Origin of the sequence: Nitrosospira sp. Nsp13, assembly GCF_900101945.1 — a bacterium.
Lineage (GTDB): Bacteria > Pseudomonadota > Gammaproteobacteria > Burkholderiales > Nitrosomonadaceae > Nitrosospira > Nitrosospira multiformis_D.
Genome location: NZ_FMVD01000004.1, coordinates 1 through 57,671 on the forward strand (window position 1 = coordinate 1; position 57,671 = coordinate 57,671).

Annotated in this window: 45 protein-coding genes and 1 pseudogene (1 of these 46 running past the window's edge); 24 read left to right on the forward strand and 22 right to left on the reverse strand. The window is 51.7% G+C overall.

Translation table 11 applies throughout. The features are described from left to right. A pseudogene (locus BLO43_RS16740) lies at positions 1–972 on the forward strand (dolichyl-phosphate beta-D-mannosyltransferase); the annotation flags it as partial. Between the two features lie 28 nt (positions 973–1,000). Here BLO43_RS16740 and BLO43_RS17030 read toward each other — a convergent pair. The 7 genes from BLO43_RS17030 to BLO43_RS06270 all read right to left on the reverse strand — a co-directional run bounded on the left by BLO43_RS17030 (position 1,001) and on the right by BLO43_RS06270 (position 8,604). Continuing rightward, a complete protein-coding gene (locus BLO43_RS17030; RefSeq protein ID WP_254773363.1) occupies positions 1,001–1,984 on the reverse strand; it encodes a hypothetical protein in 984 nt (327 codons plus the stop codon). Beyond that, the gene (locus BLO43_RS17035) at positions 1,981–2,949 is read right to left on the reverse strand and encodes a diacylglycerol/lipid kinase family protein (protein WP_254773364.1); all 969 of its coding nucleotides are present in this window, start codon (positions 2,947–2,949) and stop codon (positions 1,981–1,983) included. The genes BLO43_RS17030 and BLO43_RS17035 overlap by 4 nt, the downstream gene beginning before the upstream one ends. A 19-nt stretch (positions 2,950–2,968) precedes the next feature. Continuing rightward, on the reverse strand, positions 2,969–4,192 hold the full coding sequence (locus BLO43_RS06250) for a CDP-alcohol phosphatidyltransferase family protein (protein ID WP_368086133.1): 1,224 nt from the start codon (positions 4,190–4,192) through the stop codon (positions 2,969–2,971). Between the two features lie 189 nt (positions 4,193–4,381). Continuing rightward, entirely contained in the window at positions 4,382–5,446 is a 1,065-nt protein-coding gene (lptG, locus tag BLO43_RS06255; protein ID WP_090906334.1) for an LPS export ABC transporter permease LptG, read from the reverse strand. After that, on the reverse strand, positions 5,443–6,519 hold the full coding sequence (lptF, locus tag BLO43_RS06260) for an LPS export ABC transporter permease LptF (protein ID WP_090906335.1): 1,077 nt from the start codon (positions 6,517–6,519) through the stop codon (positions 5,443–5,445). Before lptF ends, lptG begins: the two co-directional genes overlap by 4 nt. 38 nt (positions 6,520–6,557) lie before the next feature. Further along, a complete protein-coding gene (locus BLO43_RS06265; protein ID WP_090906336.1) occupies positions 6,558–7,400 on the reverse strand; it encodes a nucleotidyltransferase family protein in 843 nt (280 codons plus the stop codon). A 49-nt stretch (positions 7,401–7,449) separates the two neighbouring features. Then, positions 7,450–8,604 (reverse strand): N-acetyltransferase, encoded by a 1,155-nt coding sequence (locus BLO43_RS06270; RefSeq protein WP_175443879.1) that lies wholly within the window; start codon positions 8,602–8,604, stop codon positions 7,450–7,452. Positions 8,605–9,549: 945 nt separating this feature from the next. Between BLO43_RS06270 and fabF the strand changes: the two genes are divergently transcribed. Continuing rightward, the gene (gene fabF, locus BLO43_RS06280; RefSeq protein ID WP_090906338.1) at positions 9,550–10,770 is read left to right on the forward strand and encodes a beta-ketoacyl-ACP synthase II; all 1,221 of its coding nucleotides are present in this window, start codon (positions 9,550–9,552) and stop codon (positions 10,768–10,770) included. Between the two features lie 17 nt (positions 10,771–10,787). Beyond that, positions 10,788–11,045, forward strand: coding sequence for an acyl carrier protein (locus BLO43_RS06285; RefSeq protein ID WP_090906339.1), 258 nt, complete (start codon positions 10,788–10,790; stop codon positions 11,043–11,045). A 48-nt stretch (positions 11,046–11,093) separates the two neighbouring features. Here BLO43_RS06285 and BLO43_RS06290 read toward each other — a convergent pair whose 3' ends face one another. Both BLO43_RS06290 and dprA read right to left on the reverse strand, forming a co-directional pair. Beyond that, positions 11,094–13,637, reverse strand: a complete 2,544-nt coding sequence (locus tag BLO43_RS06290; protein WP_090906340.1) for a DNA topoisomerase III — start codon at positions 13,635–13,637, stop codon at positions 11,094–11,096. 167 nt (positions 13,638–13,804) lie between these two features. Next, the gene (gene dprA, locus BLO43_RS06295) at positions 13,805–14,887 is read right to left on the reverse strand and encodes a DNA-processing protein DprA (RefSeq protein WP_090906341.1); all 1,083 of its coding nucleotides are present in this window, start codon (positions 14,885–14,887) and stop codon (positions 13,805–13,807) included. A gap of 594 nt (positions 14,888–15,481) precedes the next feature. Here dprA and def point away from each other — a divergent pair. From def to fba, 11 genes are all read left to right on the forward strand, one after another. Then, entirely contained in the window at positions 15,482–15,985 is a 504-nt protein-coding gene (def, locus tag BLO43_RS06300; protein ID WP_090906342.1) for a peptide deformylase, read from the forward strand. A gap of 461 nt (positions 15,986–16,446) precedes the next feature. Next, a complete protein-coding gene (gene fmt / locus BLO43_RS06305; RefSeq protein WP_090906343.1) occupies positions 16,447–17,388 on the forward strand; it encodes a methionyl-tRNA formyltransferase in 942 nt (313 codons plus the stop codon). Positions 17,389–17,497: 109 nt separating this feature from the next. After that, positions 17,498–18,775 (forward strand): 16S rRNA (cytosine(967)-C(5))-methyltransferase RsmB, encoded by a 1,278-nt coding sequence (rsmB, locus tag BLO43_RS06310; protein WP_090906344.1) that lies wholly within the window; start codon positions 17,498–17,500, stop codon positions 18,773–18,775. Further along, complete coding sequence (locus tag BLO43_RS06315) at positions 18,753–19,370, forward strand: DUF4390 domain-containing protein (protein ID WP_254773365.1); 618 nt, start codon at positions 18,753–18,755, stop codon at positions 19,368–19,370. The genes rsmB and BLO43_RS06315 overlap by 23 nt, the downstream gene beginning before the upstream one ends. Beyond that, positions 19,367–21,511 carry a sensor histidine kinase gene (locus BLO43_RS06320; protein WP_090906345.1) on the forward strand — a complete coding sequence of 715 codons (2,145 nt, stop codon included), beginning with the start codon at positions 19,367–19,369 and terminating at the stop codon, positions 21,509–21,511. Before BLO43_RS06315 ends, BLO43_RS06320 begins: the two co-directional genes overlap by 4 nt. A 295-nt stretch (positions 21,512–21,806) precedes the next feature. Continuing rightward, complete coding sequence (locus BLO43_RS06325; protein WP_090906346.1) at positions 21,807–23,057, forward strand: sigma-54-dependent transcriptional regulator; 1,251 nt, start codon at positions 21,807–21,809, stop codon at positions 23,055–23,057. 284 nt (positions 23,058–23,341) lie between these two features. Then, positions 23,342–25,357, forward strand: a complete 2,016-nt coding sequence (tkt, locus tag BLO43_RS06330) for a transketolase (RefSeq protein WP_090906347.1) — start codon at positions 23,342–23,344, stop codon at positions 25,355–25,357. A gap of 75 nt (positions 25,358–25,432) precedes the next feature. Continuing rightward, the gene (gap, locus tag BLO43_RS06335; RefSeq protein ID WP_074630961.1) at positions 25,433–26,437 is read left to right on the forward strand and encodes a type I glyceraldehyde-3-phosphate dehydrogenase; all 1,005 of its coding nucleotides are present in this window, start codon (positions 25,433–25,435) and stop codon (positions 26,435–26,437) included. Positions 26,438–26,575: 138 nt separating this feature from the next. Continuing rightward, positions 26,576–27,754, forward strand: coding sequence for a phosphoglycerate kinase (locus BLO43_RS06340; protein WP_090906348.1), 1,179 nt, complete (start codon positions 26,576–26,578; stop codon positions 27,752–27,754). Between the two features lie 172 nt (positions 27,755–27,926). Beyond that, a complete protein-coding gene (gene pyk, locus BLO43_RS06345) occupies positions 27,927–29,381 on the forward strand; it encodes a pyruvate kinase (RefSeq protein WP_074630957.1) in 1,455 nt (484 codons plus the stop codon). A 114-nt stretch (positions 29,382–29,495) separates the two neighbouring features. Continuing rightward, on the forward strand, positions 29,496–30,560 hold the full coding sequence (gene fba, locus BLO43_RS06350; RefSeq protein WP_074630955.1) for a class II fructose-bisphosphate aldolase: 1,065 nt from the start codon (positions 29,496–29,498) through the stop codon (positions 30,558–30,560). A gap of 197 nt (positions 30,561–30,757) precedes the next feature. Here the strand turns inward: fba and BLO43_RS06355 are convergent, their stop codons facing one another. The 5 genes from BLO43_RS06355 to BLO43_RS06375 all read right to left on the reverse strand — a co-directional run bounded on the left by BLO43_RS06355 (position 30,758) and on the right by BLO43_RS06375 (position 37,286). Further along, entirely contained in the window at positions 30,758–32,308 is a 1,551-nt protein-coding gene (locus BLO43_RS06355; RefSeq protein WP_090906349.1) for a CYTH and CHAD domain-containing protein, read from the reverse strand. A 25-nt stretch (positions 32,309–32,333) separates the two neighbouring features. After that, positions 32,334–34,424: a polyphosphate kinase 1 gene (ppk1, locus tag BLO43_RS06360; protein WP_090906350.1), complete on the reverse strand. Its 2,091-nt coding sequence runs from the start codon at positions 34,422–34,424 to the stop codon at positions 32,334–32,336. Between the two features lie 100 nt (positions 34,425–34,524). Beyond that, complete coding sequence (locus tag BLO43_RS06365; protein ID WP_090906351.1) at positions 34,525–34,797, reverse strand: oxidative damage protection protein; 273 nt, start codon at positions 34,795–34,797, stop codon at positions 34,525–34,527. Between the two features lie 138 nt (positions 34,798–34,935). Then, complete coding sequence (gene argA / locus BLO43_RS06370; RefSeq protein WP_090906352.1) at positions 34,936–36,276, reverse strand: amino-acid N-acetyltransferase; 1,341 nt, start codon at positions 36,274–36,276, stop codon at positions 34,936–34,938. Between the two features lie 239 nt (positions 36,277–36,515). Then, on the reverse strand, positions 36,516–37,286 hold the full coding sequence (locus BLO43_RS06375; protein ID WP_090906353.1) for a 16S rRNA (uracil(1498)-N(3))-methyltransferase: 771 nt from the start codon (positions 37,284–37,286) through the stop codon (positions 36,516–36,518). A 227-nt stretch (positions 37,287–37,513) separates the two neighbouring features. On the opposite strand from BLO43_RS06375, the gene BLO43_RS06380 reads away from it, so the two are divergent. From BLO43_RS06380 to BLO43_RS06410, 7 genes are all read left to right on the forward strand, one after another. After that, entirely contained in the window at positions 37,514–38,071 is a 558-nt protein-coding gene (locus BLO43_RS06380; RefSeq protein WP_090906354.1) for a thioredoxin family protein, read from the forward strand. Between the two features lie 3 nt (positions 38,072–38,074). After that, positions 38,075–38,857 (forward strand): inositol monophosphatase family protein, encoded by a 783-nt coding sequence (locus BLO43_RS06385; RefSeq protein WP_090906355.1) that lies wholly within the window; start codon positions 38,075–38,077, stop codon positions 38,855–38,857. Between the two features lie 755 nt (positions 38,858–39,612). Next, entirely contained in the window at positions 39,613–40,395 is a 783-nt protein-coding gene (locus BLO43_RS06390; protein WP_217628038.1) for an N-acyl amino acid synthase FeeM domain-containing protein, read from the forward strand. Positions 40,396–40,554: 159 nt separating this feature from the next. Beyond that, positions 40,555–41,565: an SGNH/GDSL hydrolase family protein gene (locus BLO43_RS06395; protein WP_090906356.1), complete on the forward strand. Its 1,011-nt coding sequence runs from the start codon at positions 40,555–40,557 to the stop codon at positions 41,563–41,565. Between the two features lie 600 nt (positions 41,566–42,165). Next, positions 42,166–43,011, forward strand: coding sequence for a PEP-CTERM sorting domain-containing protein (locus BLO43_RS06400; protein ID WP_090906357.1), 846 nt, complete (start codon positions 42,166–42,168; stop codon positions 43,009–43,011). Between the two features lie 600 nt (positions 43,012–43,611). After that, positions 43,612–44,163 (forward strand): hypothetical protein, encoded by a 552-nt coding sequence (locus BLO43_RS06405; RefSeq protein WP_139149247.1) that lies wholly within the window; start codon positions 43,612–43,614, stop codon positions 44,161–44,163. 65 nt (positions 44,164–44,228) lie between these two features. After that, positions 44,229–45,077 carry a PEP-CTERM sorting domain-containing protein gene (locus BLO43_RS06410; RefSeq protein WP_090906359.1) on the forward strand — a complete coding sequence of 283 codons (849 nt, stop codon included), beginning with the start codon at positions 44,229–44,231 and terminating at the stop codon, positions 45,075–45,077. A gap of 95 nt (positions 45,078–45,172) precedes the next feature. Here BLO43_RS06410 and BLO43_RS06415 read toward each other — a convergent pair whose 3' ends face one another. Beyond that, positions 45,173–46,786, reverse strand: a complete 1,614-nt coding sequence (locus BLO43_RS06415; RefSeq protein WP_090906360.1) for an FAD-binding oxidoreductase — start codon at positions 46,784–46,786, stop codon at positions 45,173–45,175. 857 nt (positions 46,787–47,643) lie between these two features. On the opposite strand from BLO43_RS06415, the gene BLO43_RS06420 reads away from it, so the two are divergent. Continuing rightward, positions 47,644–48,657, forward strand: a complete 1,014-nt coding sequence (locus tag BLO43_RS06420) for a fatty acid desaturase (RefSeq protein WP_090906361.1) — start codon at positions 47,644–47,646, stop codon at positions 48,655–48,657. Between the two features lie 30 nt (positions 48,658–48,687). Here BLO43_RS06420 and BLO43_RS06425 read toward each other — a convergent pair whose 3' ends face one another. Then, positions 48,688–50,106, reverse strand: a complete 1,419-nt coding sequence (locus BLO43_RS06425; protein WP_090906362.1) for a cytochrome P450 — start codon at positions 50,104–50,106, stop codon at positions 48,688–48,690. Between the two features lie 602 nt (positions 50,107–50,708). Here BLO43_RS06425 and BLO43_RS06430 point away from each other — a divergent pair. Next, on the forward strand, positions 50,709–51,446 hold the full coding sequence (locus BLO43_RS06430; RefSeq protein ID WP_090906363.1) for a PEP-CTERM/exosortase system-associated acyltransferase: 738 nt from the start codon (positions 50,709–50,711) through the stop codon (positions 51,444–51,446). Between the two features lie 287 nt (positions 51,447–51,733). Continuing rightward, the gene (locus BLO43_RS06435; RefSeq protein ID WP_090906364.1) at positions 51,734–52,933 is read left to right on the forward strand and encodes an ammonium transporter; all 1,200 of its coding nucleotides are present in this window, start codon (positions 51,734–51,736) and stop codon (positions 52,931–52,933) included. Between the two features lie 300 nt (positions 52,934–53,233). Here BLO43_RS06435 and rng read toward each other — a convergent pair whose 3' ends face one another. The 6 genes from rng to aceF all read right to left on the reverse strand — a co-directional run. Continuing rightward, positions 53,234–54,685, reverse strand: a complete 1,452-nt coding sequence (rng, locus tag BLO43_RS06440; RefSeq protein WP_090906365.1) for a ribonuclease G — start codon at positions 54,683–54,685, stop codon at positions 53,234–53,236. Positions 54,686–54,789: 104 nt separating this feature from the next. Beyond that, positions 54,790–55,413, reverse strand: coding sequence for a Maf family protein (locus BLO43_RS06445; protein ID WP_090906366.1), 624 nt, complete (start codon positions 55,411–55,413; stop codon positions 54,790–54,792). A 166-nt stretch (positions 55,414–55,579) separates the two neighbouring features. Continuing rightward, positions 55,580–56,047, reverse strand: coding sequence for a 23S rRNA (pseudouridine(1915)-N(3))-methyltransferase RlmH (gene rlmH, locus BLO43_RS06450; protein WP_090906367.1), 468 nt, complete (start codon positions 56,045–56,047; stop codon positions 55,580–55,582). A 135-nt stretch (positions 56,048–56,182) separates the two neighbouring features. Further along, complete coding sequence (rsfS, locus tag BLO43_RS06455; RefSeq protein WP_090906368.1) at positions 56,183–56,680, reverse strand: ribosome silencing factor; 498 nt, start codon at positions 56,678–56,680, stop codon at positions 56,183–56,185. Then, positions 56,677–57,339, reverse strand: coding sequence for a nicotinate-nucleotide adenylyltransferase (gene nadD / locus BLO43_RS06460; protein ID WP_254773366.1), 663 nt, complete (start codon positions 57,337–57,339; stop codon positions 56,677–56,679). The genes rsfS and nadD overlap by 4 nt, the downstream gene beginning before the upstream one ends. Before the next feature lie 141 nt (positions 57,340–57,480). After that, a protein-coding gene (gene aceF / locus BLO43_RS06465) for a dihydrolipoyllysine-residue acetyltransferase (protein ID WP_090906369.1) crosses the window boundary here: on the reverse strand, positions 57,481–57,671 show its end. 1,186 nt of this gene lie beyond the right edge of the window; the window shows 191 of its 1,377 coding nt (coding positions 1,187–1,377); the start codon falls outside the window, past its right edge; it ends in the stop codon at positions 57,481–57,483.

The window sequence follows — 57,671 nt, forward strand, 5'->3', positions numbered from 1 at the left end:
CCCGCCTCACGCCGCTGGCTGCGCCGTCCGCAGCCATACCTCGCCGCCGCGCTTGCCCTTCTGATGTTCTCGCCTGTCATTATCTGGAATATGGACAATAATTGGGCGTCGATCATGTTCCAGTCAAACCGGGTCAAGGGAGGAAGTGAAGATCAATTCGCGGCACATCTATTATTTCTCCATCTTATGGTCCTGTTGACGCCGGTGGGCTTGCTTGCCGCAATCATGGCGGTCTGGCCGCGAACCGAACGCGACTCCAGCACCTATGCACGCAGGCGCCGACTATTTGTACGAGTATTCGCCGGCGTGCCGCTGGCAGTGTTCTTCGTTCTCAGCATTTCCGAGTCGCAGCGGTTTCACTGGACTGGACCGGCATGGCTTGCGCTGCTGCCAACCATGGCTTGGTTGATGGGTCAGGCGGGCGATTTCAGTACCCTCGCACGCCGTGTGAGAGCGGCCTGGAAACCTACCATTGCAGTTTGCATCTTTCTCTACGCATTTGTACTGCACTACGTGGTGCTCGGCATCCCCGGCATCCCCTATAAATTTTTGTCGGAACACTATTTCTGGCGGGAGGCCACTGGGGAAATCGAGCAGGTTGTAGCGGAAGTTCGACAACGAACGGGGCAAGAGCCCATTGTGGTAGGAATGAGTAAATGGTCGGTGGCCGCCTCCCTTTCCTTTTACAACCGCAGCGGCAAACCAATGGAGATACGCTCGCGCAATATGTTTGGCGACAGCGGCGCTATGTACGATTTCTGGTATCCATCGGAGCCGCCCACGTCCCTGCCAATCATCCTGGTGGGAATGAGGGACCACGAGCTCGAGCGTACTCGAAGAATCCCTGACATTGGCCGGATGCTCGTACAGCCTGGACCGATACAGGAGCAGCGAGTAGCCACACCTGACGGCAAACCATTGCGGCGGATATATTACCGCATTGCACAGGGGTATTTGGGTAAAAATCCTTAATAGTAGTTGCTTGTAGATAACGGCTACATCAGCGTATCACTCCACGCCGCAACAATTGCCACGAAACCTTAAAACCCCATAGCACCGGATGCCGCCGTAACATGGGCGTCACCTCAACGCGCACCCCAGTATGGCGTTCGATCTTCCATGCAGCATAACTAATGCTGTCGCTGAAGGTAAATGCCGCCTTTGTCAGCCGTAGCACCGACAGGACCGTGCCCTGCCAGCGGCGTAATCGCCAGCGCCATTGCGCACGCCGACGGTCCGCTACCTCGATCAGGCACCGATAACGCCCATCCGGCAACGCCTCCAGCACCCCCACCAATGCCGGCGCCGCATGCTCAGTCAAGCGCGTGTAATCATCCAGATTGATCTGGGCAAGCTGTTGCGCTCGCGTCGCACGTTCGGGCCGCAGTTCGGCTGCATAGGTCTGCGTCAAACCGTTGACCCAGATTGCTTCAACGTTCGCCACGGACGAGTTCAGCATGGGAAGACTGGATTTCAGAAATGTCACGACAGCGCGGGCCAACGCAGTGTAAATATGCTTGCGGATGGTCTCGTCACGCACGTACAACAATCGGGAAGGTTGGGCAAAGCGTGCCCACAGATACGGATGAAACCAGCGCCAAGTGCCTTGCTCGAAATCTGTCATTGAGACTACGGCATATTTGGCGCGGAATTTCTTTTCCTGCGTATGTCCCGGTGCGGATACCTCGAGATAAAACACATTGGGTGCCAACCATGCATTAAGGTATCCAAGATAACGCTCTGGGTAAGCTTTACCGTAGCTGTTTACGATAGCGTAGAAATCCACGACGCCATCACCAAGATCATCGGACCGCAGGCAGGATCCATAAAGGAGAACGGCCTCCAGCGATGAGCCGAACCGTGCTTTCAATGCTTCAACCAGAACAAGAAAATCCGCTGATACAGCCCTTGAGCTCAGCGAAGCAATCTCGGCGACTAGATTGTTGGGAATGGGCTGATCAAATATCGAGGCGTGGTCTGTCATGACTGTGAGTTTACCTTACCAGCTCCCAAGAAGGTAATTGGACCGGCTGCTGTAATACGCAATGGTCCATTCTCGCTTGATGCCCGGTAGGATTCGCCATCGACGATGTAATCGTCATCGATCAACAGCTCCAGCGCTCTGGTATTGCAACTATGATAACCGTCTTGCTCTTTAAGGGAGCCTCCGCGGCCTGAAAGTAGCGCCAATAGCGAACGTAAGGGACGATTTGGTTTCTGTCGAACAAATGTTATATGAAGCGGCTCCTCCTCTTTTCCCCAGTACGGACGCATGCCAAACAACAAGCGATCCAGGGTGCTGGCGAAGAGAAATGCATAGGTTCCATGATGCAGCTCAATATTCCTCTCGATAATTGACATCCGGACCGGTGCCCAGGCTCCGTGACGACGCCCGAAAATCAGGCCAATAAGATAAACAACTGTAATAAGACCTGAATAAATTTCTCCGGTAATGCCCAACTGTTTTATCTTGCTCTGAGAAAATATCACAGCGCGGGCAATCAATCCGACACCAAAAAACATCCCATAAACCTTTGCCACCCCGGCTTGTTCAATGCACAGCACGTGGCGCTGTAAAAATACCGGGGGGATTTGCTTCAGCAGATCCCCCTTCAATTGCTGGAGAATAAATTCCGGTTTACCGCAGATACCCAGATCCAGCGCTGTCATGTTGGTGGTACCGCCCGGGATAATCGTTAGTGCAGGCCATCTTGCGAGTGGTTGCGTTGCAAACAAATGACACAAGACTCCCTGTACGGTACCATCTCCACCAATAATTACCAGCAAATCAACATCTGCCCGTACAAAAGCATCCACCGATGCGTTAATCTCAGGTTCGTTCGTGACTTCACTGCAGGTTGCACCCGGAATCTCGGCGAGTACCCGCCTTATTGCATCCTTGCGCTTGCGAATACGTCCGCTGAGAGGATTGAAAAGCAATCCGATCATGGCCCCCCCAGATCTCAATCTATCTATCCGTGAATTTTCTATCATTTTTCCTAACTGCCAAGGGTGCAAAAATACGAACCGCCAGTTTCCCTTCATCCTCGCCAGGAACAATGTCCTCAAACCATGATCGTAAAGGCCCGTGCGCCCGCCGTGCTTGCCAACCCATCATTACCCGAACAGCAAGAAAGATGGTGGAAAGAAGGTGCCAGATAATTACCAACCAGAGCCCGATGTCCGGCCGGTCTATAAACCAGCCGAATGTCAACAGGATCAGGTTAGGATTACGCCGTGCGGTAATGAGCCGGTTAAATGAATCCAGTGGGCGCCAGATAAAAATATCAAATGATGCGATCCAAAACTGGAAAACTCCTTCACACAATCGGCCACCCACATAACCGATGAGTATCAACGAGAACATCATTGGCAAGTCGGCTGTCTGCGTTAGTGCTGCTGTCAAGCCTACACCCCAGGCCATATACCATAGCGGTGGATGAATAATATCCAGGCCGTGATCGAGCACATCTCCAACACGGCTCGAGGTGACGGTTACTCGCGCCAGCTTCCCATCGACCGTATCCATAAAGGTCATCAACCATCCCATCACCAGACCTATGCCATAGTGGCCGTACCAGAAGGCAACCCCGGCCAGCACTGCAAACACAAGACTGAGCAGCGTAACCTGGTTTGGCCGTATACCGAAGCGTACACAAACGCGAACAGCCCAGGATGCGGGTATGGGCCAGAGCCATTTCGTCACGAGGTCGGTCACGCCTTTGTACGATCGGGCAAAGAGTTCTGACTCCAGCCGCCGGCAGTTATCTCTACTGATAGGTAATAGGTAGGGCAGATCCCTTTTCTTGAGAGTTTGCTGAAGACCCAACAGATTCAAATCTCTTAGGGTATAACGAGGCAAGGTGGAGAAAGACTCTCCTTCCCCCCCGTCCATGAAACTCGCCAGCGCATGGTGCATATCTCCATCAGTAATCCGGATTGCGACCGGCTGGCCTGCGTCACTGCTAAGCACCAGGTTCACTTGCGTGTTAACTAACGCCATCAGGACTCTGGCATCAAACAAATAATCTGCCCGTAAGAATAATGCTGGCGCACGTGCTGGAATCTGCTCGGGACTATCGATCACTCTGGTCTGCTTAAATGCCTTTAACATCCGTTGCAGTCGCTCGCGGCCACTCAGGCCCCAGATATTCGTCTCACTATCTCCGAGGATATAGATGTAGGTTATCACTGGGATATTCCGGGTCGTTGTCTGTGTATGGATTTGAAATCATTAAATGACCTGCTATGTTCGTAGTGGCCGCCGGTTGTGTGGAGGGACACACAGATCGAAATATATGCCGTCTCACTGCCACGGCAATACGCCATCCGGAACGAGTGCCGAATCCTTTTACTCTAATGGGAAATAATAAGCAAGCGGCTAAAAAACCCGCCGCAACCAGAAATTAGCAAGGGTAATCAACAGTAGCCCAGGACCGAGAGCAGTTAGCGCAGGATTCAAATGCAGCAATAAACCCACATTTGCGATAACCTGATCAAACAGGTAAACACTGATTCCAAGCATGGATGCGAGCACCAGCTTATTGCCAAGGCCCGTCCGTACCGATCCGAAAACAAAGGGAATGGAAAGCAACAACATTGCAATGGTTGTCAATGCTCCGCCAGCCTTCCGCCACAAAGCCAGTGCATAGGCATCCGCCTCCTGACCGGTCGCGCGCAAGAAACGCACATGCAGAAACAACTCGATGGGAGAAAGACTCTCAGGTGACTTGGTCAGTGTCGAAATATCATCCGGATTCAGAAATGATCTCCAGTTCATCGATTTTGTACTCGTGGACTCGATGCGTTGTTCAGTAAATGTCTTGATGGTGACGTCGCTTAATTCCCATAGATGATCAGCGATGATATCCGCATACTTGGCATAAGTATAGGTGAGCAGAAACCCGTTATCGTCAAAATGCATTACCTCGATATCCGCAGCCTTTTTTGCATGCAGCATCTCACCGATACGTAATATATTCCGCTCATCCCGGGTCCAGATGCCCAAATTCTTGCCAAGAGCCGCGCTCTTATCAAGCGCAACCGCGCGGGACGAAATAGCCCTCTGCTGAAGTTGCGGTGCGACAAATTGTTCCAATACGGCCATGAATAATAAGAGAATCAATCCAACTCCCAGTGGAGCGAGACTGATACGAATGGGAGAAACACCCGCTACCCGTAATGCGGTTAGTTCGGAGTTAACAGCCAGCCGTCCCAACGCAATCACATTGCCCAGCAGCGCAATAAAAGGTGCAAGTTGGACAAACCTGCGTGGCAGTAATAGCGCGGTATGCAGGAACGCATCCTGGATGCGATAAGTCCCTTTTCCTACATCGTCCAGCTGATCCAACAGGTCGAGAAAGCTGAATAACGGCAAGAGTACCGCGGTAGCGATGCCCAGCCCCATTAAAACCTGTAGGGCAAGGTAGCGATTAATTATTTTCATTGGCGCCGGAATAGCTTCCGCCAGAAACCGGGCGACAGCAAGCTGAACGCAACCATGGACATCAAGACGTAAAGCCACCAGACACCCGGTACTCTGCCGATGGCTCCCTGCTCCACCCATGTTTGAGCCAATCCATTCAGGATGTAGTAAATCGCAAAAACCAAAGCTGCAACATAATAAGTTTTTTCACCCTTATCCTGGCGAGGTGAGGCACGGCTGAATGGGATGGCAATAAGTGCCAGCAGAATGGTGGCAATGGGACGTGAAAGCCGCCACTGGAATTCCGCAATATCGCGTGGCTGATCAGATTTCTGCAACACCATGGTGGTAGCGGCCTTGCGTTTGTAATCCAGCACATTGCCGCTATCGGTAAAATATACCAGCTTCTCGAACCGGACTACCATATCTCTCGTTTCGGAATGCATCAGCCGGTAAGTAGCGCCATCAAGCAAATTAATTTGTGGGCGTTGACCGGCTGTCGGCTCCTGCGGATGAGCCTCCTTGGCTACAATAATCTCGCTGCTGTCTTTCTTTCTGATGTAATGAAATACATTCTTCATCTCCTTGCCGGTGCTATCCTTGGTCTGAAGATAGATGACTCTGCCACTGCCTTCGCTTCCATAGAAACGTCCGGCCTGGAATCGATCCATATTTAATTCAGCCTCCGCCTGCGCATTCAGGATATAGCTTTCTTCATAAGCCCATGGACGTACGAAGATAGAAAGTACACCACTGATAATTCCCACGGGAATGGCAACGATGAGTACAGCATAAATTATGCGGTTATCGCTGACACCGGCGGAACGTAATACATTAATTTCCTGATCCCTGTGCAGCCGCCCAAGACCCATGACAATAGCGACGTAAAGAGCGATCGGCATCAGTACTTCCAGGGCAATCAGCGTCCGCAGCAGTATCAGCTTCAGCATGGCGGCAATACCCAGCGATTCTGTGACAGCAGCTGACAGAAAACGGGCACTGCTGAAACTAGAGAATAATGCCGCCAAAATGATGATCACTACCGTAAACGGTATCAACAATTCACGCGTAATATATCGTTCTATTATTTTCACGGATTCTTCTCGCCAGGTGGTGCTGAAACGGCCATATGCTATGGAAACTGGTCAGGCGAGTCTGTTTTCTTTTGAGCAAGCGTCACTGCTCCCGCCAGGACGGACTCCACAAGCAGCATGTCCTCCACCTTGTCGACATCAACGCCGGCCTGAGGAAAAGGTAAAAATACCGGCTGTACCTTGATCCCGGTTTTGGCCAAAACAGCCTTTAACCCGCGGTCGAGCGTCAATAACCCAAATAGGTACAAGAGTACAGGCGTAAGGCCGAAAGTCTGTGCGATCAATTTTTCCGGACGTTTGCGCAGGTCTTCCGCCCGCTGCCAGAACGACACCAAACCACGGCCACGAGGATTAAGAAATGCATAAAGATTGCAGCCGCAGACGCCGCCGTCCCGCAGACGTATGACGGTTCGCTTTACGCCGGGAAATGCAGCGGCGATATCTTCATATTTAACCACCCCCACCGTGGCGTCGCTATCCACCTTTTGCGATTCGCCTAAAAAATAGCGCACAATTGAAGACGTCAATAAAGCATGATCGGCTGTCGTCAGCAACACCGGAGCATTCTGATCGATGTGCATGAGTCCGCTATCGGCGCTGCGGCTGGGGGAATCCAGGTTCGGCAGCCAGATGACTCGCCCGCTTGCGATTCGCCTTTCCAGCTCGGGACAACCGGGGATTGCGGACTTGGGCGGTCCACATATGATGATCGTCTTCACCATATTACTGGCTTCCAGCGCATCCAGCACGCGAATGATCATCGGTGTTCCATAGATCGGTGCAAACGCCTTGCAGGCCATGCCCGTTTTAGCCGCCACCGGGTCACCCGCTGCGCGGTCCGCGGCCAGCACGATGGCGGTAAATTGATCAGTTTTATTCATCGCAGGCTTTGATTCTCACTCTGACACCATCTTGTTCGTCAACTATCGATTACAACGTCTTGCCAAAAATCCGGTAACGCTTGTACTGCCGGCAACCCAGGTAATCAAGGATTGCACGCATTGCCTTGTTATCCTCAAGTATCCATGACAGTTCAACCGCCTGGATCCCTTTGGAAAGTGCTGCCTGCCGCGGCGCATCGATTACCATAATCGCCAGCGCCATGCCAATCGGGGAGCTCTGAAATTGCTTGCGTACACCCATCAACGGTATCCGGCCGGTACGAACTCCTCTGGATTTAAGGTGTTTGATCATTCGAATCCAGCCGAGTGGAAACAAGCTGCCATTAAGCTCGGCGAATATTTCGTTAAGGTTGGGCAATCCAACCATAAATGCGGCCGGGTGACCATCCACTTCGGCAATCTGAATGAACTCATCGGGCACAAGCAGACGAAGACTGCTGCCAAGCTCGGCAAATTCGGCCTTGGTAAAAGGAACGAAGCCCCAATTCTCCGACCAGGCATCATTGAATATATCACGCAATATTTCCATCTCTTCGCCAAATTTGTCGCGGCGTAGCGTGCGTAATCGTACCTGTCCGGAAAATCTTTCAATCACGGTATTCATCAACCGGGGCATCTTATAGTCAACCTCCGCCCAATAGGCAAGCAGATCCCGCAACGGTTGATAGCCTTGCTCTTCGAGTAATCGACCATACCATACGCGGGAATGCGGCATCATCACCATCGGCGGCGTGTCGAAACCCTCTACCAGGATGCCGCACTCCTGATTAATGGATAAATTGAACGGTCCGCTGACATGCCGGGTATGCCGGGCGGTCAACCACTCCTCAGCAGCATGCAGAAGCGCGGCAAATACCCCCGTGTCATCTATCCCTTCCAGCGAGCCAAAATGACCCGTATCCTCACCATAGCGCTGCCGGTGCAGTTGATCAATTTGGGCACAGATCCTCCCCACCGGCTGATTGTTCCGGTATGCAATCCATGCTTGCCATTCTCCGTGTTTGAAAAATGGATTGAATCTGGAGAAATGCAGTCGCCGCTCCAGGCGCAGAGGGGGTACCCACATCGGGTCATCCGCATATATGCGCCAGGGAATATCGATAAATATCCCCATCTCACGATAACTTGTGACCGGGCGTACGACTACAGCACCGCCTATCGACAGACCGGGCTTTTCATTCATGACGGAATATAAATAATCAAGGAAACCATTACGCTAAAATATCGTATGTTAAAGACCGCAGTATCCGGTTAGAGCCCAGGCAAACTTAATCGGCTATTGAGTTTCGTTCATTCGGCCTTACCCATTATCAACGTCCGTTTGACGCCCGGTGCGTTAACTCGATGGCACATTGATGACGTGTGCTATTATAATTACTGATTAACGGCAAACCGGATTTCGACAAACCTTCTATTGCTCATCGGGCTAAGATTGGGCATTGAAATTCATACTTTTGTTAATTTTACCATTGGGGCATTTGCGATATCATTTACTTGTGACAAAGGCGCTTAATTCGCGAGTATGCAGGTTTGGGCGATAACGCCTCGTCTGAATCTTCAAAAGAAGCGCTGTTCCTTCTACTTAACAAATACAATGCTGAGTAGTTACCCGCAAGTGAAAAATAGGGGAAAAGTGATTATTAACAGCCTTACAGGCCACAAGAAAAATAGTTAAAATTCCCTGGCCATACTTTACAAAGAGGTTAATGATTGATGGATAGTCCTGAATATAGCCTGTTAATTTCTCTGGCTCTTATCCCTGTCGTCTTTATGTTGCAGATGTGGGTGAGACACCGTCGACTCCGTCGGCGTAACGAATCCGGGGATCAGGAATTCGACAGCCTTGGTGCAACGCTCATATCGGCAATTGCCGAGGGATTGGCCGTTATCGGTAGTCTAATACTTATTATCTGGATCATGGGGGCTGTATTGAGGTACCTGTTCCCCGTCATATTTAATGCGCAGTAATTCGCGATTTCAAGAAACCCGATAGCAAGCTCGAAGATCAAATAGTCCTTTTAATTTCGGAGCCTGCGACAGATAGAATCGCTGATTTTGTCGCGCAAAACTGTCCACTTATTTCTTTCTTGCGCTGTTTTTCGAATTTGATGACTAATCCTGGTTGTGTATGCGCATAGTCGTTACGGGAATGGGTATTGTTTCACCAATTGGCATAGGCGTTGACCAGTTCTGGACAGCGGCTGTCAATGGTGTCAGTGGTATCCGAAAGATTACGGGTTTCGATGCATCCAGTCAGCGCTCTCAAGTGGCGGGAGAGATCCCGGGGTTCGATCCCGCCAGCTTTCTGACAGCCAAGTATATGGAGCAAACGGACAGATTCACCCAACTGGCGCTGCTGGCCACCAAACTCGCGCTGGAAGACGCGGGTGAACTGGATGCATATGCGCCGCAGCGTTTAGCCGTAAGCATAGGTTCGGGAATGGGCGGATTCGCTACCTTTGAATCTTCCGCCATGCGCAAGTTTCGAAATCAACCTATACCTCCATTCACGGTACCTCGAACCATGGCAAATTCCGCGGCTGCCTGGATCGCGATCAAACACCGATTGAAAGGAGTGAATCTGACCTGCAGCACCGCATGCTCTTCCGGAGCCAACGCAATTGGCATGGCTCTCGATCTTTTACGGACGGGAAGAGCCGATGCCGTGATTGCCGGGGGTGCGGAAGGTTGCGTATTACCGCTGACCATGACGGGTTTCGAAGCATTGCATGCGCTGACTACCGGCTCCAATACTGATCCAGCACGAGCATCCCGGCCTTTCGCCAAGGGCCGGGATGGATTCGTTATGGCGGAAGGCGCAGGCGTGCTTATCCTGGAGAGGGAAGAACAAGCCAGGCATCGAGGGGCGAAAATGTATGCCTGCCTTGCTGGCTATGGACAGGCATGCGATGCGACGCATATCGTGATGCCGGACATGGAAGGCCAGATAGCGGCAATGCAAGCAGCGGTTATGGACGCCGGCATGAACACTGATTCCATTGACCATATCAATGCACACGCGACATCCACCCCCCTGGGAGATATCGTGGAAACCCGTGCCATTAAAAATCTTTTTGGCGACCGGGCCGGAGATATTGCCATCAGTGCCACCAAATCCATGGTTGGCCACTCTATCGGCGCATCGGCTGCTATCGGCAGCATCGCCGCTATCATGGCTCTTCATACCGGTACGGTACATCCGACTATCAATCTTGATGAGGCTGATCTGGAATGCGATCTTGATTACATACCCAACCGCGCACAACAGAGGAACCCACGGAGCGCCCTATGTAACGCTTTTGGATTTGGCGGCAACAATGCAAGTATTATCTTCACAACCCTTGAATGAAGGAACGGAAACAGACTATGGATACAGTGGATATTGAAGCAAAGGTAATACAGTTTATCGCGACGAAAGTGGAGAACCTGGATGCTTCCACCATAAACAGGTCTTCAAAATTTGAAGACCTCGGACTTGACTCCATGGATACGATTCAACTTTTGTTCGATGCGGAAGATACATTCGGCATTAATTTTGATAGCGATGAAGCGAAAGGATTTACCTGCGTCGGAGACATTGTTTCCTATATTGAAAAGAATCAGGTACCGTCTACCGAGGAATGAGGCACCCAACAAGCATTTGCAGCGTTCCAGCGTAGCCTATCGAAACTATCATGATTTCCGGACAGTGGTTTTCTTAACGGCGGATGTCCTGGATTTTGGTCTTGCCGCCTTAGTTGCTGTAGTTGCCGCTGTTGTTTTTGTTTTTGATTCCCTAGGCTCAAACTCGAATCCCACTTTTCCCTCGGCACCCGCCACCAGATAAGCTGAGAATGGCCTTCCTTTCTTGGATATGAATTTTGGCAACAAATCGGTTTTACCCGTACGTAACAGTTTTTCGACCTGCTCGCGTTCAAGAGGACGCATAAGGATTATTTTTCCAATTTTGAAATTGCAGGTGCGTGCCGAACCGACAGCTTTCTCACATGTGTAGCTCATACTATGATCGAATACCCTGCCACCGCAGCGAGGACATTTCCCCAGTGATTCCTGGCCGGAAAAGTCGATAATTTCGGTGCCTTCCTCATTGTCGCTACCAAAATCAAATTTCATTTCAAATTCGTCGGTAAGCTTGATGTTGGCATTAAACAGCCGTCCCATTTTGCTACGAAAGCCTTGCAACGGACCCACTTCGCGCCGGGTGATCAGTTGCTCCATTTCCTCGGTTTCGAATTGCCGCCCGGCCAGAATTTTCCATAACGCAAAATCGCATTTCTGACACTGAAATTTCTTGTAAGTCTCCTGCACGATGCCACTGCATTTGGGGCAAGGGGACTTAAGCGTGGAAAAATCTCCGCTTATGGTTTCACCGCGATGACTTTTCGCCTGTGTCACCATATGATTCGTCATGCCGGCGATTTCTTCCATGAATTTGTGGCGTTCGAGTTTGCCCTGCTCGATCTGGCGGAGTTTGAATTCCCAGTCACCCGTTAATTCCGGTGAGGTCAATTCAGGCACCTTCAGTCCACGCAATAATGTAATCAGCGAAAATGCCTTGGCGGTAGGCTGCAATTCCCGTCCCACGCGTTGCATATAGTTTTCGAACACCAGGCCTTCGATAATCGAAGCCCGAGTGGCGGGCGTGCCCAGTCCTTTCGCACTCATGGCTTCCCGAAGATCTTCGTCTTCCACCAGTTTACCTGCGCCTTCCATGGCCGACAGCAACGTGGCTTCATTGAATCTGGCGGGGGGCCGGGTCTTACTGGCGACGACGTTAACTTCCCTGGCAAGCACCGGTTCATCTGGATTCACCGCAACCAGAGTCGAGTCAGCATTTGCGCTCTCGGCATGAATTTCCTTGCCGTAAACCGCCTGCCAGCCAGGATTGACCATTACCTTACCTTCGGTTTTGAATGGCTCGTTCTCCACACGGGTGATTCGAGTCGTAACAAGAAATTCGGCGGCAGGATAAAAAATGGCCAAGAACCGCTTGGTCACGAGATCATAAAGTTTCGCTTCCGCATCGTTCAGACCCTTGGGTTCAAGCGAGGTTGGAATAATGGCGAAGTGATCGGAAATCTTTGCGTTGTTAAACACTCGCTTATTGGGTTTGACCCAGTCCGCTTTGAGAATCTGTTTGGCAAATACACTGTAACGGGTCTGTTCCAATGAATTGAGGGTATCCTTGACGGTTCCAATATAATCTTCCGGTAGCGCACGCGAGTCTGTGCGCGGGTAGGTTAACGCCTTATGCTTCTCATATAACGCCTGGGCCAGCCCTAACGTTGTTTTGGCGGAGAAACCAAAGCGCCCATTAGCATCGCGCTGCAAACTGGTAAGGTCATACAGTAGCGGGCAGATTTCCGTGGTGGGCTTGCTTTCTTCGCTGACGGTACCGGGTTTATCCTGACATTTGGCGCGGATAGCCTCAGCCTTGCCCTGATCCCACAATCGCTCGGCTTTTTGTTCGCTATCCTTTTTGTCTTTTGAAAACTTTTCGTCGAACCAACGTCCGTTATACATGCCTGCTTTAGCGGCGAACGTGCCGTGTACTTCCCAGTAATTGCGGGGAACAAATTTCCTGATCGTGTCTTCCCGCTCAATCAGGATTGCCAGCGTCGGGGTTTGCACTCGTCCCACAGTGGTCTTATGAAATCCGCCTTCCTGAGAATTGAACGCGGTCATGGCGCGAGTACCATTTATACCCACGAGCCAGTCAGCTTCCGAGCGGCTCACAGCTGCTTCCGCCAGCGGCTGAACAGCAGCATCATCAAGCAATTTGGTAAATCCCTCGCGAATTGAGGCAGGGGTCATGGATTGCAGCCAAAGCCGTTTCACCGGTTTCGTGGTTCCCGCGTGACGCGCAATGTAACGAAAAATCAATTCCCCTTCCCGTCCCGCGTCACAGGCATTGATAAGCTCGTTCACGTCCTTGCGTTTGATGAGCTTGGTTAAAAGCTTCAGGCGCGACTCTGTTTTCTCGATGGGATTAAGGTCAAAGTACGGTGGAATTACCGGTAAATTGGAAAAACTCCATTTCCCGCGTTTGACTTCGTATTGCTCCGGTACCGCAAGCTCAAGCAAATGACCGACAGCCGATGACAACACATACTGATCACTCTCGAAGTAATCGGTGTGCTTGGTAAACCCCCCTAATACCCGCGCGATATCGGCGGCAACGGAAGGCTTCTCGGCGATGATTAAGGTTTTTCCCATGAAACTCCTGTGAACACTCCGTGGTTGGGGTGCAGTTCTGAGAAAGCACACACCCGATTATCGGGCGGCGCAGTCCAATTTACGTAAGTATTACAATTACTTTACGCTCAATTGCCTTTTCGGGATTACACGGATGGCGAGAACGATTGGACTATCCGCCGTGATAACTACCGCAGCCGCTGGTAGCATCCACCCGGCAGCGTGGCGACCACGCCATCCAGTTCAAGCGATAATAGCATCGCTGATACTGTTTCCGCCGTCAAGCCACTACGGGTGCACAGTGTATCGATGTTGGCGACGTCATGGCCGAGATATTTCAGCAGCAGCGATTCTCCTGCGGCGGGTTCATCCGTGTCGTTGACCGTACTTCGTGCTAACTGATATCCCAGCTCATCCAGAATATCTTCGGCGCTTTCAACCAGTTTCGCTCCTTGTTTGATAAGTGCGTGACAACCCTTTGATAAGGGGGAATGAATCGAACCGGGAATGGCAAATACGTCCCGTCCCTGCTCCAGCGCCTGCCGGGCGGTAATAAGAGAACCACTTTGCAGCGCGGCTTCCACCACCAGGCAACCCCGGCTCATGCCGCTAATGATGCGGTTGCGGCGCGGAAAATTGCTACCCACGGCGGGGGTGCCCAATGGAAACTCGGAAACAAGCACTCCCTTTTCCGCCAGCTCATGGGCAAGATCGCGATTGCGTGCGGGATAAACGACGTCCAGGCCGGTCCCCACTACCGCGATGCTGGCTGCCGCGCCACGCAGACCCCCACGATGAGCCGCGGCATCCACACCGAGCGCCATTCCACTCACAATGCAAAGTCCCGCGTGGCTTGCAGCCTCGGCAAAAGCCTCCGCGTTGGAAAGCCCTTGAGGTGTAGCATTGCGGCTACCGACCACAGCAAGGGCGGGTGAGCTCAGCAACTCCCGTTTCCCCTTGAGATAGAGAAGCGGAGGAGGATCCGCGATATTGAGCAGCATCGAAGAATAATCGGGATCAGCCAGCGTCATAATCGAGTTTGCAGGATCTTCGAGCCATTTAAGCGTTACCGCAACTTTTTTTCTGTCCCCCCCTTGTACAATGTTGTCCGCTATCTTTTTCTTCACCAGGCGCTCAAGTGCGGCAGCTTTTGCGGAAAAAATACCGGCGGGACTGCCGAAAGCCACCAGCAATCGCCGGATTGACTCATCACCAAGACCATCAATCAAGCCAAGTGCAAGCCAGGATTCGATATCCTCTATTGGCTTCATTTTAGTCGATCCATGAATCCGGCAGTTTGATCGCTCATTTTCCAGCCCATTTCCAGGCGCCATAACCTGGAATAATTTTTTGCATCACTTGACCTTCGCTTTGGTGAGTTAACTTAGATGGATTTAACCTAAATCCGGTAGTTGGACGGGGCGAACGCACCCAGGAAGCAAGAATCAAAATGGCACAAAAATTCTCTACGGATCATAATTCCAGATTGACGAATGAGCGGCCAACTGCCGGATTTAGGTGCAAATGGATGGTACGGTGATCGCACTGCGTAATGGCCCAAGTTCACAACATTTTTTGATTACCGAGAGGAACCCATTGATTCTTTCGGAAAGCTCGAGGCGAGGCCTCTAAGCGATTGTCTGGATCAACAAATTGGCAATCAGACTGTCCGAGATTTCGTATCGGTGTCTTCGACGGGCTGGCCGGACTCAAGCCTCCGGCCCAAATCAGGATATAATGGACTTATGCTTGGAGAATTACCGGCAAGAGACCCCAGACATAGACCCAAGATAGGGATCAAACAGAATATCATAATGATACGGTTTAAATTTTGCATTTAGATTATTAAATGCGCAAGTCTTTTTATGGCACTCCTGAAGATACTACAATACCCGGATGAACGGCTGCACACCGTGGCAGACCGAGTACCGAAGGTTACTGATGAGATTCGTGCTTTGGTGGACGATATGGCGGAAACCATGTACTCCGCTCCTGGAATTGGACTGGCGGCAACCCAGGTTGACGTGCATCAGCGTGTCATCGTAATCGACATCTCCGATACCCGTAACCAGCTGCATGTGTTGATCAACCCTGAAATCACAGCCCGCAGCGGTGAATCTGACTATGAAGAAGGCTGTCTGTCCGTACCGGGAATATTCGGAAAGGTGGAACGCGCGGAGCGGGTCACGGTCGAGGCATGGGATCGCGATGGCAATCCGTTCGTGCTCGATGCCGATGGCTTGCTGGCAGTATGCATTCAACACGAGATGGATCATTTGGTAGGCAAAGTGTTTGTTGAATATTGGTCGCGGATGAAACAATCGCGCATTCAAACCAAGTTTAAAAAGCAGCAGCGCAAAGTAATGTGAGGGCCGGTTTCCCGGCCATCGGCAAGTGTGGATCATTGACCGCTGAATTTGAGAGGCATCTGAATAGATCCCGCGGGTTGTCAAGTGCGTTGCTGGCAAAAACGGAAATCACAGGACGTACGACGCGGGCTTGATCTACGACGCCAAGACGCATCGCGCGAGGTGCGCCTGCAAGGTATTTGCTCAGCGGTTCTGATGAGAGGCGGCCACGCCTCTTCGGCGGGTCTTCTTCGTGTATGCTCCTGGCTAAACCGCGTTCTATATGAACCTAAATCCGGCAGTTGACCGGTCATTCTTTAGCTCATTTGCCAACTAGGCACCATGACTTGTAATAACTTTTTGCCTCCCTTGACCGTCACCTTCCGGGCGAGTTCGCCAAATATACGGTTCTTGCGGCACACGGCCGCGCTGCAACGCCTTGCCCTGTACCCATTCCACTTCACCCAACTGCCGGATTTAGGTTGAAAATTATTTTTGCGGGCACCCCGCCATTCTCCGTTCCCGCGCTTGAAGCCTTGGCAAATGCCGGGCATGAGATTGCATTGGTGCTGACCCAGCCAGACCGCCCTTCCGGACGTGGCATGAAGCCCACCGCAAGCGCGATCAAATTGCTGGCACAACAACGCGAATTTACCTTGCTGCAGCCCTATTCGCTTAAACAACCGGAGTTGCGCGCGCAACTCGCTGCCATCGATGCGGATGTCATGGTGGTTGTCGCCTATGGACTGATTCTGCCTTCAGCTGTTTTGAACATCCCCCGCCTGGGTTGTCTTAACATCCATGCTTCCTTGCTGCCCCGCTGGCGGGGAGCCGCCCCAATCCAGCGGGCAATATTAGCGGGAGATCGGGAGACCGGGATCACCATCATACAAATGGATCGCGGCCTGGATACGGGCGCAATGCTGTTGCAGCGAAGTGACGCAATTGCAGTGGATGACACCGCGCAAACTCTGCATGACAGGCTTGCCTTATTGGGAGCGGTTTGCATCGTGGAAGCATTGGCGCATTTGCGTGAAAATATGCTTTCTGGAGTTCCTCAGAATGAAATTGCCGCGACTTACGCACCGAAACTGGAAAAAAAAGAAGCGGAAATTGACTGGCAACTAAGCGCGGAGAACATCAATCGTGTAGTACGGGCGTTCAATCCTCGCCCCGGTGCTTATTCGCGGGTACGTGGAATCTCTATGAAAATATGGCAGGCAAGGGTCACTGCGGATGCCGCTGGCCAACCGGGAGAAATTGTGGCAACAGGACGCGACGGAATCGTGGTGGTCTGTGGCGAAGGGGCGCTCATACTGGAAGCCTTGCAGAAATCTGATGGAAAAAAGATGAGTGCGGCAGAATTTCTCTCGGGGCATCCATTGCGGCCGGGCGACCGATTTGAACCCAAACTTGGCGATTGATCTTTTATTTTACTGCTCAATGCCATGATCCATAATGATTTTTTATCATACCTGAATTTCAGCTTCTTGATAAACCCGTTACAACTGCCGGATTTAGGTTGAATGCGGAATGATTAAAACTCAGTGTTTGGCCGCCGCAACGGTGGGTAAAGTACTGGCTGGCGCGAGCCTGACCGAGGTATTGCAGGAGGTCTGGCGTACCCACGTTGACCTTTCTGGCCAGCAACGCGGAGCCATTCAGGATTTAAGCTACGGTGTACTACGTTTTTATGGTCAACTCGACAGGTTGCTTGGCTTATTACTGAACAAACCACTGCGGGACCGGAATATACGTTATTTATTATTGGTGGGCCTGTATCAACTGGGGTATAGCAAAGCTTCCGTGCATGCAATTGTGGATCATGCCGTATCCGCTACTCAAGTGATGAATGGTAACAAAGGTGTCCAAGGACTGGTCAACGCGGTATTGCGCAACTTTGTGCGACAACGCGCATGTCTTCTGGAACGGGCGGCTGAAAACGAGGTGGGACGGTATTCTCATCCACAGTGGTGGATAGACAAACTTCACGTACACTACCCGGAAAGCTATCAGGCAATATTGGAGGCCGGCAATCAGCATCCACCCATGACGTTGAGGGTCAACCGGCGCAAAATCAGCGTGGCGGAATACGAGAAACGTCTCAACCAAAACGGCATGGATACGCGGCGATTGTGGAATGACGCGCTCGAGCTGGCACAACCGGTCGCAATTGACAAGCTCCCGGGATTCACACAAGGGCTGGTGTCGGTACAGGATGCGGGCGCCCAACTTGCCGCACCATTGCTGGACGCGCACGACGGCATGCGTGTCCTGGATGCTTGCGCCGCGCCCGGAGGCAAAAGCGCGCATTTGCTGGAATTGGCGAAAGTGGAATTAACCGCGTTGGACAATGACAGCGTACGGGTCGCCCGCATAACAGAAAATCTCTCTCGTCTGGAACTCGATATCCACCGCATCATTTGCGGAGATGCCGCGCACCCGGCGGAATGGTGGGATGGCAGGAAATTCGATCGTATTTTAGCCGATGTGCCCTGTTCCGCCTCGGGCGTGGTGCGCCGCCACCCCGACATCAAATGGCTAAGACGTGAAAGCGACCTCTCCCGGTTTGGTGAAAAGCAGCGCAAAATCCTGGATGCCTTGTGGCAGATCCTGACCAGAGATGGTAAATTGCTCTATGCTACCTGTTCGGTATTCGCCGAGGAAAACAAGCTGCAAGTGGAGAAGTTTCTGCGCCATCATTCAGACGCCCGTCTGTTGCCTCTGTCCCAGGTTGAAGCAATCGATGGGCAACTGTTGCCGAACTCTCATCATGACGGTTTCTTTTATGCTCTGCTGCACAAAGCCTGATTCCTTTGCGCGCCTGCTGCAGGCGGCGGCAGTGATACTTCTGAGTATGGTACTGCCGCTGAGCACTACCGTCCATGCGGAAGGCATACAGATAAAGTCCATCGTGATCGATGCGACGGACGAAGGTTATCAGTTTGACGCTGATTTCGAGATCGCGCTTAACCCCAAGCTGGAACGCGCACTTGAGAAAGGTATCGTGCTTTATTTCGTTACTGAACTCAATCTGATGAAATTCCGCTGGTACTGGCTGGGTGAAAGAGTTGCACAAAGTAGAGTACGTGAAGGATTGAGCTATTACGCGCTGACTCGTCAGTACCGTTTGAGTCGCGGAACGCTGTCGCAGAATTTCAACACACTTAAGGAAGCGCTACAGGCGCTTAGCCGGGTGCGCGACCGTCCTCTTATCGCAAGTTCCGAGCTAAAACCGGATATGGAATACACGGTGGAATTGCGGATGCGACTTGATATCTCGGCATTGCCTAAACCTTTTCAGGTGGAAACGCTTGGCTCCAGGGAATGGGATCTCAGCACTGGCACACTCCAGTGGAGCACAAGGTTGCCGTTGCCAAAGCTTCAAGATAATACCCGGCCGTGAAATACGTCATCATCATCGGTGCGGGACTGGGTGCGGTCATGCTGTTTCTGCTCGCCACCGCGGGTGCCGACACAGGGCTCTTTGAACGAAAATATAGACTTCTGATCCGGGTCAATGTCGGCTTCGTGTTGTTTCTCATGGCGGTGGTGGGATATTTGCTGTGGAGACTCAAGCGCAGGCTCAAGGCCGGCGTATTCGGTTCCAGGCTGGCGCTACGCCTGTTGCTGATCTTCTCTCTGATGGCGATTCTCCCGGGTGCGCTGGTGTATGGCGTCTCTGTGCAGTTCCTCGGGAAAAGTATCGAATCCTGGTTTGATGTCAAAGTGGATCGTGCGCTCGAGGGAGGATTGAACCTCGGGCGTACCATTCTCGACAATCTCTTGGTGGAACTACGCAACAAAGCTCAGTCTGTCACCCTTACCCTAGCTGAGGAATCCGCCTCGCCGCTACCGGTGCTGGAGCAGTTATTGAATCAATCCCAAATCCGGGAAGCCGCGCTGTTTGATCAGAATGGAAAGCAAATGGTATTTGCTGGCTTACATGACACGGGATTATTCCCGGACACGCTCAGTGCGGCGGTAATGCAACAGACGAGGATAGAGAATATCTACAGTACAGTTGAATCCATTCCCGACAAAGGCTTGTATTTAAGGGTGGTGGCGCCTATCGATGCACCAGGCATGAAAGGTGATGGGTGGATGCTGCAATTATTGCAACCGGTACCGAAGCAGCTAACCGAAGATGCGGAAATAGTACAGGCGGCGTATCGCGATTATCAGGAATTGCTGCTCTCACGCGAAGGGCTGAAGGGATTATATGGCGTGACGCTCACACTCGCGCTGCTGCTTTCGCTTTTCTCCGCACTGGCGGCGGCGTTCCTTATCAGTGAGCGGCTGAGCGCACCATTGGGCATGCTGGCCGAAGGTACCCGAGCCGTAGCACAAGGCGACTTCAGCAGGCGCCATCCCGTCCAGAGCCGCGATGAGCTGGGAGTGCTGACCGAATCATTTAATCTCATGACTCAGCAGCTGGAGGAAGCCCGCGTTACCGCCGAGCGCAATCAGCAAGAGGTGGAAAGCGCCCGGGCTTATCTGGAAAACATACTGGCCAACCTCTCATCCGGCGTTCTGGTATTTGACGAGAATTTGCGTATGCGCACCGCAAATCTTAGCGCCGAGCAAATCCTGAAGGTTCCACTGATGGGTCTCCAGGGATTAACCATTGAAGAATGCGCGGTGCGCGAACCTCAGCTGAATTCTTTCAAGGCGGAAATTCTTGAAGGATTTCATTCTGGTAAAAGGGGCGAATGGCAGTGTCAGGTGGAACGCATGAGGGATGGCACCAATCAGGTATTGCTGCTCCGTGGGACACGTCTGCCGCACGTATCGGGCAGTGGCGGTGTCGTGGTGTTTGATGATATCACCAGTTTATTGCAGGCTCAGCGTACCGCCGCTTGGGGCGAGGTGGCACGGCGCCTGGCTCACGAAATCAAAAATCCGCTCACACCGATACAGCTTTCGGCCGAGCGTATGCAGCACAAGCTCGCGGAGAAATTAAGTACGCAGGATGCCCATATCTTGCGGCGGTCCACTGAAACGATCGTCAATCAGGTCGAAGCACTTAAAAAAATGGTCAATGAATTCAGTGAATATGCGCGGGCACCCGAACTGGAATTTCATATGCTGGATTTCAACGGCCTGGTGCGGGAAGTGCTTGCATTATATGAGGCCGCGAGCACAGGGGCGCCTGGAAATCGACAACCCCGCATCGATTTGGCCCTGGCTTCAGATCTGCCGGCGGTGAGGGGTGATTCCGCACGGTTACGACAGGTTATTCACAATCTCTTGCAGAATGCTCAGGATACACTGATGGGCGTCCCGGAACCCGCCATCATGGTTCGAACCGAAATTGTGTCAAATGGAATGCGGTTTAGCGTGAGTGATAATGGTGCGGGATTCCCCGAACAAGTCCGAGCCCGGGTGTTCGAACCCTACGTTACCACCAAGTCCAGAGGTACGGGACTTGGACTACCCATTGTTAAAAAAATCGTTGAGGAACACAGCGGTGTGATTGAAATAGAGAATATCCGGCCTTGCGGCGCACGAGTTTCAATTACCCTTCCGGCCAAGCAAGCAATTTGACGGTTTATCATAAAATTACATAACCACTATCCACTATGAATGTATCTTCCATCTTGGGAAGCACCCGCTTTGATAATTCGCACTCAGGCCCCACTAACAGGGTAGATTCCCCTGCGTTTGCAAAAGAGATCCGGCTCTGGAACCTGAACCCGGCAATTGACTGTTCATTTTTTAGGGATTTTTAGCTAAGTACTATGATCCGCAATGACTTTCCACCCAACTTGATCTCCATCCTTCTGGTGAATTCGCTACAGGAAGGATCGCACTCTGTCCAACCGACGAATTCAGCTAAATTATGAGCAACAATACGATACTTGTCGTTGATGACGAAGTCGGCATACGTGAGCTATTGTCCGAGATCTTGCGTGATGAAGGTTATCAAGTGGCCCTTGCGGAAAATGCCGGGCAGGCACGCAACTGGCGCAAGCAAGCGCGACCCGACCTGGTATTGCTCGACATCTGGATGCCGGATACCGACGGCATCACGCTTCTGAAAGAATGGGCAAGTGGCGGACTGCTCACCATGCCGGTGGTGATGATGTCGGGACATGGGACCATAGACACCGCAGTAGAGGCAACACGGATGGGCGCATCCGGCTATCTGGAAAAACCGGTTCCGCTGCAAAAATTATTGAATACGGTAGGGCGCGCACTACGTGGTGGACAAGGCAAACCACTCACGATACTTCCGCTCGCCAGCCTGGGCAGAGGTCCATTGATCGCCGACCTGAAGAAACGGCTGGAACAGGTAGCCAATCTTAGAACGCCGTTATTGCTCACCGGCGAACCAGGAACCGGGGCGGATTTGTGTGCACGCTTTCTACACCGCCCAAACACTCCCTGGGTGGAGCCGGACACCCTTGCTGCCCTGACGAATGCCCCGTTTGATCTACTTGAACGTGCAAAAGGTGGCCTGCTGTTTCTCAAGGAGATCGGGGATCTCAACAGATTGGCACAAAAAGGCCTGCTGTTGCTGTTGGGCAAGCTGGAAAAATATAGTGTACGGCTGGTATGCGCCACCTCCATGCCGTTAGCGGGGCTGACTGCGCAAGGCGCCTATGATCAGAGGTTATATGAAATTTTGAGTGGTCTTTGCATCAATGTTCCCGCGCTGAGGGAGCATCGGGAAGATATTCCCGAACTGGCCAGCCAGATTCTCTCGCGCTGTATTGAGTCAGGCGAAGTACCCCTGCGACAATTCAGTACCGCCGCGCTTAACGGCTTGCGGAATCATGACTGGCCTGGCAACCTTGCGCAACTTACCGGCGCGGTTCACTCTCTGGCGCTCACCTGCGCTGGCGATGAGATATCGGCGGATGATGTAAAGCAGATACTGGTCTCCTCATCTCCGACCCAAGCAGTGGCAGGTGTTCCGCTTAATATTCCTCTACGCGAGGCACGCGACATGTTTGAGAAAATTTATTTTGAACAGCTCATTGATCAGGAAAACGGCAACATGACTCGAGTGGCGGAGCGGGCCGGGTTAGAGCGCACTCATCTTTACCGCAAGCTTAAACTGCTGGGAATCAAGCTGCGCAATCACTAAGTGGGAAGAAATTTTCCGTTTATATCACGCCCAGAAATTATCGGGACCATCTAGGGCCTGTTAACAGATATGAGCTCACGACCATTCGCGTCGGTGGCTCCCATAGCGCTTTTAGCGTTAACTGCAATTCGCCACATCTGAAATCTTGCATTAGTATCAACGCAAAGTTGTCTGACATCGTATCTTAAGCGATAATAATGGTTTTTGCCGACCCGCACCCTTACTCAGGTTAGGGGGTGGTATTTTTATTGCAATATATCCATTGAACGAGGGAGTTTGTGTCCATGGGAACATTTAGAGATTTTGATGCGCCGGTGTTCAAGAATCTTACCAGCGCTATCCGCGCGCTGGCTATGGACGCTGTGCAAAAAGCCAATTCGGGCCACCCCGGTATGCCGATGGGTATGGCGGAGATAGCCGAAGTATTATGGATTCATCATTTACGCCACAACCCCGCCAACCCCAAATGGATGGACCGCGACCGGTTCGTATTGTCCAACGGACATGGCTCGATGTTGATTTATGCCTTGTTGCATCTTACCGGCTACGATTTGCCGATGGAGGAAATCAAACGCTTCCGCCAGCTTCATTCCAAGACGCCTGGCCATCCTGAATATGGTTACACGCCAGGCGTAGAAACCACCACCGGCCCCTTGGGACAGGGACTCGCCAACGCGGTAGGCATGGCGCTGGCGGAAAAAATACTCGCCGCAGATTTTAACCGGCCCGGCTTTGATATTGTCAATCATTACACCTACGTATTTCTTGGCGATGGCTGTCTTATGGAAGGAATTTCTCATGAGGCCTGTTCGCTGGCGGGTACGCTGGGGCTCGGTAAGCTGATCTGTTTTTACGACGACAACGGCATTTCCATCGACGGTCATGTGGAAGGCTGGTTCACAGACGACACACCCAAGCGTTTCGAGGCTTATGGCTGGCATGTCGTTCCCAATGTCAACGGGCATGACCCGGTAGCAATCGAGGCGGCGATCGAGGCAGCCAAGCAAGCTGGTGGAAAACCTTCGATGATCTGCTGCAAAACCGTCATCGGCATGGGCTCTCCCAACAAGGCCGATACTCATGAAGTCCATGGTGCCGCGCTGGGTGACGCGGAGATAGCCGCTACCCGGCCACATATCGGCTGGCATCATTTGCCATTCGAAATCCCCAACGATGTCTATGCAATGTGGGATAGCCGCGCAAAAGGCGAAAAACTGGAGAGCGAGTGGAACCACAAGTTCGCCGAGTATAGCGAGAAGTATCCCGCCGAGGCCGCCGAATTCACGCGTCGTATGTCGGGAGAATTGCCGGACGGCTGGCGCGAGCACGTGGATGGCTTGATCGGCCGCGTCGATGCCAAGCAGGAAACGATTGCCACCCGCAAGGCTTCACAAAACGCCATTGAAGGCCTGGCATCAGCATTGCCGGAGCTGGTCGGTGGTTCCGCGGATCTGGCGGGATCCAACCTCACCCTCTGGTCTGGGTCAAAAGGCTACAGCCGGGAGAACGGAGGCAACTATATTTATTATGGCGTGCGTGAATTCGGCATGAGCGCAATGATGAACGGGCTGTCCCTACATGGTGGCATCATCCCGTACGGCGCGACCTTTCTGATGTTTTCGGAATATGCCCGCAATGCCTTGCGCATGGCCGCGCTGATGAAAATTCGCACTTTATTCGTGTTTACCCATGATTCGATCGGCCTGGGCGAAGATGGTCCGACACATCAAGCGGTGGAACAGACCGCGACGTTACGTTACATTCCCAATATGTATGTATGGCGGCCCTGTGATACCGTTGAATCCACGGTCGCCTGGGCACGCGCAATTGAACGCAAGGATGGCCCTTCAACACTGATTTTCAGCCGCCAGAATCTGCCATTCCAGAAACGCGACGCCGCCACTATCAAACTGATCGACAAGGGCGGTTATATCCTCTCCGAGGCCGCGGACGACAAGCCACAAGCCATCATTATCGCCACCGGTTCTGAAGTGGGACTGGCAATAATGGCACAAAAAGCACTTGCTGAAACAGGTGTCCACGTACGCGTGGTTTCAATGCCTTGTACAAACCTGTTTGACCGCCAGGACCCGGCTTATAGGGATAGCGTATTACCCAAGGGTATAGGGCGCGTAGCGGTGGAGGCAGGTGTCACCGATTACTGGCGCAAATATGTTGGACTTGAGGGCGCGGTGGTCGGCATGGATACATTTGGCGAATCAGCGCCTGCCAGCGATCTGTTCAAGCATTTCGGCTTCACCGTCGAGAATGTGATAAAAGCGGTGAATAGCGTTATTTAATTCCCTCGGGGGAACTTGCGGTATGGGGATTTCTTTGCGCTACGGTTCGATTTTTTTATCCAAGGAGTTCAAAATATGACAATCAAAGTCGGTATCAATGGGTTTGGCCGTATTGGACGCATGGTGTTTCGTGCGGCAATACAAAATTTCGAAGACATCGAAGTCGTCGCGATTAATGATCTGCTCGAACCAGACTACCTGGCTTATATGCTGCAACACGACTCCGTGCATGGCCGCTTCAAGGGAGATGTCTCTATCGAGGGTGACGACACCCTGGTCGTCAATGGCAAGAAGATCCGCCTGACCGCCATCAAGGATCCGGCTGAACTGAAGTGGAACGAGGTGGGTGCCGATGTTGTCGTTGAGTCTACGGGTCTTTTTCTGACTAAGGAAACCTGCCAGAAACACATTACGGCCGGTGCTAAAAAAGTCATCATGTCAGCACCTTCCAAGGATGACACGCCCATGTTTGTTTATGGCGTGAATGATAAAACGTATGCTGGACAGTCCATTATTTCCAATGCGTCGTGTACCACCAACTGTCTTGCCCCTGTCGCCAAGGTATTGAACGACACCTTCGGTATCAAGCGCGGCTTGATGACTACCGTACATGCCGCCACCGCCACACAGAAGACGGTCGATGGCCCTTCCAACAAGGATTGGCGCGGAGGACGCGGTATTCTTGAAAACATCATTCCATCCTCGACCGGCGCCGCCAAAGCAGTCGGCGTGGTTATTCCGGAACTGAACAAGAAACTCACCGGCATGGCCTTCCGCGTGCCGACTTCCGACGTATCGGTGGTCGACCTCACCGTCGAGTTGAATAAGGATGCCACCTACGAGGAAATCTGCGCCGCCATGAAGAAAGCATCGGAGGGATCAATGAAGGGGGTGCTCGGCTATACGGATGAAAAGGTCGTTTCCACTGATTTTCGCGGGGACAGTTGCACCTCCATCTTTGATGCGGAGGCTGGCATGTCTTTGGATGGCAGTTTCGTAAAGGTTGTTTCCTGGTACGACAACGAATGGGGTTATTCCAGCAAGATTCTGGAAATGGTCCGCGTTGCCGCCGCCAAGTAATGGGCGGTGAGGGGTTGAGAATCGCGGGAACATAAAGAAGTCTGTCTGATCCGCCTTTCACCTTCATTTTCTACTTCGACCGGGCATAAGGAATAGGCCGCAAGCCGTCCCTTATGCCGCACAAATCTGGAGCTTCCCGTGTCTGTCATCAAACTCATCGATCTCGATCTTAAAGGCAAGCGTGTATTCATTCGCGCCGATTTGAATGTACCCGTTAAAGATGGCAAGGTTACATCTGATGCGCGTATTACCGCTTCCATGGCTACCATCAATCACTGCCTGAAACAGGGGGCTAAAGTGATGGTGACTTCGCATCTGGGCCGCCCCGAGGAAGGCGTATGGTCTGAGGAGAATTCACTCAGGCCGGTTGCCGAAAATATCGCTGCCCGTCTGGGCAAGCCCGTGCGCCTGATCAAGGATTGGGTAGAAAACGGATTCGAGGTCGCGGAAGGTGAATTGGTTGTTCTGGAAAACTGCCGCATCAACAAAGGCGAAAAGAAGAATGTTGATGAGACTGCACAGAAGTATGCCAAGCTGTGCGATGTATTTGTCATGGACGCCTTCGGCACCGCACATCGTGCCGAAGCCTCCACCCATGGTATTGCCAAGTATGCGCCGGTTGCTTGCGCCGGTATTTTGCTGACGGAGGAACTGGATGCGCTGACCAAGGCCCTGCTGAATCCGGCGCGCCCCATGGTCGCCATTGTCGGCGGTTCCAAGGTGTCGACCAAGCTTACCGTGCTTGAGTCCCTCTCCGAGAAAGTGGATCAGATGGTGGTGGGCGGCGGCATCGCCAATACCTTTCTCAAAGCTGCCGGAAAGAATACCGGAAAGTCTTTATGCGAAAATGATCTGGTTCCTACCGCGAAGACATTGATGGACAAGATGGCGGGGCGCAACGCTTCCATCCCTATCGCGGTGGATGTCGTGGTGGGGAAAAAATTCGATGCGAACGAACCGGCAATATTGAAAGATGCCGATTCGGTGGCTGATGATGAAATGATTTTTGATATTGGCCCGAAGAGCGCGCAAGAATTGGCGGATATCATCATGAAAGCTGGCACGGTGGTATGGAATGGCCCCGTTGGCGTATTCGAGTTCGATCAATTTGGCGCCGGAACCAAAACCATCGCCATGGCAATTGCCGATACCAAGGCATTTACCCTGGCTGGTGGTGGCGACACCATCGCCGCAATCCAGAAATATGGTATTTATGACAAGATATCGTACATTTCCACCGCTGGCGGTGCCTTCCTGGAGTTTCTGGAAGGCAAGAAACTGCCGGCCGTGGATATACTCGAGCAGCGCGCACGCTGATTTTTGTACGGTTAACCGATGCGGCCCATCTACCTGGAAATGATTCTGAATCCAGCGATTAGTGGTTCATTTTTCGCTCATCTTTTAAGTCCGGCACTATGATTGACAAAGTATTTTCGCATCGTGCGACCCTTACCTCTTTAGTGAGCTTGCTACAACTACCGGATTTAGAATGATTCGAAGAACGAAGATCGTCGCTACGCTCGGCCCCGCATCCAGGGATCCCAAAATTCTGGAGCGCATGATAAATGCCGGAGTGGACGTGGTACGCATCAATTTTTCTCATGGCACACGGGAGGAGCATATCGAGTGTGCCGAGCTGACCCGTTCGCTGGCACGTGCCGCAGGCCATGCCGTGGGGGTACTGGCGGATTTACAAGGCCCGAAGATCCGGATTGGCAAATTTGAAAAAGGAAAAATCGCACTCAAGACCGGTGACAAATTTATACTCGACGCCGAATGTGCGTTGGGCGACCAAGAACGGGTAGGACTGGATTATAAAGAGCTGCCCAATGATGTCGAAACGGGTGCGACACTGATCCTGGATGATGGCCGTATCGTGCTCGGCGTCTCCGATGTCCAAGGGTCCCGGGTGTATTGCGTGGTTGAACAGGGCGGCGTGCTATCCAACAACAAAGGTATCAACCGCAAAGGTGGCGGACTCAGCGCCCCTGCATTGACCAGTAAGGACGTGGAAGACATCAGGACTGCCGCGGCGCTCAAGGCGGATTACCTCGCAGTATCCTTCCCGCGCTCCGGAGACGATATGCGCTGGGCGCGTGAAGTGATGCACGAAGCCGGTGGCAAAAGTTTGTTGATGGCAAAAATTGAGCGATCCGAGGCAATTCTGGCGCTGGATGATATTTTGCAGGCATCCGATGCCATTATGGTGGCGCGCGGTGATCTTGCGGTAGAAGTAGGCGACGCGGTAGTGCCGGCGCTGCAGAAACGTATGATCCGCACGGCGCGCGCCAACAATAAACTGGTGGTAACCGCCACGCAGATGATGGAGTCAATGGTCACCAGTCCGGTGCCCACCCGTGCCGAAGTATCCGATGTCGCGAATGCGGTGCTGGATGGCACCGATGCGGTCATGCTGTCCGCGGAATCCGCTGCGGGCCAATACCCAGTCGAAGCCGTTGCGGCCATGGCCAGGGTTTGCCTCGAGGCGGAAAAGGAATATCTGGCGAGCAGCGAACTCCGTCGGCTTCAGGGCGGCATTCCGGACACCATCGAGGAAGCGATCGCCCGCGCCACCATGTTTACCGCCGGCGGTCTGAAACTCCGTGCCATTGCCGCGCTTACGCAAAGCGGCAGAACGGTATTGCTGATGTCGCGCAGAAGCTCCAATGTACCCATATTTGCTTTAAGCCCGCAAGAGGATACCCGCCGCAAAATGACCTTGTTTCGCGGTGTTTACCCGATAAAATTCGGTGGGGGCTCGAATGATCCCGAGATCATCCTGAATCATGCGGAAAACGAGCTTCTCAAGCGAGGAGTGGTGCGCAACGGCGATCTGATTATCATGACTATCGGCGAACCGGTGGGCAAGGCGGGCGGTACCAATACCATGAAAATTGTCAAGGTGGGAGAATACAGAAAGGCTTCGGCGAAGCCTGAAATCTGAGTAACAGGAACACTGCTTGCCATGTCATTTCAAGGCAGCGCTATTTCTGACTTACACTAACGGCTCACCTTATACGATTCACTCTACACAGATTCTAACTTGGAGGAGGCTCAAATGGCACTCGTATCATTGCGTCAACTTTTGGATCATGCGGCGGAAAATGGCTATGGTCTGCCCGCTTTCAATGTAAATAATCTGGAGCAGATTCAGGCCATCATGCAAGCGGCCGATGAATGCAACAGTCCGGTCATCATGCAGGGTTCTGCGGGTGCGCGCAAATATGCGGGGGAAGCCTTTTTACGCCACCTGATTGCGGCGGCGGTGGAGTCTTATCCGCATATCCCCATCGTCATGCATCAGGATCACGGCGCATCCCCGGCGGTATGTATTAACGCTATCCGCAGCGGTTTTTCCAGTGTGATGATGGATGGCTCGCTGGAGGCGGACGCCAAGACGCCATCATCCTATGAGTACAACGTCGAGGTCACTGCCAAGGTGGTGGAGATGGCGCATGCAGTCGGCGTTTCTGTCGAAGGCGAGCTGGGCTGCCTGGGCTCGCTCGAATCCGGCATGGGTGAAGCGGAAGACGGGCACGGAGCCGAAGGGAAGCTATCTCATGATCAGTTGCTGACCGATCCGGAGCAGGCCGCCGACTTCGTCAAACAAACAGGCGTGGATGCGCTGGCCATCGCCATCGGGACCTCCCATGGTGCGTACAAATTCACGCGTAAACCGACTGGCGACATTCTCGCAATCGAGCGCGTCAAGGAAATTCATCAGCGTATTCCCAATACGCATCTGGTGATGCACGGCTCCAGTTCCGTGCCGCAGGAATGGCTTGACATCATCCGCGAATATGGTGGAGAAATGAAGGAGACGTATGGCGTGCCGGTGGAGGAGATCCAGGAAGGCATCAAGCATGGCGTGCGCAAGATCAATATCGATACCGACATCCGCCTCGCCATGACGGGTGCAATCCGCCGTCATCTTGCCAAAAACAAGAGCGAATTCGATCCGCGCAAATTTCTCAAGGATGCGACCGCAGCCGCGAAGGATATTTGCAAGGCACGCTTTGAGGCATTTGGCTGCGCCGGTCAGGCAGGCAAGATCAAACCCGTCATGCTGGACAACATGGCAAACAAATATGCCAAGGGTGAATTGAAAGCCGTTATCAAATAAATGAAGTGAATAACTGGCCCAAGTTGCACTTCTCCTTCGGGACATGAAAGGTGACAGGGATCCGGATATACAAAAAGGCGCTCAGCATTGATCGCCTTTTTGTTTGCCGGCAATACAAGTCTGCCAGTGGATAAGCTGCGTGCATTTTATTTGGCGGACTGCACGGGGCGACTCAAAAGGACCATCAAGTAAAACTTTTACCAGAATGGGTCATTTCTATTGAAATGCTTCCAGGCATTATTCAGCTCCAGCTTCTTGATCAGTGCCAGACTCACACCCCAACCCCGGATGATACCGGCGGCTTCATGCTGATCACTTTCATCTTTAGCGATAGGTACTTCGCTCAGCAGGCGTTCAGCAATGGCAGTGTCGTTCATCGTACCCAGAATATCTTGAAGAGTAGATAAAGACTGAATGTAACGTTTCGTCGCCTTATGCGGATAAAACCCGGTAAAAAACTCAACGGCGTAGCGTTGTTTCTTGGCGACGATGCGCAGAGCGTGTAATTCCGGCACGCTGAGATTCGCCAGTTTTTCGTCATATTTTTTGAGTTGACGATGGCGGCGCGCCAGCAGCGTTCCGGCAAATTCTTTCACTGTCATGCCAGATCCGGTTCCGGGGGAATCGTCCGACACTGGCAAATCTGGCTGGGCAAGCCAGGGTTCTGCGCATAACCACGCGCCCAGCCTCAACATCAACTCCGTATAGTGCCCGGATTCCACAGCGTTGCGCGCTGCTTCATTGTGATTGCGGCGTAGCTGCTCACACTTTTCCCTTAGCGCCAACATCCCCTGATGATCGGAAAAGGCAAGGTGAACCGTAGCCAATGTTTCCGTGACGAATACGTCCCAATCCCGCGCCGGGCCAAATTGCCCGGCCAGCCACTTCAATTCCTGTGCTGTCGGAGTAAACGCCGCCTTGGAAAACGCCTTGGAAAAAATACTCAAGGCCGAACGTTGCCTGCGCAAAGCAACACGCATTTGATGCAGATATTCAATGTCGCATCCTTCCAGCATGCCGGCTTCGTTGCTGTGCAAATGACCGAGGCAATTCCATGTTATCGCCTTGAACGCTTCACTGACGCCCATTTCAGCCGCAAGCGGGACCGGCCGGGCTTTGAGTGGTGGAGATCTGGAGCCGGAAGCAAGCGCATAGCCACGCTCTGCCTTACTCGCATTTTCCAGCCTGACGGGAATATCGTGCAGCAGATCCTGCGCAAGCTGAAATAATGGCAACGGACTGCCCGATTTCAATTCCAGTTCAATTTCGCAAATGGGCACACTCGCATCCCCGGCAATAATCTCTCCCCGATCCAGACAAAATTCCGCTTCGCTGCCATCGGGCAGACGCAGTGTGCGCGTACTACGGTTGAATACGGTAGTAAACAACGGTCGCAGTTGCTCACGCAGGCTGGCGGTGCTAAACAGCCTAACAAGCGAAGGATCGGAGATTTTGGTAAAATCGGGTTGTGCTTTCAGTACCGGCGCTTCCCATTCGTCACGCTGATGCAGTCCCGTCGCGACGCTACCTCCACCTTTGATGGACTGCATCCATCGTTTACCCTCACGGCGCAACCGGAATGCGACGTCATTACGCCTGAGATCAAAATCAGGCGTGTCATAGTAAATGCTGTAAAGTTTTCGTGTGACGGAATTTGAAAGACTTAACGATCGCAGCAATGAATTATGCTGCAACCGGGCGATAGCGTCCGGTGGTAAGCGCAACTTGAGTTCGATCTCGGTAGGCATTGTTTAGTTGTTACGGACCCACCCACTACTGTCCCTCAGGCTGCCTCGCCACCGCGAGCTCCGCAAGCAGCGTCTCCTGAGCACAGAATTTCTTGCTGGCACGGGCAGACCTGAGACGATAATTACCGTTGCTATCCATTTCCCATGCCTGTGTATTGTCCCTGAGGTAGGTATTCAAGCCTTCGACCAGCACACGCTTTTTCAATTTTGGGTCCAGAACAGGAAAACATATTTCAATACGGCGGAAAAAATTCCGATCCATCCAGTCAGCGCTGGAGAGATAAATGGCGTGGGTGCCACCACTACGAAAATAGAAGATCCGGGTGTGTTCAAGGAAACGGCCAATTATCGAACGCACCCGGATGTTTTCTGATAACCCCGCAATGCCGGGGCGCAAGGCGCACACGCCGCGAACGATGAGATCGATTTTCACTCCGGCACCTGAAGCTGCATAGAGCGCTTTAATAATTTCCGGCTCAAGTAATGCATTCATTTTGGCAATGATACGCGTCGGTTTTCCCGCTTTGGCGTTCTGCGCTTCTTTGTCGATAGCGATCATCATCTGGCTGTGAAAGCTGAATGGGGATTGCCATAGATGTTTTAATTTTCCCGCCTTGCCGAGGCCGGTTAGTTGCATGAAGACTTCATTCACGTCGGCGCAAACTTCCTCGTTGCAGGTAAACAAGCCGAAATCGGTATAGAAGCGGGCGGTACTGGGATGATAATTACCAGTACCCACATGCACATAACGCCGCAGTTTGCCTTCTTCGCGCCGCACCACCATCGCCATCTTGGCGTGGGTCTTGTGGCCCACGACACCATATACCACATGCGCACCGACTTCCTCCAGACGGCTGGCCCAGTTTATGTTGGCTTCCTCGTCGAAACGTGCCAATAGTTCCACCACTACCGTGACTTCTTTACCGCTACTCGCCGCGGCGATAAGCGCGGTCATTACCAGCGAATCCGTTCCCGTGCGGTATACGGTTTGTTTGATTGCCACCACGTCGGGGTCCGTCGACGCCTGTTGAATGAAGTGAATCACTGGCTGGAACGATTGATAAGGATGATGCAGGAGAACATCATTCTTGCGAATTATCTGAAAAATGTCGACGGCCTTTTTCTTTTGCAGCGTAAGCGGAAGACCGGGAATGAATGGTGGATATTTCAGATCGGGACGGTTAATACGATCAGGAACCTGCATCAGCCGCACAAGATTCACCGGTCCTTCCACCTGATAGAAATCATCACGGGTGAGACCCAGTTGCTCCAGCAAGAAATCCGCCATGTGTTGCGGGCAATTGTCCGCCACTTCCAGCCGTACCGCGTTGCCGAAATGGCGCTGAGGCAATTCTCCCTGCAGCGCGACACGCAGGTTTTTAACCTCCTCCTCGTCCACGAACAAGTCGCTATTCCGGGTTGCGCGGAATTGGTAGCAGCCCAGCACACTCATACCGGAGAATAATTCACCCACGTGGGCATGCAGAATCGATGATAGAAATACGAAGTTATATTCGCTGGTACTGATTTCACCCGGCAGAAGAATTACGCGCGGCAATACCCGCGGCGCTTGCACGATAGCCGTTCCCGAACTGCGCCCAAAAGCGTCCTTTCCTTCCAGTTCGATTGCAAAATTCAAACTCTTGTTGAGTACACGCGGAAAAGGATGCGAGATATCAAGGCCGATGGGGGTAAGTACCGGCATCAGTTCACGAAAGAAAAAAGCCTTAATCCACTCGCGCTGAGCGTCATTCCAGGCGGCGCGGCGCAGGAAGCGGATACCCTCATTCGCAAGTCCGGGCAAGACATCCTGATTCAACAACCGGTATTGACGCGCCACCAGCGAATGAGCTTGCTCAGCGACCAGCTTGAATACCTGCTGCGGCAACATGCCGTCTGGTCCGAAACCATGCGTATCCAGAGTGATCTGCTCCTTTAACCCGGCGACGCGAACCTCGAAAAACTCATCGAGATTACTGCTGACGATGCAAAGAAATTTCAGCCGCTCCAGAAGAGGATTGTCTTTATTGTCGGCTTGCGCAAGGACCCGCCGGTTAAATTCGATCTGACCGAGTTCACGATTGATAAATTGACTGCCGATTGAGGAATTTGGCATGAAAAGGAGTTCGTTCTAAACGACTTCAGCTATGGATAGACAGTGATGGCAGGCATACCACCTTCATGCGCGAAAGATACGGCCATTCTCCTGCCATCTTTCATTTTGTCGGCGGCACATAGCCTACAGGCTGTTCCGCCCCGGCTCCAAAAAAATATGCCTCCATCTGTTCGCTCAGATATTTGCGGGCTTTGATCTCCGCGAGATTCAAGCGATTTTCATTGACCAGCATGGTCTGGTGTTTGATCCACCCGGACCATGCCTCTTTCGATACATTATCGACAATGCGCTTCCCCAGCTCGCCCGGATAAGGCTGGAAATCCAGCCCTTCCGCTTCCCGCCCGAGTTTAACGCATTTAACTAGCCTTGCCATTGATTGCCTCCAAAAGAAATTGTGAATGCATTATGGCTATTCCGTCCGGTCACGTAAACCACGACATGCATGGCCAGCCGTCCACCAACGAAGCCGGGACGCGCCCAAACGAAGAATTGCCACGAGGAATCGGTGTGATCATATTTCCTTTACGAATACCTTGGAACGGCGCTGATAATTGTAGAGTCCCTGTTTCGCTTTTGGTAATTCACCTACATCGGTTTCGACAAAGCCCCGCTCGACAAACCAGTGGGCAGTCCGGGTGGTGAGGACAAACAACTTTTTACCGCCTTGAGACCGGACCTTGGTCTCAATATTCCTGAGCAACGCATCGCCACATCCGGCGCTACGATAATCGGAGTGCACGGTGAGGCAGGCAAGCTCGCCCGCATTGTCGTCGGGAAAAGGGTAAAGAGCCGCGCACCCTACTATCATGCCGTCATGCTCGACCACGACAAAGCGATCTATTTCCATTTCCAGCAGTTCGCGGTTCCGCCGCACCAGCGTTCCATCGATTTCAAGCGGCTCGATCAATTGCAGGATACCGCCCACGTCCTCTATTCCCGCTTTACGCAGGTTTTGCAGCGGGCCCTCCGATATCATGCTTCCGATACCACTGTGAGTGAACAATTCCTGTAGCATCGCACCGTCCACATGACGGCTGATAAGATGAACACGCGATACGCCACCTTCACAGGCCCTTACGGCGAAGGGCAGATACAACTGGGCATCATCGGAAAGTTTGGCGGTCTTGTTTGCAAGTTTCACGAGCAGCGCCTTGCCCTCAGCCACGGTCAGTTCGCGCAACAGCGGTGGCTCGGAACTATCGGGACATTCCTTTTCTATGCCCGCGGTATCCATCAAGAAAACAAGCTTCTCGGCTTTGAGTGCGATCGCGGCTTCAGCCGCAACATTTTCAAGGGTCAGATTAAAAATCTCGCCGGTGGGCGAGTATCCCAGCGGCGAAAGCAGCACAACCTCACCCTGTTCCAGACGGGAGCGGATTGCCGCGATATCCATCTTGCGCACCTCGCCGGTATGCATCAGATCAATGCCCTCTATCACGCCCACCGGACGAGCGGTGACGAAGTTTCCGCTGGCGACGCGGATGTCAGCGTTGGCCATGGGCGAGTTTGGCAATCCCATCGACAGCAGGGCCTCGATTTCGACGCGGACCCGCCCTATGGATTCCTTCACGCATTGCAACGTGGCAGCATCGGTAACGCGCATTCCTCTGACATATATGGTCTGCAACCGGCGCTCGTTCAACCGCGCTTCGATCTGCGGGCGTGCACCATGCACCAGTACCAGCCGCACACCCAGGCTCGCCAGCAAATTGAGATCATGGACAAGCTCGACAAATTTTCCATCGGCCACCACTTCGCCGCCGAAAGCAACGACAAACGTCTTGCCACGGAACGCGTTGATATAAGGTGCCACTGAACGGAACCAGGTTACAAAATCGGTATGCGGCTTCATGCTTACGCTTTAATATAGTGAGCCCGGATAATCTATTAGGCGGCTCTCCGAGCCTACCCAGGTGCTGACGGTCATCTTGCGTCCTAATGGATTATCCGGGTTGAAAAAATTTTGACGATTTATGCCAGTATTATGGCAAATGAAATGGAATGTCCATGCAATCCTAGTTTATAGCTGCCAATCCCCGCTTGGGAGACTATACAGGGGCTTCACGTTATGTCCGCTCCAGACGTGGTAAGTCAATAATCTCCCCATAGCGCTTGCATCGCCGCGACTGCTGCCAATGCGGCGCTCTCAGTGCGGAGTATGCGCCCACCCAGACGCAGCGGAATAAATCCAGCCACCAGAGCGGCGGCCTCTTCCTCCGGCGCATATCCACCTTCCGGTCCCACCAATAGAGTGATGGCAGCGGTAGCGGAGGGTTCGCGAAAATCATGCAATCCCTTCTGTGCGGAGGGTGAGAGCATAAAGCATGGATTGGGAGGGGCCCCTCCATCGCTTGAATTCTTCCGCTCATCGATCTGCGAGCCGAGCCAGTGAGGCAGCGATATCAACGGCAGCACTTGGGGAACGCGATTTCTGCCGCACTGCTCGCAGGCGGAAATAACAACTTGTTGCCAGTGCTTCATGCGTCGTTCCACTCGCTCGCCTGAGAGCTTCACCGTGCTCAACTTTGTGATGAGGGGCTGAATGCGGGAAACGCCCAGTTCCACCGCTTTTTGTAGAATCCAGTCCATTTTTTCGCTGGCGCATATCGCCTGCGCGAGTGTGATGGCAAGTGGCGACTCTCTTTCAATATCCAGATATTTTGCAATTACCGCTGCCGCGCCATGTTTTCCGATACGCCCGATAGTCGCCTGGAATTCACCCGTATTGCCATCGAATAAAATCAATTCGTCGCCTTGTTCCAGTCTCAATACGCGTAAAGCATGGTGCGCGACGCTGGCAGGCAACTCGATGATCTGGCCGGCAGTCATTGGCTCAGGGCAGTAAAAACGGGGAAGTGCCATCGTTTCCGGGGCGCGGCAATTAATGATCGTCTCTCATGATAATATAACGGTATCCCGGCAAGCCTGAATTTTGTCCAAATGATGCCATTCAAGCACTGAGCGGTCGGCTGCGGGATTCAGGATTATATACGGTGGGCTTAAATATTATTCATGCTGATTCCTGCCTGGGATTTTTGGCTTGCGATAGAAGTGTAAAAGCATTTTGTTATTTATTCGGGAGGGAAAACATGGCCAGTCTGGAAACGCCTGTTTGTAATTTCGGCTGGGAGGCGGTGGATTTCGATTTACCGGGAGTGGATGGAAAGCGCTACAACTTAACATCCGTAATAGGCGAAAAAGGGTTGCTGGTGATGTTTATCTGCAACCACTGCCCTTATGTAAAAGCAATACGGGATCGCATTATCCGCGACGTGAAAGAATTACGGAAATATGGCATAGGAGCCATCGCCATCATGTCCAACGATCCGGCCGATTATCCCGAGGACTCATTCGATAACATGGCACAGGTAGCAAGGGAATACAATTTTCCTTTCCCCTACGTGTGGGACGAAACCCAGCAAGTCGCCAAGACGTATGGTGCGGTATGCACGCCGGATTTCTTTGGTTTTAACGACAAGCTTGAACTTCAGTACCGCGGCCGGTTGGATGCCTCGCGCAAAGAGGCCGCCCCCGCGGAAGCGCGCCGTGACCTGTTCGAGGGTATGCTTCAGGTTGTGGAAACCGGTCGCGGGCCTGATGAGCAGATCCCCAGCATCGGCTGCTCGATCAAATGGCGGACGGAATAACAGGTGCTCGATGCGGTCATTGCCGCAGTCAGAGCGGTTGCGCAACAGGAAATCATACCACGCTATCTAAGAGTTACGCGTCAGCGCAAAGCTGATGGCAGCCTGATTACCGAAGCAGATCTTGCCACGCAGGAAGCGCTGTCGCGCGAGTTGAGAAAAATTTGCCCTGGCGCTGTGGTGGGGGAGGAAATGACGGAACAGGACCAGATTGACCAATGGCTTGCTGGGGATGCGGGGCTGTGGTGCATGGACCCAATAGATGGAACCTCCAATTTCGTCAATGGCCTGCCCTATTTTGCGGTGTCGGTGGCACTGATGCGGCAGGGAAGAAGCATTCTTGGTGTCGTCTATAACCCGGTTGCAGACGAAATGTTCTACGCGGAGCAGGGCAGCGGAGCCTATCTCAATGGCGAGAAACTACCCATCAAGGAACATGTCCCGCTGCTCAGAAGTGCGATGGCGAACGTCGATTTAAAGCGGCTTAGCGCCAAACTTGCGGCAGGAGTCTGCACTGAGCGGCCTTTCTCTTCTCAGCGTAATTATGGGTCGTGCGCGCTGGAATGGTGTTACACCGCCGCCGGACGATTTGATCTCTCCCTGCACGGCGGACAGAAACTTTGGGATTACGCCGCCGGCTGCCTTATCCTGGAAGAGGCGGGGGGACACATGTGCGGTTTCGAGCAAGATGATTTCTGGGCGGAACCGCTCTGGCAACGCCCGGTCATCGCTGCACTTGATCAAGGCCTTTTCCTACAATGGCGAGATTGGGTGCGAGCGCATCGGTAAATCACCCCCTTTTCTTCAAACGCCAGTCTAGGGCCTGTTAACACTTATTTCGTACCCGTGTTGCTACACAAAAAACGCGGAGGCCGCGTTTTTTGTGTAGCAACCCCGAAGGGACGGGACGGATTTCATCCAGCCCTTCGTTACTCGCCGCTTACGGAGGCTTGCTCCGCCGCGCGGGTCATGCCTCGTGCTGGGTGAAATCCGTCACCGTCGCGGGTGCAAAATAAGTGTTAACAGGCCCTAGCCCTTCCCAACCAGGGCATCTATGAAATCAAGCAGAAGTCGATTATTTTCTGCCGCATTTCAATCAGCCTCCCCTCCCTGAACATTCGTTCCCATTAGTAGCTGGCTTTTCATATGCAACTGGATAAAAACTGTCTCCTTTCGACGACAAAAAAATATATTAATAAACAATAAGTTAATAAAAAATATAAATGAATTTATAGAATATGGCGACAATATTTATATAGCATAACCTATAACCCAATGATTATTAATCACTAAGTTTTATGGCACGGATTGTGCTTATTTGTAGTGCAATTGATTCGGTTAGCCCAACACAAGAATTTTCTACGCTGTGTGGCGTACCCAAACAAGTGCCCTCCCATGACGAATACAACCTGGTTATTTTTTGTGCGATCTATTTATCAGGGAAATGGCGGTTGTACTGAAATTTTTGTGCATACCTAATCTAATACGTCTGAGGTATTGCATCCCGGATGTGAATGACTCCGACTAAATCTCTGGACTCTGACATGCAATTAAATACGAAGGAATATTCGTACCCAAACCGCTCTCACTTCCCAGCGAGAGTTAACGAAAACTACCCCGCGCCGCACCCTTTGTCGATTGACTGGCTTCTTGATGAAACCCCCGATGAAGAATTCGTGCTGAAGCGCAGCGGTTACAATATTCGCCTAGTGGATACGCCCAGACAACGCATCAGGGCCGGCATGCTCATTGAGCGCATGTACTCATGGCGCGGTTACCACACAGACACCGCTGCTGCGGCGATGCCGGGCAATATCAACCAGCTTACGCTCGAGGCATCCAGCGAACATCAGATCTTTGGGACGCTAACACTGGGCATGGACTCCGAAGAGGGTCTGCTCGCTGATGAACTTTATGCACGGGAAATCAATAGTTTTCGTGGGAAAGGTAAAAAGGTCTGCGAACTCTCAAAGCTCGCTATAGATTCCGAGTACAGTTCAAAAGAAATGCTGGCGTCACTTTTCCACCTCGCTTATATCTTCGGTCGCAATATCCACAAAGCGACGGATTTATTTATCGAGGTTAATCCGCGTCATGCCGGATTCTACAAGCGCATGCTGGGACTCCGCCAGATCGGAGAGGAACGAACTTGCCGGCGCGTCCAGGCACCAGCGGTACTCATGCACTTGGAACTGGGATACGTGGATACCCAGATTGCTTCCCTGGCAGGCTCATACAAATCCGGCGAAAGATCTCTCTATCCTTATTTCTTTTCCCGGCATGAGGAAGCAGGGTTAGCCAGAAGGCTTCAGTGGCATAATAACTGACCCGCTGCTGTGCGGAGTCTTAGGGCTAGAATAGGGCTAGAATATAGGCGGAAATCGAGATTCCCCCGATTGCGACCTGGTAGATAGTTTTGATTGCTGTCTTCATTCGACGTATATACAATAGCCCTCCAGAGCAGAAAAATCATACTGGAGCGTGGAATGAGCAAGATACTCAACGTATGTTTACTGCTGATAACCGTATTCGTTCTACCTGTCGCATGGGCTGAGCCACCCAAATACGACTCGCTTTACGTGTTTGGCGATAGCTTGTCTGACACCGGCAATGACATTATTCTCACCAGAATTCAGAGAATTAAGCCCCCTATACCCCCTTCGGAGAGTCCTCACCGAACCTACTATAATGGCCGCTTCTCCAATGGTCCGGTTGCGGTCGAGTACTTATGGCGCCTGTTGCGGGGTAGCAATAGTGCGTCGCTTAACCCTTTTCTTGCCAATATCAATCTTCCCGCACAAGGAGGCATCAACTTTGCATTTGGCGGATCAAAGTCAGACTATTTGAACCAGATGCCCGGAGGAATTTATGTGCCGGGAGCGCTCGGTCAAATTGAATTATTCCGCAAAGCATTAAAAGGCAGACAGGCCAAAGCCACTGCGCTATACACGATTTGGACGGGAGCGAACGACTATCTTCTGCTCCTGGAAGAGGGAGCGAGCCCACCGCCGCCTGGCGAGGTCGTGGCAAATATCACCAAGGCTATAAAAACACTCCATTCCCTTGGCGCACGTCATTTCGTCGTACCGAACCTCCCTGATCTGGGTTTAACTCCTTTTATGCAGGAAAAAGGGCTGGGAGCAGAATTCCTGCTGCTTACCCAAAGCCATAACGCCTTATTGGTTCAAGCGCTAAATGAACTTGCTCCCCGGCTACCGGGCATCAAGATTTTCCTCGTCGACCTGTTTCAGGTATCACAAGACCTACTGAATGAAAGCGAAAATCCCATCGTCACCACTCCGCCCGCCGTTGAAACGCTTCCTGGCGGAACCGGTGCCGCCAGTTGCTTTTTCATTAATCCCGCAACCTGTCCGGATGTTGACGTGACTGCCGACTTGGCACAACCTTTCGCTTTCTGGGATTTGATGCATCCCACGACTTTTATCCATAATCACTATGGGCGAGCCATGTTTAAAAGTTTGCAACCCAAACAATAATCTGCCTACAGCAATAGTATGCGGTGATTACTTCTCACCAGACCTCATATGTCGATCAGGATTATGATTGAAAATCGAGGTACTGGAAAAACAGGGATTTCAGGAAAACGTTGTTTAGGAACGCCCTTCATGTAAGAAATCCCGTAATGGGCAATTTGATAAATCAAGCTACCCATTCGCTGAAATTCTTAACAAACCCCTGAATATACTGCTGCAGCGGCTTCCCGATTCTTCTTGTCGCATATTTTTACACCAGGATATGAGAGATCTGCGGGGTATTTCATTTAAAAATCAATGTTACCATCGTAATATCATATACTTGTGAGATACTTTCAGTATTAACATAAGGAATTCTTATAAGATAGCCACTGCGGAAAGTTCAGAATTTTGTCGAGTATTTTTACACTTCGATAAAAGAATCACCCCGGGATTGTTTATGGCAATCTTTTATTCATATATGAATCATAAACTTATGGAACAATTCTTATTTTAGGCACAAGGCTTGCTTATATGAAGGTGGATACAAAGGTTCAGGGGAATTTGAATTCCCACAGCAGGGTTGAAACCAATAATTATTTTTAATCTTTTGAGGGTCACATCATGAATAAAACTATAACTTCGGTTCTCGCCGCAATCGGCATTGCAGCATCGGCTCCGGCATCGGCGATCATCGTCGGTGGCATTGATTTCGGAGTGCTGGGAGGAGATCCTACCAAGACTCATATTGAAACAGCCACGCTTGCCCAAACCTTCATAAATGGCAACGGGCAAAATGCATCTGTTTATGGGTACATTACGACCGTCAATGGCGATAATACCTATTGTGCTGACGGAAGCGGTAATTGCGGGCTGTTCTATACTGCGACCTTTAGCGGTTCGCAGAACTTCAGCTCGTCCTACGTCGAATTCACCAGTGCAACCGTTTCGGTTTTTTATAGCAATGTCTCCCCTATCAATTTGCTGAATCAGGACTCGCCGACCAATATAGCGACCATCCAGGCGTTTAATGGCGGAAATCCCTGGGTGACGCTGACGGGTCACGGCAATCTCGGCGGTATCGCCGATCCTTTGGCGGTAGTGAATGGCGGCGGCATCTTGACCGGTGCAAGTTTGAGCGGAACGGGTTTCGGCTTGTTCGATGTGTCGGGCCCCGGTGACGCTTCGGTGATTTCATTCCTCAACGCAAACGGTGTGCTGGATGCCGCGGGTGGTGCAACGGATATTGTGCTCACCAGCTCATTCAACAATACGATACTGAATATTTTCGATCAGGCGAACGGTTTTGCCAACGGTTGCCAAGATGGAACGGCTGTAGCGGGAGCCTGGTGCTTTCAAGGTACGTCGAATATTCGCGGGGATACTCAGATCCCCGAACCCGGCATACTCGGGTTGGTCGGCATCGGTCTTCTCGGATTGGGCGCAGCAGCCCGCCGCCGGAAAGCCTAATTAGTCCCTATGTCAATGTAACAGGCTGTTTTAACCAAAGATAAGCGCGTCCACTATGGTGGGCGCGTTTTTTTTATGCGCCACCACCACAGTTTCAGCAGATTCAATCCTGCGAGAACCTCCTTGGCGCTAATAATCCGAACGTTCATAAATTCACGTGTCCTCGCTGGTCTTTTGTTTCGTATGGAAATTTTGTTCAGTCGGGCGTATGAATAGCTACACCACTCTTTTACAAAATCCCCTACAACACGAAATCCTGCGCAATGATCAAGCGAATTTATGAAAACATCTGGTTAATCCGTTAGGATCCAGCTCCCTTTTTTGTGTGGTGACAGCCTACCGTAAGGCGTCTCAGGCTTTATAGGATGCTGTATTGAACCCACAATGGCTCGATACGTAATACAGCGATCTTGCCCCCCGCACGCAAATAATGCTTTGTAGCATTGCCTGGTGAGCTTCGTAACGGCTGCGCTAGGTGGATCTCCAGTCTCCATTCCAACGCAACGTGCACAACTTCGTAGAATCGAGCTTTCGGCAATTTTGGAGGCGCTGTTGCACCGATGCCGAGATGCGCCCGCTCGCCAAATAGGATTTGGCGTCTTGAATGCTGGATTATCGAAGCAACTTTCAATGGATGCCGACATCAACTTCGGCAACCGATTGAACAGTTCGCCTCGCCCAACACTTGGAGCCCCCGGCCACCAGATTCCAAAGATGGCGCTTCTGGCGCGCCGTCGCATGGCGGTTAGGAACTGCCCGCAAACTCCACGGCTGCTACGACCAATCCTGCTATCCGCCAACCGTGGGCTTTGCCCCCGCTCAAATGAAGCACGATGCCATGCTGGCGAACCTGGTGTTGTCGACCGGGGCGGGAAGATCCACCTCGATTTGTTCAGTATACGCGCGATCCGCGCCAACCACCGAGGATCAGGCGCAAACACCAACGGTCATCTGCGCGACTATTTCACCTGTACCAAAGTACTATCAAAATTCAGTACTTCTGTCACAGGTTTTGACACTCTGACAGATGAGATCTCACTGGACTACTCCATATATATGATTTATTTGTTATATATCAACAAGATAATAAATAATTTTATATCTGGCATGGAGATTGCTTATAAGTTAGTAGCAGCTCAAAAGGTTCAGTGAAATTCAAATTCCCCAGCGGGGTTGGAACCAAAATAATGTTACTTCTATAACCTTTTAAGGATCACATGATGAACAAAACTATAACAACGCTTCTTGCCGCAATAGGCATCGCGGCATCGGCTCCAGCATCGGCGATTATTGTCGGCGGTGTTGATTTCGGAGCATTGGGGGCAAGTCCTATCAATATACACCTGGAAACCGCCACACTTGCCCAAACCCTTGTCAATGGAAACGGGCAGAACGCGACCGCTTACGGTTACATCACTACTCTTAATGGAGATAGTACCTATTGCGCCGATGGAAGCGGTAATTGCGGGTTGTTTTATGTCGCGCACTTCAACGGTTCACAGAACTTCAGTTCCTCTTACGTAGAGTTCACCAGCTCAACGGTTTCAGTTTTTCTAAGCAATGCCTCACCTATCAACTTGCTGAATCAGGACTCGCCGACCAATCTCGCGACAATCCAGGCACTTAACGGCGGGAATCCCTGGGTAACGCTGACGGGTCACGGCAATCTCGGCGGGATAGCTGATCCCTTGGCGGTTATTAATGGTGGCGGCATCTTGACCGGTGCAACCGCAAGCGGTACGGGTTTTGGCTTATTTGATGTATCGGGGCCTGGCGAAGCTTCGGTAATCTCATATCTCAACGCGAATGGTGTGTTGGATGCCGCGGGTAACCCCACAGACATCGTACTGACCAGCTCATTTAACAATAGGGTCCTAAATCCTTTCGATCAGTTGCATGGTTTTGCCAACGGTTGCCAGAATGGAACGGCTGTGGCAGGAGCGTGGTGCTTTCAAGGAACGGCAAATCTGCGTGGCGACACCCAGATCCCCGAACCCGGCATACTCGCACTGGTCGGCATCGGTCTTCTCGGATTGGGTTCAGCAGCTCGTCGCCGCAGAGCCTGATCAGCGGCAATACCGCAGTAATAGCTTGGCCACTAAAAAACGCGCTCACTATGTGGGTGCGTTTTTTTTGCCACGACAATAAGACTTCTACAGACTCAACTCTGCGAGTATCTCCCCGGCGCTATCAATCCGTGAGGGTCCAGCTCTCGTTTGAGGGCGGCGACAGTCTGCCAATAAGGCGTTTCGGGGTCTATAAAATGCTGCATCGAATCCACGGTGGCGCGATACGGAATACAGCCGATTGCACGTCCCGCCTCGAATAGTGCGTTATAACATTGCCTGGCGCGCTCTATAGCTTCTTCACTGGCGCGATCGAAGAGCAATGGCACTGTGCTATTGAAGCAGCGATCGGATAGACTGGTCAGCGTTATGAGAGGTTCAAGACGATGCGCAATGCAGACCTCATGCACCATCTTCGTATACTCCCGAACCCTGTCCGCACGCATGGGCACCAGGGGCGAATACCATATCAAGCCGCAACCATCCCGTGCCGGGTTCATCGGAGTGTTATCTTCCGGCCGCTTACCCGAAACCCAGTAAGCCAAAGGAAGGGCAATCTCGCTAGGCTTGCCCGATAGTGCCTGCAAGGTCTTGTCAAGCAGACCAAACATGTTTTGCAGCCCCAAGCCCGATTCACCAGGGATAAGACGACTTAGCCGTTTAAGGTTGCCTACCGACTCCGGTGTAAAAAAAACCAGTTTCTTGACGATACCAGAAAGCCTTTTTTTTATCACGGACTTGACGGCGCGAACCACGCTGGCATTACCATATATTGCGCCCGTCCCCATCCAGGGCATGACCTGATTTCGGCGAGCCATTTTCAAAAGATACTGTTCGTCAATGAGACCATTTTGATCAAGCTGATCGCGAGGGTAGGACTCCATCATCGATAACACCCTGCGTGTATTCAGCAGGTTGATTAAACCAAGCGACCCGCCAACTTCGCTTAATAAAGCACGCACGGCTTCCACCGCGCGTTCGATATCAGCATCGTGTGGCAATCCAAAGAAGAAAGCTTCCACTCGCTCGGGAACCGGTGCAAGCGCAATTGTCATCTGTGTGACGATACCAAATGCGCCCTGACAGAAGATGCCATCGAGGAATGGCCCAACCCCCCATTTGAAAGCCCTGTCCACTTCAACACACCCCAATTCAGCGAGCGGAGGCTTGTAAACTCTGCCATCGGAAAGTACTGCCTCAAGAGACGTCACCGAAAGAAAGTGGTCAGCATGCGGGACCATGCCATAACCGCGCTCAAGGGCGTTTCCAACCAGACTGCAATCAGGACCGGCACCGGTGACGGGACAAAGAAATCTAAGCGAGTTCTCATCAAGATACTGCTGCAGGAGTCGCTGGGTGACACCCGGTTCAAGCGTCGCCAGTCCGGCTTCGACGTCCAGCGTAATGCCGGTCATGCCTGAAAGATCAACAATCACACATCCATCGATAGCCGGATTTGCGCTGCCATAACCCCAATTATTACCCGTGCTGACAGGGTACAACGGTACCCCTAGCTCTCGTGATGCCTTGACGATGGCCTTAATCTGTCCTTGGGACACAGGACAAACGGCCCCCGGGATAGTCCGGTGTATACCGGTAGTGCAAACACTATATTTAACTTCGGCCGCTAATCGACCGAATACCCGACCCGATCCGAGTTCGTCAGCCATCCTCTCAAGGAATAATTCGTATTGACTTTCGCGATCCATAAAAATTGTCTCCAGAGAAATCGATGCTGAAATAGCAATATTTTACGGGCCATCAGACAGGTGCAACGACACGTAGCATCTACTTTCCATGTAGGCAGCAACTGGCGGAATCCGCGCAGTGAGCTGATGATGATGGATGAAAACGTAGCATCCAAAACGAATCCAGACTTGGAAATTCCGTCTCACGACTGCAGACGGTAAATATTGACACGGATACACGTATGGTCGAAAAATGCCTTGTTTCTGGACTGAAGTTAAAACTGGGTATCATGTTATAGCGCGTACACGTGGAGACTCTACCAGTAAGGCGTCGAGATAGCTACACACACCCTTAGAGAAGTACTATGGCAAAAATTTCTGAAGACTCCAGGGTGAGATCCCAAATAAGCTGGAAGGATCATAGACGCACTCAATCTTTAAGTATTACAATATATAGTCAGCGGAAAGGATGGCATCGTTCGATGCTGTCTGTTCAATAAATTGCTCGCTACAGACGCCATCAAATTTCACACCCCTAGCACGTCCGCACATGGAGCAATTGAGAAAATAGAGCCGGAATTCCGGGTATATCCCAATTAGAGCCGGAATATCCAGCGTATATACTAATATACTAATACTAGCCAGAAAAATCTCTTAATGGTTTCCTGGTTTTTCTTTTGTTCTTAGACAAGCTCCATATTGATGATCATTTGCTTGATCCTGGGAGCAATAATTTTTAGCGATAAAAACCTGCGATTGGTGTTAGCCTCTACGCTTGGCACGGATAAACAGTAAACCTGGACTGGACAAACGCTGATCGCATTACGACAGGCTCTTCTTTCTAAAGGTGCCTTCGGTATCCAAGGAGGTCAAGTGGTATGGATATATCCCTTATTAACAGAGAGGCTCTACCTCCTATAATAAAATCAGGCGATCGAATACGAGAAGCCGAGATAAAAACCCATATCAGAAGCCTAGTAGGAGCGCGCCCTCTTTTATTCATATGGCAGTTGTTTAGCGCATGGTGTGTGATCGCCGCCGCGATCACACTCGCAATCTGGGCAGAGAGTATATGGGTGAGTCTGCTTGCTATTTTTCTGGTGGGTACCCGCCAGAATTTGCTGGGCCTACTTGTGCATGAGCAAGTTCATAGACTAGGATCGCGCGGACGCTATGGCGATCTGATCACTAATTTATTTGCCGCCTACCCATTGCTCGTACTATCGGTTGAAGGTTATGCCCAAGTACATTTGGCGCATCACAAGTACTTCTATACAGACAAGGATCCTGACTTTGCTCGTAAATCTGGACCTGAATGGAGCATTCCGATGTCAGGGCGGCAACTCATGCGTCTATTTTTTGGTGACATCTTTGGGCTCAACATTTGGCGCTTGATTCGTGGAAAGCGGCCTGAAGCCGCCGGTATGCGTGATGAATTCCGACGGCGAAACCCGACACCAAAGTGGGTACGCTTCGCATTCTGGACGATAGTCGCAGCCGCATTATCCTTAAGCGGAGGCTGGTCTTACTTTCTTTTATACTGGATTTTGCCGCTTCTTACGGTTGCTCAGTGCCTGGTGCGCCTTGGGGCGCTAAGCGAACATAAATACAATGTCAATTCGACAGAACTCAATGATTCCACACACCTGATTGAGCTTTCCTGGTGGGAGCGTGCGCTCTTGCCCAATCTGAATTTTACTTTGCACCATTACCATCATATGTATCCCGGCCTGTCATTCTCAACTTTGCCCCTTGTACATCGTATGTACATGGAAGCCGGGCTTGTACATAAAGAAAGTGTGTTACATGGGTATGGTGACTTCTTCCGGCGGCGTGTATTAAAATCGCAACCTTCTTTATTTCAGGATAGATCCGGGGTCAATGTGGATTGATGCGAAGTGAGTTTTCAGTCTGTGCAAGGTTTATCGTTTTGTCAATTTAACCTTAAGGTTCACGGGTTCCATCGTGAATTTGAATCTTTCTTCGATTGATACCTGGTCCACCCGCTCCATAATAAAGTTTCGACCTAGCATAGAAGCCAGCATTTTGATCTGAAGCAACGCCAGATAGCGGCCAGGGCATAAACGTGGTCCTGCCCCAAACGGCATTACAATCCGCTTAGCCGATGCCCCCATCTCGGAGTGATTGCTTGTCCCATCCCATCGCTTTGGATCAAATCGTTGCGGGTCGGGGAAGTTTTGTGAATCTAGCCCCCCAAGTCGCATGAGAGCGAGGATCGGCGTGCCTTGAGCGACTCTGACATGACCCACCATGGTGTCGCATTTCGCTTCAAGAAAGACAACCGGTCCCGACGGTTTCAAACGCATCGCCTCCTGCGCCACTGCTTCGATATACCGGAGCGATGAGATGCGGCCAAAATCCTGTAGTACGGTCTGATCCTCAAGCACGGCGATGGCTTCAGCCTGCACTGCGGCTTGAACATCATAATCCTCACAAAGAAAGTAACTGATCCACGCGAATACATTCGCTGTGCTATCCGCTCCAACGAGCAGAGTTGTGAAGACATTGCCATAAACATCCTCATCCGTGAACTCTGAATCCGGCTGATCGCGTACGGCAACAAATGCTTCAATCAGATTGCGCGGCTGGTCGAACAGCGAAGAGTCGGCATTCATACGAGCCCTTGTTTGTACTATAAAAGTATCAACTTTGTCGCGCAATGTACGGAGATTGTTATCAAGTGCATGATCCGATGGTAACTTGAAATATCGCCAGTAAGGAAAAGGTGTGTTGAGCCGGCGATTGATAGCCGGGAAGATCATATCCAAAGATTTTTGAAGTGCGGCATCCTTCCCGTCTATAGTATTGATCTCACTACCAAATGCCAAACCAGCGGTAACATCGAGTGAGTAGCACATCAGATCCGCCAGAATGTCAATGGATTCTCCCTGCTCCGCCGCCCGTAGCCAGCGTTGCCGTAGCCGTTCAGTAATCTTTACGAGGCTTGGAAAATAGTTACGCAGATGGCCGGGGTCAAACGCGCGCATTGTCAGTTTTCGCTGCCGATACCATTGCTCACCCTCCGCCGATAATACGCCTGATATTCCCATGTCTCCAAAGACGGTCTCGATTGAGGAAAAACGGCGGAACGTTTCCGGCCGTGCCCGGAGAATCTCGGAAACCGCCTGCCAGTTGGAGACCACCAGCGCGGTGCGGGCCGCCACCTTTAAACGGTAAAAATCACCATACTTCCGGGACCAATCTTCAAGGATCAAATGAAGACGCGTTGCCTCAAGCTGCAGCAGGTTTCCGAGTATGGGAATTCCAGGCGGCAGCGGCAGGCTCCGTAAATCCGTGGTTGTTTCGAATTGAGTCTTCATTGTCTGTATCTCCAGAGTAACCAATTTAGAATGCGACTCATGCGCCGCGAAGCCAGCCGCGCACTAACACATTCAACCGTAGCGTGACCAATTTCATGAAAAACAACCCAACCATTCGTGACTGATTTCTTGTGTACCTCGACCCCTGGTTTCCGATTCGGCCGGCTTGTTATGCACCCATCGACCGATATCGCCCTGATAAGTAAGCCGGACTGAAAAAAATAAAGTTTGCCTCGAAATCGCCGTTCATATCTTTCATCAGGCTGCAGAATGCTTGAATGTTCATTTTTTTGATCAGGTGGCGGTCAACTCACCCGCCAACATAGTATTGGGTTGCGTCACCAGCGCCCGGCCAATCGCAGCGAAGGAAGCACCGTCTTTGGAACTCATCGAAATACTTTAACGCGCTTGGATTTCCCGCTCGCCGGAGTATAGCGTTTGTAAATATGCTCAAGCCGGGCTATGCTCGCAGAAATGTGTGACGTCTGACAAGCTAACTTTGCAAAAGAACACAGAATGACTGATTGATTGCAACATGCATATTAGAAGCTTGGAAAAGCTGGAATGACTACGAATAACAGTGTTTCAGGAGTGTGCTGGCCATGTTTTTACCAAAAATATTTGATCTGGGCAATGCCTTCAAACAGTATTTTGAGATTGTACCGGCTTACTCGGAAGCATTGAAAGATGAAGTATATCGCGTGCGGCATCAGGTTTATTGCGAAGATCTGAAATTTGAGCCGATGCGGCCAGATGGACGCGAAATCGATGAACATGACGCTTGTTCGCTGCACCTCCTGATACGCAACGTAAATACACATGAATTCATCGGTTGTACCCGCATTGTCCGCACCGATCCGGAAAATCGCCAGCATTCCCTGCCTTTCGAGATAGCCTGCACCAATGCACTGGACCTTTCGATCGTTGATCCGACGAAATTGCCGCGTCAGAGCATTGCCGAAGTGTCACGGCTCGCAGTTATTTCGCGCTACCGCAGGCGTAAAGGTGAAGCCACTAAAACCGTCGGCATTTCGGATGAGGATTTCGGGACACCCGATCTCCCGCGCTTTCCCTACATTCCAATCGGTCTTTACATCGGTACTATCGAATTGGCGCGCCTGAATGGGATTGATACGCTGTTCGTTTTGACAGAGGAACGCCAAGCGGCTCATTTTGGGAAACTGGGTGTCAAGATTCAAACCATCGGAAGCCCGGTTGAGCATCACGGTCAACGTATACCCTCAATGATGAGTATCAGCGGCATCATCAATAATATGCGACGCATGTTTCGTTCGCTTTACCGCACCATCGCAGCAGATATAGAAGCCGGCACACCATAACAAATTCTTTGCAAATTACTTCAAACAAAAGCTTATAGAGTAGGGGAAAATTGCAGTTTTCATGACCCCCGCATATCTTTAAGCTGCATGTAACCCTACCTCCAATCAAGCTTCATCACAGCTTTCCAGCGGGCTCCCGCGGCAGTTGCGCCTCATCGCATATCTTTTTGCAGCAATAAGTTACTCCGCTACACGAGACTCCATATCCCTATTGTGTTTAAGGCTATTGAGGTTCACACTCCTGCATGGGTAGGCCCAATAAACTGCAAAAAAACAGGGAGAGTCAAATGAGAAAAAGCTTCTGCTTGACGCTGTGTGGTGCGGCTAGTCTGTTTCTTCTATGTTTCAGTGCCTGGGCAAGCGAGAGTGTTGGTTCCGAGCTCAGCGAGGCACGGCAAGTGGCTCAGTATAACTACGTCATTCATATCCTGGCGATGTTGCTGGTAGGCTTCGGTTTTCTCATGGTGTTTGTACGAAGATATGGATTTGGCGCCACGACCGGCACTTATCTGGTGGTGGCTGTCGGTCTTCCCCTTTATATGCTGCTGCGGGCGAACGGAATTCTAGGCCATGAAATTGCGCCAAACACCGTGAAGGCTCTGCTTTTCGCCGAATTCGCGGTGGCGACCGCATTGATTGCCATGGGAGCCGTGCTGGGTCGCTTACGGGTTTTCCAGTATGCATTACTGGCACTTTTCCTGGTGCCGGCGTATCTGATGAACGAATACCTGGTGCTGGACAATGGGATGGGCCTGACGGAGGGGTATCAGGACACTGCTGGGTCGGTCATTATTCACGCCTTTGGCGCCTATTTTGGCTTGGGGTTATCCCTTGCTTTGACCACCTCCCGACAACGTAGTCAACCGATTGAATCCGACGAGACTTCTGATCGCTTCGCGATGATTGGTTCAATGGTACTGTGGCTTTTTTGGCCCAGTTTCGCCACTGCTATCGTACCTTTCGAGCAGATGCCGCAGACGGTCGTCAACACTGTGCTGGCGCTTTGCGGAGCGACACTCAGCACCTATTTCCTGAGTACGTATTTCCACAAAGGCAAGACATCGATGGTCGACATGGCGAATGCGGCGCTGGCCGGGGGAGTAGCCATTGGATCGACATGTAATATCGTATCTCCTTCAGGCGCTTTCGCAATTGGTCTGTTGGCGGGTGCTGTCAGCGTCATTGGGTATGTATTCATTCAACCAGCATTGGAAAGACGCTTCAAAATCGTTGATACCTGCGGCGTCCATAATCTGCATGGGATGCCCGGATTGTTAGGTGCATTGATTGCCATCATGGTAGTGCCGGGTATCGCAGCATCTCAGCTCATTGGTATTACTTTCAGCGTAGTGTTCGCCTTCGTTGCCGGACTCATCGCCGGTGCAGCGATCAAAGCCACAGGGACGACGCATCTAGCCTACGAGGACAGTGAGGAATTCACTCATGTCGCACCTCCTGAAATCAAGGGTATGGGAGGGGGACATTAAACCTAAATCCGGTAGTTGACCGCTCATTCATGAGTTTAGTTCTATGATTCATAAAGATTTCCTGTGTTATGTGAGGCTCACCTTTTGGGTGAGTCCGCTACAGGGCGGATCGCACGGTTTTTATGGCGCATGGCAGCGTTGCAACGCCTTGCCCCGCACCCCCAAAAACCGCACACTCCACCCTGTCCAACTACCGGATTTAGGTTAAATCGAGATACGAACCTGAGGAATCTTGAATAAACGATGCCAGGAAGCGAAACGGATAACTGGTGAATTTCCGGTAGCGCATGGGGGCAACCGTTACATCAGAATGACATCATATTGTTCCTGTGTATAAGCGGCTTCTACCTGCAGGCTAATGGGCTTGGCGATAAAATCGCCAAGTTGGGCCAGGCTTTGGGATTCCTCGTCAAGGAATAGATCGATGACCTGTTGTGAAGCCAGAATACGGAACTCACGGGCGTCGAATTGACGGGATTCGCGCAATAATTCGCGCAGGATTTCGTAACACATTGTTTGCGCGGTTCTGACCTCGCTACGCCCCTGGCAGGTAGGACATGTCTCACACAGAATATGGGCAAGGCTTTCTCGTGTGCGTTTGCGCGTCATTTCCACCAACCCAAGCGCGGTGAAACCATTGACGGTCATGCGCGTACGGTCTTTCATCAGCGACTTTTTGAATTCGGTGAGCACGGCATTTTTATGCTCCGCGCTTTCCATATCGATAAAATCAATAATGATAATGCCGCCCAGATTTCGCAGGCGCAACTGGCGTGCGATGACCTGCGCCGCCTCCAGGTTGGTTTTGAAAATGGTGTCATCGAAGCTCCGCACGCCGACAAACCCGCCGGTGTTGACATCCACGGTGGTGAGCGCCTCGGTCTGATCAATGATAAGGTAGCCACCGGATTTAAGGTTTACCCGTCGCGCCAGACATTTCTCAATCTCATCTTCGACGCCATACAGATCGAATAAGGGGCGCTCTCCGGCATAGTGATCGACTCGTTCCGTCACATTTGCCATGTAGTCTCGCGCAAAAACAATCATCTTCTGAAAGGTTTCGCGTGAATCCACCAGAATACGTGCCGTGCCGTCATCCACGAAATCGCGCAATACACGATGGCTAAGATTCAAATCCTGATAAAGCAGTCCGGGCATACCGGTTGAGGATTTCTCTTCAATGTCGTGCCACAGCTTGTACAGGTAATCGATATCTGTCTGCAAATCTTGCTCACTGGCGGCTTCCGCCATGGTGCGAATGATAAAGCCACCTTTTTCGCCTGGCAGCAGCAGGTGTTTCAACCTTTCGCGTAATAATTTGCGCTCTGTTTCATCCTCGATACGCTGTGAAATCCCGATATGGGACACCTGCGGCAGATATACCAGCATCCGCCCGGCAATACTCACTTGAGTGGACAATCGCGCACCCTTGGTGCTAATGGAATCCTTGATGACCTGGACGAGAATATTTTTTCCCTCGTACAGTAGTCTTTCAATGGGCTTATCGGCATCCTCGCTTTGGCGCAGCCTCCAAATATCGGCCAGATGGAGAAAGGCGGCGCGATCCAGACCGATATCCACGAAAGCCGATTGCATCCCCGGCAGTACCCGTGTGACGCGCCCATTGTAAATGTTGCCGACAATTCCGCGGCTGCTGGTACGCTCTATATGCAGTTCTTGCACCGCACCGTGCTCCATTACGGCAACACGGGTCTCTTGCGGCGTGACATTGACAAGAATTTCGCTAGTCATTAATCCTGAATCCGGCAGTTGACTGTTCATTGATTAGCTCGTTATTCAGTGGAGCACCATGAACCGCAGGGTCTCTTTTCGTCAATAAATCTTTACCTTTTTACTTAGGGAAATATTTTTATACCCGATTCTTCCAGCAGTTGCCCGGTCTCGAACAGCGGCAGCCCCATCACGCCACTATAGCTGCCGGAAATCTCCGCTACAAAAACTGCCGCTATCCCTTGAATCGCATAGCCGCCGGCCTTGTCATGCGGTTCGTCGCTGGCAAGGTACAATCGAATTTCGCGTTCGCTGATGTGGCGGAATCGTACCGTGGAAGCGGAGGTGCGCACATGTATTCCGTTTTGCGCAGCTACCGCGACCGCGGTCAATACCTGATGAGTCTGGCCCGAAAGAGCACGGAGCATCTCTTGCGCATGGGCAGCGCTCTCCGGCTTGCCAAAAACACGGCCTTTCAGGACCACTATCGTGTCGGCGGCGAGCACCGGGAGCTGTGGCAGCTTGCGCTGCATAATCTGCATCCACCCCGTTCCGGCTTTGGTCCGGGCGATACGGGAGGTGTAAATTTCCGGCACTTCATCCGGCATTGAAGTCTCATCAACATCCGCCATGCGGGGTAAGGCTTCACGCAGTAATAGCGTTGCGAAATTTACTCCGATCTGTTTCAACAGCTCCCGCCGGCGGGGGCTGCGGGAAGCAAGATAAATGCGATTCTCCGGTAGAGTCATATTTTCTGTGAAATACTCTATTCAATTCAAATTCGGTAGTTGGAGCGGGCTCACCTGAATGATGGCCGTCAAATAATACGAAATATTGTCATTAATCATAATACTGATGTACTCAATGAGCGGTCGATTGCCGGATTTGGGTTTAAATGTTTACGGTCTGTGCCTGCTACACCCGGTGGTAAGGATGCCCCTTGATAAGGGATACGGCGCGATACAATTGTTCCGCCAGCAGTATCCGCGCCAAACCATGCGGCAGTGTCAGTGCGGATAGCGCCAAAACCTCATCCGCCGAATTCTTGATACCAGCGTCCAACCCGTCCGCTCCACCCACGATAAAGGCGGTATCACCGCCATTTCTCATCCATTCCGTAATGGAATCCGCCAGCTTGGCAGTAGTCAATTGTTTACCACGTTCATCCATCGCCACCATCCGGCACCTGGGGGGCAGGGCCGCCAGGATGCGAACAGCCTCGGCAGCCAGCAGCTGTTCCAGTTTCTTCCCGCTACGCTTTTCCGGCTTGATTTCCAGCAATTCAATGGTGGCTTCATGTGGCATGCGCCTGGTGTACTCTTCAAAACCGGCCGCAATCCACTGCGGCATTTTGTGACCCACCGCACAAACAAGAAATTTCAATCTAAATCCGGTAGTTGGACGGGCTCACCTGGAAGGCGAAAGTCACATAATAAAAAATATTGTTATTAATCAAAATACTGTCCTATTAAATGAGCGGTCAACTACCGGATTCAGGTTCATGCGAAGTACTCAGATTTAACTAGCACCGCCGGACTTGGGAGATTTTTTCTTGAGCGGCGAGGCCGATTTAGTGGAGGTTTTGCGAGGCTTGACGGTCGATGGCTTGGCAGCCGATGACTTGACAACAAGAGGTTCAAGAAGAGCCTTGCTTTCACCGGCACCGGCCTTTGCCTTGCTTATCTTTTTCTTTTTCGCTTCTGCCCATAATTCTTCCAGATTGTAGTGGGCACGAACCGTGGTTTGCATGATGTGTACCAGCACGTCTCCCAAATCCACCAGTACCCATTCTCCGGTTTGCTCACCCTCCATGCCATAAACCGTACCGCCACCGGTTTTGACTTTCTCCACCACATTGTTCGCAATAGCCCTGGTGTGACGATTGGAATCCCCACTTGCGATAATCATGCGGTCGAACAAAGTGGTTATCCGGGTCACATCCAGCGCTTCGATATCGTGCGCTTTTATTTCTTCCAGCGCGGCAACAACTATTTTGACCAATTTAGCGAGTGTCATCCTTCTCCTGAATACAAGTGATTCGCTGCAATATAATCGAGAGCCTCGTCGGGCATCAGGTAACGGACGCTTTTTCCAGCGGCGATATGCGCACGAATGGTCGTTGCGGAAATATCGAGTAAAGTTGTCGGCGCGATAAAAACCAGTCCACTGGATGTATATTTAAGGCTATCCGCGCTGGATACCCAGCGTTGCGCGCACTCCTCTTCCAATTGTTGCGGCAGATTCGATGCTAACGCATAACCCGGTCGAGCCACAATGATGAAGTGGCATAACCTGAACAGTTCACGCCAGCTATGCCACTCGGCGAGTTTCATGAACGCGTCCGTCCCGATGATGAAACATAGTATGGCGCGCTCCCCCATCTCCCGCCTAAGCTCGCGCAGCGATTCCACACTGTAACTTACACCATGACGGCGAACTTCGCGCTCGTCCAGTACAAATCTGGAATTGCCCCGAATCGCAATACGCACGATCGCGGCACGGTGTTGAAGCGATGCGGCGGGAGCACGACGCAACCGCGGAACACCGGCGGGTACGAAGCGCAGTTCTCGCAGGCTGATCGTCTCGGCAATTTCTTCAGCCACACGCAGGTGGCCGTAATGAATGGGATCGAAGGTACCGCCAAAAATACCAATGAGCGGAAACTCGGATCTCATTGACTGAGAAGATCGGAGATGAGGGAGTGCGGAAACAGTTTCCTGTCGACCTGAATCCGGCAGTTGATCGCTCATTTCTCGGTTTGGCGGGAGTTGGATTGAAATTCTTTATTCTGGCATTTCGCTGCGGCGAACTCTTTCTCACAACAGTACCCGGCGCATATCGGCCAGCACCTCGACCAGGTGTGCAGTGAAGCGCGCGGCGGTTGCGCCATCGATTACGCGATGGTCATAAGACAGGGATAACGGCAGCATTAAACGGGGAACAAGCTGGCCATCGCGATAAACAGGTTTTATGCTGGCACGGGATACGCCGAGAATTGCCACCTCCG

Coding starts and splice junctions, on each gene's coding strand:
- BLO43_RS06325 (WP_090906346.1), top strand. CDS start 21,807: ATGAGCAACAATACGATACTTGTCGTTGATGACGAAGTCGGCATACGT.
- dprA (WP_090906341.1), bottom strand. CDS start 14,887: ATGAAGCCAATAGAGGATATCGAATCCTGGCTTGCACTTGGCTTGATT.
- BLO43_RS06285 (WP_090906339.1), top strand. CDS start 10,788: ATGGATACAGTGGATATTGAAGCAAAGGTAATACAGTTTATCGCGACG.
- rng (WP_090906365.1), bottom strand. CDS start 54,685: ATGACTAGCGAAATTCTTGTCAATGTCACGCCGCAAGAGACCCGTGTT.
- BLO43_RS06390 (WP_217628038.1), top strand. CDS start 39,613: ATGCAATTAAATACGAAGGAATATTCGTACCCAAACCGCTCTCACTTC.
- BLO43_RS06270 (WP_175443879.1), bottom strand. CDS start 8,604: ATGAATGAAAAGCCCGGTCTGTCGATAGGCGGTGCTGTAGTCGTACGC.
- pyk (WP_074630957.1), top strand. CDS start 27,927: ATGATTCGAAGAACGAAGATCGTCGCTACGCTCGGCCCCGCATCCAGG.
- BLO43_RS06445 (WP_090906366.1), bottom strand. CDS start 55,413: ATGACTCTACCGGAGAATCGCATTTATCTTGCTTCCCGCAGCCCCCGC.
- argA (WP_090906352.1), bottom strand. CDS start 36,276: ATGAAGCCGCATACCGATTTTGTAACCTGGTTCCGTTCAGTGGCACCT.
- def (WP_090906342.1), top strand. CDS start 15,482: ATGGCACTCCTGAAGATACTACAATACCCGGATGAACGGCTGCACACC.
- rsmB (WP_090906344.1), top strand. CDS start 17,498: ATGATTAAAACTCAGTGTTTGGCCGCCGCAACGGTGGGTAAAGTACTG.
- BLO43_RS06395 (WP_090906356.1), top strand. CDS start 40,555: ATGAGCAAGATACTCAACGTATGTTTACTGCTGATAACCGTATTCGTT.
- BLO43_RS06355 (WP_090906349.1), bottom strand. CDS start 32,308: ATGCCTACCGAGATCGAACTCAAGTTGCGCTTACCACCGGACGCTATC.
- BLO43_RS06410 (WP_090906359.1), top strand. CDS start 44,229: ATGATGAACAAAACTATAACAACGCTTCTTGCCGCAATAGGCATCGCG.
- lptG (WP_090906334.1), bottom strand. CDS start 5,446: ATGAAAATAATTAATCGCTACCTTGCCCTACAGGTTTTAATGGGGCTG.
- fba (WP_074630955.1), top strand. CDS start 29,496: ATGGCACTCGTATCATTGCGTCAACTTTTGGATCATGCGGCGGAAAAT.
- nadD (WP_254773366.1), bottom strand. CDS start 57,339: ATGAGATCCGAGTTTCCGCTCATTGGTATTTTTGGCGGTACCTTCGAT.
- BLO43_RS06435 (WP_090906364.1), top strand. CDS start 51,734: ATGAGAAAAAGCTTCTGCTTGACGCTGTGTGGTGCGGCTAGTCTGTTT.
- BLO43_RS17030 (WP_254773363.1), bottom strand. CDS start 1,984: ATGACAGACCACGCCTCGATATTTGATCAGCCCATTCCCAACAATCTA.
- tkt (WP_090906347.1), top strand. CDS start 23,342: ATGGGAACATTTAGAGATTTTGATGCGCCGGTGTTCAAGAATCTTACC.
- BLO43_RS17035 (WP_254773364.1), bottom strand. CDS start 2,949: ATGATCGGATTGCTTTTCAATCCTCTCAGCGGACGTATTCGCAAGCGC.
- BLO43_RS06315 (WP_254773365.1), top strand. CDS start 18,753: ATGCTCTGCTGCACAAAGCCTGATTCCTTTGCGCGCCTGCTGCAGGCG.
- BLO43_RS06425 (WP_090906362.1), bottom strand. CDS start 50,106: ATGAAGACTCAATTCGAAACAACCACGGATTTACGGAGCCTGCCGCTG.
- rsfS (WP_090906368.1), bottom strand. CDS start 56,680: ATGACACTCGCTAAATTGGTCAAAATAGTTGTTGCCGCGCTGGAAGAA.
- BLO43_RS06375 (WP_090906353.1), bottom strand. CDS start 37,286: ATGGCACTTCCCCGTTTTTACTGCCCTGAGCCAATGACTGCCGGCCAG.
- BLO43_RS06380 (WP_090906354.1), top strand. CDS start 37,514: ATGGCCAGTCTGGAAACGCCTGTTTGTAATTTCGGCTGGGAGGCGGTG.
- BLO43_RS06265 (WP_090906336.1), bottom strand. CDS start 7,400: ATGAATAAAACTGATCAATTTACCGCCATCGTGCTGGCCGCGGACCGC.
- ppk1 (WP_090906350.1), bottom strand. CDS start 34,424: ATGCCAAATTCCTCAATCGGCAGTCAATTTATCAATCGTGAACTCGGT.
- gap (WP_074630961.1), top strand. CDS start 25,433: ATGACAATCAAAGTCGGTATCAATGGGTTTGGCCGTATTGGACGCATG.
- BLO43_RS06290 (WP_090906340.1), bottom strand. CDS start 13,637: ATGGGAAAAACCTTAATCATCGCCGAGAAGCCTTCCGTTGCCGCCGAT.
- BLO43_RS06430 (WP_090906363.1), top strand. CDS start 50,709: ATGTTTTTACCAAAAATATTTGATCTGGGCAATGCCTTCAAACAGTAT.
- fabF (WP_090906338.1), top strand. CDS start 9,550: ATGCGCATAGTCGTTACGGGAATGGGTATTGTTTCACCAATTGGCATA.
- BLO43_RS06400 (WP_090906357.1), top strand. CDS start 42,166: ATGAATAAAACTATAACTTCGGTTCTCGCCGCAATCGGCATTGCAGCA.
- BLO43_RS06365 (WP_090906351.1), bottom strand. CDS start 34,797: ATGGCAAGGCTAGTTAAATGCGTTAAACTCGGGCGGGAAGCGGAAGGG.
- BLO43_RS06415 (WP_090906360.1), bottom strand. CDS start 46,786: ATGGATCGCGAAAGTCAATACGAATTATTCCTTGAGAGGATGGCTGAC.
- BLO43_RS06420 (WP_090906361.1), top strand. CDS start 47,644: ATGGATATATCCCTTATTAACAGAGAGGCTCTACCTCCTATAATAAAA.